The organism is Actinomyces sp. Marseille-QA0893 (assembly GCF_976954355.1).
The window spans coordinates 115,343-173,013 of the sequence record NZ_CDRJSY010000005.1; the positions used below are offsets into that span (position 1 = coordinate 115,343).

General features: G+C 56.7%; 55 protein-coding genes (2 of these 55 running past the window's edge). 39 read left to right on the forward strand and 16 right to left on the reverse strand.

The window, feature by feature from the left end:
• Together ACWNMW_RS07010 and ACWNMW_RS07015 are read left to right on the forward strand one after the other, a co-directional pair.
• Nucleotides 1-1,082: the 3' portion of an anaerobic glycerol-3-phosphate dehydrogenase subunit C gene (locus ACWNMW_RS07010; RefSeq protein WP_034501564.1), read on the forward strand. Its footprint begins 193 nt before the window's first position; 1,082 of the gene's 1,275 nt are visible here — the last part of the coding sequence; the start codon falls outside the window, past its left edge; its stop codon occupies nt 1,080-1,082.
• A 65-nt stretch (nt 1,083-1,147) separates the two neighbouring features.
• Nucleotides 1,148-1,903: an SDR family NAD(P)-dependent oxidoreductase gene (locus ACWNMW_RS07015; RefSeq protein WP_295892660.1), complete on the forward strand. Its 756-nt coding sequence runs from the start codon at nt 1,148-1,150 to the stop codon at nt 1,901-1,903.
• A 39-nt stretch (nt 1,904-1,942) separates the two neighbouring features.
• On the opposite strand, the gene ACWNMW_RS07020 is transcribed toward ACWNMW_RS07015, so the two are convergent.
• From ACWNMW_RS07020 to ACWNMW_RS07040, 5 genes are all read right to left on the reverse strand, one after another.
• Nucleotides 1,943-2,764 (reverse strand): sulfite exporter TauE/SafE family protein, encoded by an 822-nt coding sequence (locus ACWNMW_RS07020; RefSeq protein ID WP_449490454.1) that lies wholly within the window; start codon nt 2,762-2,764, stop codon nt 1,943-1,945.
• Nucleotides 2,754-4,037 (reverse strand): anaerobic sulfatase maturase, encoded by a 1,284-nt coding sequence (locus ACWNMW_RS07025; RefSeq protein WP_449490455.1) that lies wholly within the window; start codon nt 4,035-4,037, stop codon nt 2,754-2,756. Before ACWNMW_RS07025 ends, ACWNMW_RS07020 begins: the two co-directional genes overlap by 11 nt.
• The gene (locus tag ACWNMW_RS07030; protein WP_449490456.1) at nt 4,034-5,191 is read right to left on the reverse strand and encodes an ROK family protein; all 1,158 of its coding nucleotides are present in this window, start codon (nt 5,189-5,191) and stop codon (nt 4,034-4,036) included. The genes ACWNMW_RS07025 and ACWNMW_RS07030 overlap by 4 nt, the downstream gene beginning before the upstream one ends.
• 68 nt (nt 5,192-5,259) lie before the next feature.
• On the reverse strand, nt 5,260-6,789 hold the full coding sequence (locus ACWNMW_RS07035) for a sulfatase-like hydrolase/transferase (RefSeq protein WP_448751064.1): 1,530 nt from the start codon (nt 6,787-6,789) through the stop codon (nt 5,260-5,262).
• 10 nt (nt 6,790-6,799) lie between these two features.
• Nucleotides 6,800-8,260, reverse strand: a complete 1,461-nt coding sequence (locus ACWNMW_RS07040; protein WP_449490457.1) for a sugar porter family MFS transporter — start codon at nt 8,258-8,260, stop codon at nt 6,800-6,802.
• Nucleotides 8,261-8,515: 255 nt separating this feature from the next.
• Between ACWNMW_RS07040 and ACWNMW_RS07045 the strand changes: the two genes are divergently transcribed.
• Nucleotides 8,516-9,166 carry a hypothetical protein gene (locus ACWNMW_RS07045; protein WP_449490458.1) on the forward strand — a complete coding sequence of 217 codons (651 nt, stop codon included), beginning with the start codon at nt 8,516-8,518 and terminating at the stop codon, nt 9,164-9,166.
• 51 nt (nt 9,167-9,217) lie between these two features.
• On the opposite strand, the gene ACWNMW_RS07050 is transcribed toward ACWNMW_RS07045, so the two are convergent.
• Entirely contained in the window at nt 9,218-9,949 is a 732-nt protein-coding gene (locus ACWNMW_RS07050) for a TIGR03943 family putative permease subunit (RefSeq protein ID WP_449490459.1), read from the reverse strand.
• Nucleotides 9,946-10,959, reverse strand: a complete 1,014-nt coding sequence (locus tag ACWNMW_RS07055; protein WP_449490460.1) for a permease — start codon at nt 10,957-10,959, stop codon at nt 9,946-9,948. Before ACWNMW_RS07055 ends, ACWNMW_RS07050 begins: the two co-directional genes overlap by 4 nt.
• A 320-nt stretch (nt 10,960-11,279) precedes the next feature.
• Here ACWNMW_RS07055 and ileS point away from each other — a divergent pair, with 320 nt between their 5' ends.
• The gene (gene ileS, locus ACWNMW_RS07060) at nt 11,280-14,555 is read left to right on the forward strand and encodes an isoleucine--tRNA ligase (RefSeq protein WP_449490461.1); all 3,276 of its coding nucleotides are present in this window, start codon (nt 11,280-11,282) and stop codon (nt 14,553-14,555) included.
• 87 nt (nt 14,556-14,642) lie between these two features.
• Here ileS and ACWNMW_RS07065 read toward each other — a convergent pair whose 3' ends face one another.
• Entirely contained in the window at nt 14,643-14,891 is a 249-nt protein-coding gene (locus ACWNMW_RS07065; RefSeq protein WP_449490462.1) for a hypothetical protein, read from the reverse strand.
• Between the two features lie 153 nt (nt 14,892-15,044).
• On the opposite strand from ACWNMW_RS07065, the gene ACWNMW_RS07070 reads away from it, so the two are divergent.
• The 5 genes from ACWNMW_RS07070 to ACWNMW_RS07090 are packed head-to-tail and all read left to right on the forward strand — an operon-like array spanning nt 15,045 to nt 20,679.
• Complete coding sequence (locus ACWNMW_RS07070; protein ID WP_449490463.1) at nt 15,045-16,049, forward strand: LacI family DNA-binding transcriptional regulator; 1,005 nt, start codon at nt 15,045-15,047, stop codon at nt 16,047-16,049.
• 27 nt (nt 16,050-16,076) lie between these two features.
• On the forward strand, nt 16,077-17,402 hold the full coding sequence (locus tag ACWNMW_RS07075; RefSeq protein ID WP_314212080.1) for an ABC transporter substrate-binding protein: 1,326 nt from the start codon (nt 16,077-16,079) through the stop codon (nt 17,400-17,402).
• 3 nt (nt 17,403-17,405) lie between these two features.
• Entirely contained in the window at nt 17,406-18,299 is an 894-nt protein-coding gene (locus ACWNMW_RS07080; protein WP_449490464.1) for a carbohydrate ABC transporter permease, read from the forward strand.
• On the forward strand, nt 18,296-19,183 hold the full coding sequence (locus ACWNMW_RS07085) for a carbohydrate ABC transporter permease (RefSeq protein ID WP_034501549.1): 888 nt from the start codon (nt 18,296-18,298) through the stop codon (nt 19,181-19,183). The genes ACWNMW_RS07080 and ACWNMW_RS07085 overlap by 4 nt, the downstream gene beginning before the upstream one ends.
• An 8-nt stretch (nt 19,184-19,191) precedes the next feature.
• Nucleotides 19,192-20,679, forward strand: a complete 1,488-nt coding sequence (locus ACWNMW_RS07090) for an arylsulfatase (RefSeq protein WP_449490465.1) — start codon at nt 19,192-19,194, stop codon at nt 20,677-20,679.
• A gap of 2 nt (nt 20,680-20,681) precedes the next feature.
• On the opposite strand, the gene ACWNMW_RS07095 is transcribed toward ACWNMW_RS07090, so the two are convergent.
• The 7 genes from ACWNMW_RS07095 to ACWNMW_RS07125 form a co-directional block, all read right to left on the reverse strand.
• Nucleotides 20,682-21,347, reverse strand: a complete 666-nt coding sequence (locus ACWNMW_RS07095; protein WP_449490466.1) for a response regulator transcription factor — start codon at nt 21,345-21,347, stop codon at nt 20,682-20,684.
• Between the two features lie 52 nt (nt 21,348-21,399).
• Nucleotides 21,400-22,536 (reverse strand): sensor histidine kinase, encoded by a 1,137-nt coding sequence (locus ACWNMW_RS07100; protein ID WP_449490467.1) that lies wholly within the window; start codon nt 22,534-22,536, stop codon nt 21,400-21,402.
• A 9-nt stretch (nt 22,537-22,545) separates the two neighbouring features.
• Complete coding sequence (locus tag ACWNMW_RS07105; RefSeq protein ID WP_449490468.1) at nt 22,546-23,334, reverse strand: ABC transporter permease; 789 nt, start codon at nt 23,332-23,334, stop codon at nt 22,546-22,548.
• Between the two features lie 42 nt (nt 23,335-23,376).
• Nucleotides 23,377-24,099: an ABC transporter ATP-binding protein gene (locus ACWNMW_RS07110; protein ID WP_449490469.1), complete on the reverse strand. Its 723-nt coding sequence runs from the start codon at nt 24,097-24,099 to the stop codon at nt 23,377-23,379.
• 241 nt (nt 24,100-24,340) lie between these two features.
• Nucleotides 24,341-25,120 (reverse strand): RAD23 family protein, encoded by a 780-nt coding sequence (locus ACWNMW_RS07115; protein ID WP_314212075.1) that lies wholly within the window; start codon nt 25,118-25,120, stop codon nt 24,341-24,343.
• 152 nt (nt 25,121-25,272) lie between these two features.
• A complete protein-coding gene (locus tag ACWNMW_RS07120) occupies nt 25,273-25,923 on the reverse strand; it encodes a DUF3824 domain-containing protein (protein ID WP_449490470.1) in 651 nt (216 codons plus the stop codon).
• 11 nt (nt 25,924-25,934) lie between these two features.
• Nucleotides 25,935-26,894, reverse strand: a complete 960-nt coding sequence (locus tag ACWNMW_RS07125; RefSeq protein ID WP_295892589.1) for a hypothetical protein — start codon at nt 26,892-26,894, stop codon at nt 25,935-25,937.
• Between the two features lie 168 nt (nt 26,895-27,062).
• Here ACWNMW_RS07125 and ACWNMW_RS07130 point away from each other — a divergent pair, with 168 nt between their 5' ends.
• From ACWNMW_RS07130 to ACWNMW_RS07230, 21 genes are all read left to right on the forward strand, one after another.
• Nucleotides 27,063-28,766 carry a bifunctional folylpolyglutamate synthase/dihydrofolate synthase gene (locus tag ACWNMW_RS07130; RefSeq protein WP_449490471.1) on the forward strand — a complete coding sequence of 568 codons (1,704 nt, stop codon included), beginning with the start codon at nt 27,063-27,065 and terminating at the stop codon, nt 28,764-28,766.
• Between the two features lie 86 nt (nt 28,767-28,852).
• Entirely contained in the window at nt 28,853-29,731 is an 879-nt protein-coding gene (locus ACWNMW_RS07135) for a dihydroxyacetone kinase subunit DhaK (RefSeq protein ID WP_449490472.1), read from the forward strand.
• A gap of 1 nt (nt 29,732) precedes the next feature.
• Nucleotides 29,733-30,374: a dihydroxyacetone kinase subunit DhaL gene (gene dhaL, locus ACWNMW_RS07140; RefSeq protein ID WP_295892494.1), complete on the forward strand. Its 642-nt coding sequence runs from the start codon at nt 29,733-29,735 to the stop codon at nt 30,372-30,374.
• A gap of 9 nt (nt 30,375-30,383) precedes the next feature.
• Nucleotides 30,384-31,133: an HPr family phosphocarrier protein gene (locus ACWNMW_RS07145; RefSeq protein ID WP_072455998.1), complete on the forward strand. Its 750-nt coding sequence runs from the start codon at nt 30,384-30,386 to the stop codon at nt 31,131-31,133.
• Nucleotides 31,134-31,178: 45 nt separating this feature from the next.
• A complete protein-coding gene (smc, locus tag ACWNMW_RS07150) occupies nt 31,179-34,754 on the forward strand; it encodes a chromosome segregation protein SMC (RefSeq protein ID WP_449490473.1) in 3,576 nt (1,191 codons plus the stop codon).
• A 45-nt stretch (nt 34,755-34,799) separates the two neighbouring features.
• Entirely contained in the window at nt 34,800-35,189 is a 390-nt protein-coding gene (locus ACWNMW_RS07155; protein ID WP_448751140.1) for a hypothetical protein, read from the forward strand.
• Between the two features lie 28 nt (nt 35,190-35,217).
• The gene (gene ftsY / locus ACWNMW_RS07160) at nt 35,218-36,465 is read left to right on the forward strand and encodes a signal recognition particle-docking protein FtsY (protein WP_449490474.1); all 1,248 of its coding nucleotides are present in this window, start codon (nt 35,218-35,220) and stop codon (nt 36,463-36,465) included.
• Between the two features lie 57 nt (nt 36,466-36,522).
• The gene (ffh, locus tag ACWNMW_RS07165; RefSeq protein WP_034501529.1) at nt 36,523-38,118 is read left to right on the forward strand and encodes a signal recognition particle protein; all 1,596 of its coding nucleotides are present in this window, start codon (nt 36,523-36,525) and stop codon (nt 38,116-38,118) included.
• A 20-nt stretch (nt 38,119-38,138) separates the two neighbouring features.
• Complete coding sequence (locus ACWNMW_RS07170) at nt 38,139-39,206, forward strand: amidohydrolase family protein (protein ID WP_449490475.1); 1,068 nt, start codon at nt 38,139-38,141, stop codon at nt 39,204-39,206.
• 225 nt (nt 39,207-39,431) lie between these two features.
• Complete coding sequence (rpsP, locus tag ACWNMW_RS07175) at nt 39,432-39,920, forward strand: 30S ribosomal protein S16 (protein WP_034501527.1); 489 nt, start codon at nt 39,432-39,434, stop codon at nt 39,918-39,920.
• A 2-nt stretch (nt 39,921-39,922) separates the two neighbouring features.
• Nucleotides 39,923-40,162 (forward strand): RNA-binding protein, encoded by a 240-nt coding sequence (locus tag ACWNMW_RS07180; RefSeq protein ID WP_034501525.1) that lies wholly within the window; start codon nt 39,923-39,925, stop codon nt 40,160-40,162.
• Nucleotides 40,163-40,236: 74 nt separating this feature from the next.
• Entirely contained in the window at nt 40,237-40,743 is a 507-nt protein-coding gene (gene rimM, locus ACWNMW_RS07185) for a ribosome maturation factor RimM (protein WP_034501524.1), read from the forward strand.
• 23 nt (nt 40,744-40,766) lie between these two features.
• Nucleotides 40,767-42,080, forward strand: a complete 1,314-nt coding sequence (gene trmD, locus ACWNMW_RS07190; RefSeq protein WP_449490476.1) for a tRNA (guanosine(37)-N1)-methyltransferase TrmD — start codon at nt 40,767-40,769, stop codon at nt 42,078-42,080.
• A 214-nt stretch (nt 42,081-42,294) separates the two neighbouring features.
• Nucleotides 42,295-42,651 carry a 50S ribosomal protein L19 gene (rplS, locus tag ACWNMW_RS07195; protein WP_034501521.1) on the forward strand — a complete coding sequence of 119 codons (357 nt, stop codon included), beginning with the start codon at nt 42,295-42,297 and terminating at the stop codon, nt 42,649-42,651.
• A gap of 130 nt (nt 42,652-42,781) precedes the next feature.
• Nucleotides 42,782-43,498, forward strand: a complete 717-nt coding sequence (gene lepB, locus ACWNMW_RS07200; protein ID WP_034501674.1) for a signal peptidase I — start codon at nt 42,782-42,784, stop codon at nt 43,496-43,498.
• Nucleotides 43,495-44,202, forward strand: a complete 708-nt coding sequence (locus ACWNMW_RS07205; protein ID WP_449490477.1) for a ribonuclease HII — start codon at nt 43,495-43,497, stop codon at nt 44,200-44,202. Before lepB ends, ACWNMW_RS07205 begins: the two co-directional genes overlap by 4 nt.
• Nucleotides 44,203-44,250: 48 nt before the next feature.
• Nucleotides 44,251-44,550, forward strand: coding sequence for a DUF2469 domain-containing protein (locus ACWNMW_RS07210; protein WP_034501519.1), 300 nt, complete (start codon nt 44,251-44,253; stop codon nt 44,548-44,550).
• A gap of 164 nt (nt 44,551-44,714) precedes the next feature.
• Nucleotides 44,715-45,119, forward strand: a complete 405-nt coding sequence (locus tag ACWNMW_RS07215; protein ID WP_314212057.1) for a YraN family protein — start codon at nt 44,715-44,717, stop codon at nt 45,117-45,119.
• On the forward strand, nt 45,116-46,690 hold the full coding sequence (locus ACWNMW_RS07220; RefSeq protein WP_449490478.1) for a YifB family Mg chelatase-like AAA ATPase: 1,575 nt from the start codon (nt 45,116-45,118) through the stop codon (nt 46,688-46,690). Before ACWNMW_RS07215 ends, ACWNMW_RS07220 begins: the two co-directional genes overlap by 4 nt.
• Nucleotides 46,677-47,834, forward strand: coding sequence for a DNA-processing protein DprA (gene dprA, locus ACWNMW_RS07225; RefSeq protein ID WP_449490479.1), 1,158 nt, complete (start codon nt 46,677-46,679; stop codon nt 47,832-47,834). Before ACWNMW_RS07220 ends, dprA begins: the two co-directional genes overlap by 14 nt.
• A 9-nt stretch (nt 47,835-47,843) precedes the next feature.
• Entirely contained in the window at nt 47,844-48,755 is a 912-nt protein-coding gene (locus tag ACWNMW_RS07230; protein ID WP_449490480.1) for a tyrosine recombinase XerC, read from the forward strand.
• 3 nt (nt 48,756-48,758) lie between these two features.
• Here ACWNMW_RS07230 and ACWNMW_RS07235 read toward each other — a convergent pair whose 3' ends face one another.
• Nucleotides 48,759-49,190, reverse strand: coding sequence for a M23 family metallopeptidase (locus ACWNMW_RS07235; protein ID WP_449490481.1), 432 nt, complete (start codon nt 49,188-49,190; stop codon nt 48,759-48,761).
• A gap of 458 nt (nt 49,191-49,648) precedes the next feature.
• Between ACWNMW_RS07235 and rpsB the strand changes: the two genes are divergently transcribed.
• From rpsB to ACWNMW_RS07280, 9 genes are all read left to right on the forward strand, one after another.
• Nucleotides 49,649-50,482, forward strand: coding sequence for a 30S ribosomal protein S2 (rpsB, locus tag ACWNMW_RS07240; RefSeq protein WP_448751152.1), 834 nt, complete (start codon nt 49,649-49,651; stop codon nt 50,480-50,482).
• 24 nt (nt 50,483-50,506) lie between these two features.
• Nucleotides 50,507-51,334: a translation elongation factor Ts gene (gene tsf / locus ACWNMW_RS07245; RefSeq protein WP_072455969.1), complete on the forward strand. Its 828-nt coding sequence runs from the start codon at nt 50,507-50,509 to the stop codon at nt 51,332-51,334.
• An 80-nt stretch (nt 51,335-51,414) separates the two neighbouring features.
• Complete coding sequence (gene pyrH / locus ACWNMW_RS07250) at nt 51,415-52,134, forward strand: UMP kinase (RefSeq protein WP_034501499.1); 720 nt, start codon at nt 51,415-51,417, stop codon at nt 52,132-52,134.
• 13 nt (nt 52,135-52,147) lie between these two features.
• Nucleotides 52,148-52,705 (forward strand): ribosome recycling factor, encoded by a 558-nt coding sequence (frr, locus tag ACWNMW_RS07255; RefSeq protein WP_034501497.1) that lies wholly within the window; start codon nt 52,148-52,150, stop codon nt 52,703-52,705.
• Entirely contained in the window at nt 52,705-53,601 is an 897-nt protein-coding gene (locus ACWNMW_RS07260) for a phosphatidate cytidylyltransferase (protein ID WP_448751153.1), read from the forward strand. Before frr ends, ACWNMW_RS07260 begins: the two co-directional genes overlap by 1 nt.
• A 71-nt stretch (nt 53,602-53,672) precedes the next feature.
• Complete coding sequence (gene rlmN, locus ACWNMW_RS07265) at nt 53,673-54,914, forward strand: 23S rRNA (adenine(2503)-C(2))-methyltransferase RlmN (RefSeq protein WP_449490482.1); 1,242 nt, start codon at nt 53,673-53,675, stop codon at nt 54,912-54,914.
• Complete coding sequence (locus ACWNMW_RS07270) at nt 54,911-55,462, forward strand: DivIVA domain-containing protein (RefSeq protein WP_295892558.1); 552 nt, start codon at nt 54,911-54,913, stop codon at nt 55,460-55,462. Before rlmN ends, ACWNMW_RS07270 begins: the two co-directional genes overlap by 4 nt.
• Before the next feature lie 3 nt (nt 55,463-55,465).
• Nucleotides 55,466-56,662, forward strand: coding sequence for a 1-deoxy-D-xylulose-5-phosphate reductoisomerase (gene dxr, locus ACWNMW_RS07275; RefSeq protein ID WP_449490483.1), 1,197 nt, complete (start codon nt 55,466-55,468; stop codon nt 56,660-56,662).
• 105 nt (nt 56,663-56,767) lie between these two features.
• Nucleotides 56,768-57,671 carry the 5' portion of a M50 family metallopeptidase gene (locus ACWNMW_RS07280; RefSeq protein ID WP_295892564.1) on the forward strand. 326 nt of this gene lie beyond the right edge of the window, so only the first 904 of its 1,230 coding nucleotides appear in the window; its start codon is at nt 56,768-56,770; its stop codon lies beyond the right edge, outside the window.

Here is a 57,671-nt window from a genome sequence, read left to right on the forward strand (position 1 = left end):
AAGAAGGCCAGTTCGTTGATCACTCGATCGACTACTGCTCCTCGTGTGGAACATGCTCTTTGGTGTGTCCTCAGGGCGTGAAGGTCACCGAAATGATCCACCACGCGCGAACCGACATGAAGAAGAAGCAGGGAATCCCGCTTCGCGACCAACTCATTGGACGCACAGGCCTGATCGGTAGCGTCATGACGCCCTTCGCTCCCATCGCCAACTGGGCGCTGGATGTTAAGCCAATTCGTGTCGCGATGGAAAAGATCATTGGCGTTCACCGCAATGCCCCCATGCCTCGTGCCTATGGCCGCACCTTCGAAAGCTGGTTCAAGAAGCACACTCCGCTTCCCAACTCCGGCACGAAGGGACAAGTGATCTTCTTCCACGGTTGCGCAGGACAGTACTTTGAGGTCGAGACCTCCATTCACTCCGTGCTGGTACTTGAGCACTTGGGCTACGAAGTCCTTGTTCCGCCGCATGGATGCTGTGGCTTGGCTCTGCAGTCAAACGGTCTTTACGATGAATCGCGTAAGTACGTTTCGCGTCTGACCCATGACCTGCGCAAGGCGAATCGGGACGCACCGATTATCTCTTCTTCTGGTTCGTGTGGTGGAATGCTTCGCCATGAGGCTCACGACATTTTGGAAATGGATACCCCTGAACTTGAAGATGTTGCTTCGCGTACCTGGGACATTTGTGAGTTCCTCATCGACCTCTACGATCGCGGCGAGCTCGACATGAATATGGAACGCATCGACGTGACCATTCCCTACCACGCGCCCTGCCAGCTCAAATCGCAAGGTTTGGGTATGCCTGCTGTAGAACTCATGAGTTTGATCCCCGGGGTGACAGTGAAGGAATCCCAGCAGCCCTGCTGTGGCATTGCCGGAACCTACGGAATGAAGAAAGAAAAGTACGCGATCGCCCAGGCTGTGGGAGCTCCGGTTTTCGACTTCGTTAAGCAGGTTAATGTTGAACTCGCGGCCTGTGACACCGAAACCTGTCGCTGGCAAATTCGCACGGCAACCGGTGCGAATGTTGTTCACCCAATCTGGCTGATTCACAAGGCCTACGGTCTACCCGAAGGCTGAAATAAAAGAGAATATCCCCGGATGCGCAGATGACGACGCGCGCCCGGGGATATTACTGTTGCACCATGAGTATCTCTCGTCGCGTCGTTGTCACCGGAGCTTCCAGCGGAATTGGAGAAGCCACCGCCCGTCTTTTGGCGAATCGGGGCTGGAACGTCGTTGCTGTGGCCCGGCGCCGCGAACGCCTCGAGGCCCTCTCCGGCGAGATTGGTTGTGAGTATTGGGCGGCGGACCTCACCGACCAAGTACAGGTGGAGGAAATGGCCGCGCATGTCCTAGAGGGCGGCCCCATCGACGCTCTCGTGAACAACGCGGGTGGGGCCATTGGCGTTGATCGGGTCGCAGATGCAGATCCTTCCAAGTGGAGTGCGATGTTCGAGCGCAATGTCCTCACGGCCTTGCACTGCACGCGCGCATTTCTCCCATCGATGCGCGAGCGGGGAGGCGACCTCGTCTTTCTGACGTCAACAGCCGCCCACGACACGTACCCGGGAGGTGGCGGCTACGTTGCCGCCAAGCACGCCGAGCGCATCATCGCGAATACCTTGCGTCAGGAGCTGGTGGGTGAGCCCGTTCGTGTGATCGAAATTGCCCCGGGTATGGTGCGCACTGAAGAGTTTTCTCTCAACCGCCTCGGCTCTCAGGAGGCTGCCGACCGCGTGTATGAGGGGGTTGCTGAGCCCCTCGTCGCCGAGGATATCGCCGAGGCGATCGTGTGGACCCTAGAGCGGCCGCGTCACGTCAACATCGATTCGATGATCGTGCGCCCGGTTGCGCAGGCGACGAATACTCTTGTATCTAGAACTGCGCCCGAGGTCTAGAACAGACGCGCCGGTAGCGATTGTTCCCTTGACTTTTGGTTATGCGCGTAGCGTGGCGAAGGCACTCACGCTTGCAACTCCGATCAGGAGAACAATAAACGCCCATGCGAGTGCGGTAGAACTTACCCGACGGGTAAGCTTTGCCCCGAGGATGCCTCCGCACATCGAGGCCGCAGCGAAGCAAGCGACCATCATCCCGGCCTCGGCGCTGATATCCAAAGTTCCCCCCAGCGCGCGCGAAGCCAAGCCGAAAAGCGCTGTGATGAGCATGATCAACAGAGATGTCGCTGATGCTTTCTTCATCGGGTAACGCAGGACAAGGTGAAGCGCAGGAACGATAGCGAAACCTCCGCCCACACCAAAGAAACCGGTGAGAAAACCGGTCACGCTGGCTAAAAGAACCACTAAGGCTGCCTTCTTCAGCGTCGAAGCAAGCGAGCGTGGGGAATCCCCAGGCGCGGCCTCGTCAATTGATGAAGGGGAGGGGGAAATGTCAGCGTGTGCACGCAACTGTCTATGCACCATAAAGATCGCAACAAACGCCAGAAGAACGCAAAACTCCAGCATGAGCGTTCGCGCTGATACCAAGGGGTTGAGCGCGGAGCCTCCCCAGGTGCCAACAATCCCAGCGAAGGCGAAAAGGCTTCCTTGCTTCCAATCAACGTGACCACTGGAGGCGCGAGTAATGAGAGAAACGCAAGCGGTTGCGCCCACGATGATCAAGGATAATGTCGCAGCTTGATGAGGGTTTTGACCCAGGAGATATACCAAGACGGGGACCGACAAAATGCCGCCACCCGCGCCGAGCGCTCCAACAACGATGCCGATCAACACGCCAATGAGCGTGGCTTCAATGAGCACGATGTTCCTCCTTGGGCGGGATATGGACTCCCAATGTCTGAGCGACCAGGGGATTCATGATTTCTTGAGCGCCTCGTCCACGCGAAATCAAGAAAGCCATTGCGCGAAGTGCGGGCAGCGCGTGCGCATAAAAGGTCTTATACCCCTCACACAGGTAGTTGTGGTCCGGGCCATTGTCTTGAGCAATAAAACGATCCTTGGGGCAGCCTCCCCAACACAAACGCAGGAAGGGACAGCTCCAGCATTCATCATCCAGATCTTGCTTCTTCGTATCAAAAGCACGCATCTTTTCCGAAGTTGCAAGGGTCGCGAAATCCTGTGAATCGATATTCCCGACAAGCCACTCCGGCTCGACCCAGTGATCACAGGCGTAGACATCGCCATTAAACTCCATTGCCATATTCGCACCGCATGAAGGCGCATGAACGCATACACTCGCGGAACCAAAAAGCGCAGAGAGCGAAGAATCAAAGTCTTGGACAAAGACCTGTCCAACGTCACGAACAATCCACTCGTCGAAAATATCGGACAGGAAACGACCATACGATGAAGGAGTGGTCGATCGTGAGGTCACGCAGTCTCCATCTTGACGATACAGGAGCGCAGAGCTTCCACTTCGCCACCCAAGTTCGGCTTGGCGCAGGTGCTCGCGGGGAACGCGCTCGACGATGGGGATAAATTGCATGTACTGCGCCCCGAGTTCATCGCGGAAATAGCGGTAGACCTCAAGGCCGTGGTCTTCGTTAGCAGCGTGGACCGTGCACAAGATGTTGGTGTCGACTTCGGCGTTGCGAAGCTGCTCCCACCCGCGGATCACCATCGAGTGAGTTCCGTGCCCGCCACGGTTGAGACGGTAGGCGTCATGGAGTTCTTTCGGGCCATCGATCGAGATTCCGACCAGCACGTCATTGTCTTTGAAGAAATGCGCCCACTGCTCGGTAATCAAGGTGCCGTTGGTTTGGACAGCGTGATGAACCACTTGTGCGGGGCGTCGATACTTCTCGCATAGTTCAATGAGGCGTTCAAAGAAGGGGAGTCCTCGCAAGGTTGGCTCGCCGCCCTGCCAGAGCATCGTGACATCCCCATCGGGGCTTGCCGCTAGGAAGTTCTTGACGTAGGTCTCAAGGGTTTCTTCGCTCATCGACTGGCGTTTTTGGTCGTAGAGGAGTTCTTTCGACAGGAAGAAACAGTACTGACAGTCCAGATTGCAGGCGGCGCCCGTTGGCTTTGCGACAACCGAGAAGGGGATAGGGCGAGCGGGGGAGAGCGTCATCGGGTTCCCTCGTGTTCCTTCTTGATTGACGAGGCCGTGGTTGTCGCCGCATAGGCAGCTGCTTGCGCGGCGGCAAGGGGGCCAAGTTCAGCGCGAACGACGTCGATATTCCATTTCATTGCGGGGATTAATTCTCTTTCGAGGCCGTGGGCAAGCATATCGGAGACCTGGGGGATCGCCTCGGGAAGTTCCCCAGCCACTATGATCGCACGAGGATTGATGAGAAGAGCAGCGTTTGCGCAGCAAGCACCGACGGCATCCATCGCATGTTCGAGAATTGATAGTGTTCGGGAATCCCGATTGCTGACTTTCCTTGCCAATTCGCTCAAAGAAGAGACATCGCATTGAGCGCAGAGCGCGGGAATGGATGCAAGGGTTTCCAGGCACCCCTCTTTTCCGCATGCGCATGGGGTGTGAACGTCGGGAACACGCATATGTCCCAGTTCCCCTGTGAACCCGAGGTCTCCGCCAGAGAGGTGGTATGAAACCACCAAGCTGGCGCCGATGCCGTTGGAGAGTCGAACGTAGAGGATTGATGGGTACCCCTGTCCTGCTCCCCATAATGCCTCGCTCAGGGCACAAAGGCGCGCAGTTGTATCGATGAGAATGCTTCCCTTCCAACGACGCGAAATGATATCGGTGACGCTCTCGCGGCTGGGGTAGGGGGAATGCGGCGAGTGAGAAACATTTGAGCCCATGGGTACGGGGAGACCAACCCCGATGGTGTGTACATAATCGGTAATGACGCCGTGAGTGCGTGCACGCTCAAGGAGGAGCGCCCCTGTGGCGTCGAGCGCCTCAAGATAGTTGATGGGATGCGTGGCGGGTATTGATTGGGCGATCAGGACATCGCCGCCGCGGTTGAGTAGAACTCCAGCGAAAGATGCTCGGCTAATGACAATGCCGAGCGAGTATGCGCACGAGCGTGCTGATGTGAAAAGAGTTAAAGGGCGGCCTGCTCCAGTCTTTTCTTCTCCTTTGAGGGAAATAACAGCGTGTGCATCGATCAGCTTCGTGATCGCGCGCCCCAGCGTTGTTCTCGAAACCCCAAGGGCCTCGCAAAGTTCTGCACGTGACGCGGGGGGATTCTCGCCAAGATAACTGGTGATCTGGTCTTCCAAAGAGGGCACGGCGGCGTGAAGATCGTAGTCCATGTCCTCTCCTTTGATGCAGTGTGGTGTGGGCCTCCCGCACGCCCCGGAAGGCCCACACCGATGGTGTGTTACTTACCCATGACCTCGTCAAGATCGCTTCGAGCGGTGTTGACCAAGGGAATATCGAAGTCCGTCATGGCCGCCATCCACTTTGCGAAGGAGTGATCCCCGCGCTCGCGGAGTTGGAGGTATAGGTTCGTTGCGAGTTCACGGCGAATGTCGTCGTAGACAGGCACCGTGTATACATTGTTCATCTCTGCGGGATCAACTCTCAAATCGTAGAGCTCATTGATGGACTCCGGTGAGATGACGAGTTTGAATTCCTTGGTGCGTAGCATTCGCTGTTGCAGCGGGAAGTGATGTCCGTGAAATTCGCAGACGATGTCTTCACGCCAGCCGGGCACGTCTTCACCTCGCGTCAGGTCAACGATCGAGCGTCCGTCTTCGACCAGGGCTGGATCGAGGCCAGCGATATCGAGGACGGTTGCAGGAAGATCGATCAAAGACACGAAGGCGTCCGATTGGCCGACCGCAGAAACCCCGGGGATGTGTGCGATGAAGGGGACGTTGTAGATGTCGTCGTACATCATCGGGCCCTTATCGTTGAGCCGGTGGGAGCCGGTGAATTCACCGTGGTCAGCGCAGAAGAAGACTGCGGTGTCGTCGAGAATTCCCAGTTCGCGTGCCACATCCATGATTCGACCGATTTCGAAGTCAATCATGGCGACGTATCCCCAGTAGACAGCGATGAGCTTCTTCCACTGATCGTTATCGAAGGAGGATGTCGACCAGTAGGTTGCGTAGTTCTGCTGGATCTGCGGCTTACCGATGAGCGAGTCACCGAAGTTTTCGGGCAAGGTGACATCGTTCGGATCGATCAGGTCGAACCACTCGTCGGGGAGGAAGTAGGGAAGGTGCGGGCCAAAGAAGTGAACGTCCAAGCTGAAGGGTTGTCCGTTTTCCTTCCAATCGGCCGCATATTCGCGTAGCTTCTCGATTGCTCGATCGGCCAAGAAACGCTCGAAGGTTGCTTCTTCTGGTTGATCGAGGCGTGCTGCGATGATGTGTCCATCGCGGCCTCCGGGGAGCTTTCCTCGCCAGAAGTCGTGTGCCCGAACTGGCGGAAGGCCATGTTCGTTGAGCCACGCGACGTACTTTTCGTTTGCGACGGGGTTTTCTGCACCCCAGTAGGTATCGTCGTCGGCGCCGAACTTGTCGGGGAGGTTCGCTCCGCAGTGATACTTTCCAACGATGCCTACGTTGTAGCCCGCATCGCGAAGTGCCTGAGTGTAGGTCCAGGTCCCAAGGGGAATCATCGTCTGGTAGGCGATATTCCATTCAGGATTGGCCAGAACCAGGTGCTTTCCGGGGCGCTTTCCTGTCAGAAGTGATGCGCGTGCGGGTGTGCAGATCGCGGTGGGAGTGAAGCAGTTGGTGAAGGCGAAACCGTTGCGTCCCATTTCGTCAATGACGGGAGTTTGGGCGTGTGGGTTACCGAGGCATCCGATCGTATCCGTGCGATGCTGGTCAGTCATGATCACCAGGACATTGCGGACATTGTCCGGGATGTCACTGGAGCGTTCGTATGCGTCAGACATGATGATCCTTTCACTTCTCGGAAGCAGCGAGTTTGTCCATGTCTTCGAGTTCAGTACCGGTGGTTTCCTTCAGGTACTTTGCGGTGAAGATGACGGCTAGGACGCCGAATGCGCAGTAGATCCAGTAGGTGCCTGCCGGCGACCACGAAATCAGGAAGGGGAAGAGCAAAACGACAAGGAAGTTGACGAAGAAGTCTGCTCCCGAGGCCATGGACATTGCGCCACCGCGAATCGAGTTGGGGAACATTTCTCCCATGACGATCGAGAAGATCGGTCCCCAAGAGGAAGTGAAGCCCAGCAGGAAGGTACACAATGCTGCGACGGCGAGGAATGCCAAGACAGGGTTGTCTGCAACGTCGGGCTTTCCGTCCACAACGGGTGCCAGCGTGAAGACGGTTGCAACAACGCCAAGCGAGACAAAGATCAGAGTGCCTCCGTAGATAAGCATCCTCTTACGTCCGACGTGGTCGACAAGGAGAATACCGGAGACAACACCGACGATCTTGAAGCCCGTAATGAGTAGGGTCTGCTGCAGTGCCATTGATTCGTTGAATCCCACTGCTGCGAAGAGTGAGTTTGAGTAGAAGAAGACGCCGTTGATGCCGGTGAGCTGCTGGAATGCGGCGATCATCATGCCAACAAGAACCAGTCCGCGCCACTTCGAGGAGAAGATTTCACCAATGCTGAGCTTGCGTCCGCCAGTTTCTTCCATTGACGCGGCGATTGCCTTGACGCGCGCTGCCGGGTCGTCTTCACCGCTGACCTTTGCAAGGACAGCTTCAGCTTCCTTGGTTTTCCCGACTGATACCAGGTAACGAGGCGACTCGGGGATTTGGGCGGTAAAGATCACGAAGAGGAGAGCGGGAATGATGAGGCATGCGAAAAGAACTTGCCAGGTCTGCAGTCCCCAGAATGCGGGCTTTGCCGCGCCACCGGTCAGGCGTACGACACCCATATTGATGAGGCCGGCGAAGAAAAGACCGAGGATGATGGCCAGCTGACGGAAGCCGATCAGGCGGCCTCGGATGTCAGCAGGTGCAATTTCTGCGACGTATCCGGGGGCAACGGTGGTTGCTGCACCAAAACCAATGCCGCCGACAATGCGGGTGAGGAGGAGGAAGGGGTATCCAAAGCTTCCCAGAACTGGTGAGATCGGTCCAAGGAGTGCTTCGAAGAGGAGGAAGGGGCCAACCCACATCAGGGTTGTTTTGCGTCCGATCTTGTCGGAGATACGTCCTGCTCCAAGTGCGCCGATGAGGCCGCCGATTACGCCCGCTGCGCCGGCAACGCCTTGGAGGAATGGGCCGAGGTGGAAGGTGGTGCCGACCGCTTTAATTGCGGCGTTGAGGACCATTCCTTCGAATCCGTAGAAGAATGGGCCCAAAGTAGCAATGAGTGCCAGGAAAGTTGCGTATTTCCGCGCCCGACGTTGGGTTTCAGTCAGCGGAGCTGCCGTACGTGAGGTTGACATGAGGTCCGTCCTAAAGGGGAGAGGAATGAACTCATCGGATTGATCCGTGATGCCTCATCTTTGAGGCACTTACACGCTAACCCTGAGTGAATTTTGGGCGTTGACGTGGACAAAATTATTTTTGTGATGCGCGTCATATAAGTTGCTTTTCTCTTCACAGGAAAACCTTAGGTGCGACATAAAACAGGCATAGAGGTGGTCCGTAGCTTGATGACCAAGACGACAGGGCGGACGCCCCAGAGGAAAGGAACGCACATGAGTGCAGAAGATATGAACAAAGACCACCTGGACGAGACCCGAGTCATCGACGCTCAAGCTCATGACTCGCAGGAGCAGGATGCGCATGCTGACAAGACGACCTACGTGAATGTTGCCTACCAGAAGGAAGACGGAACCTACGAAGGTGCTTGGCTTCCCGCTGATGAGGTTGTTCCTCACGAGGCCGCGGCAAAGCCCTCGTGGAAGAAGAAGGCTGCAGCCGCCGGCGCAGCAGCAGTTTTCTTGGTTGCAGGTTTTGGCGCGGGTTGGGCAACGAGCTCGGTTGCATCTCCCGCTCCCGCGCAGCAATCGCAGGCCGCGCCCGGACAGCCCGGTCAGGGTGGTCCTGGTGGCCAGCAAGGCCAGGGCGGTCCCGGCGGTCAGGGTGGCCCCGGCGGACAAAATGGCCAGCAAGGCCAAGGTGGCCCCGGTGGACAGGGGATGCCTGGCGGTCAGCAGGGTCAGAACGGCCAGCAGGGCATGCCCGGCGGTCAGGGCGGTCCCGGCGGACAGCAGGGCCAGGGTGGTCCGGGCTCTCAGAACGGATCCTCCAAGAAGGGATCCGAGAACTCAACTGCAAAGAAGAAGGCGGCAGAAAACTCTTCTCAAAGCTCTGACTCCCAAAACTCTGATTCCTCGTCTAAGTAATGAGGAACTCCCGGTAGGGGTGCTCGACGCTACCATGGCGTCTGGGCGCCCCTACTTCTTTTCGTAGACGAAGGGGGTATCGGGCGGATTAACGGGAGTAATGTTCGTTGCCTTCAGATAGAGGGCTTTTGAGTTGCGGACTTCTAAGGTTCCTTGAACGCGAACCCATTGATCTGCCTGCGGTACGAATGAGGTTGTGTTATTTACGGCAAAACCTAAGGCATAAGCATCGGCCGCACAGCACCACATGGTCATTCGGGATAGGCCGAAGCTGTCATTGGGACCGAAAGGAGGCATCCCTGCCTCTGAAGAGGCTTTATCTTTTGGCAAGACGAAACCGGTCACCTCGATTGTTTTCCCATCCCACTGATCGGGGTGAGTCACCATATCGATGACGCTCTCGTAGTAATTATTTGTGTCGATCACGCGGTCGGCGTGGAACTGTGCTGCGGAAGAAACATCTGAAGATGAAGGGATGGTCGTCGGCGAAATAGCACTCGCTGAGCTCGTTGACCCAAGGAAACTAGAGGGGGCCAGAGAAAAAGGCAGGGACCAGGCAAGGACTGGAATGAGAAGATATACCGCATTCGCGCGTGTTCGGTGAGTATGTTTTTCCTGCCTACGTGCAAAAAGGTCGACAACGGCCCACACAATGAAGACGACACACAAGAAAATGATCAGCGGAAGGAAACGAGGCGGGAAGAAATAGACCCAACGCCTCGAAAAGAAGAGGAAGCCTAAGCTCACTGCAGTGAGCACAAATACCAAAGCGCGTGCCCTCACAATGTGCCTCCCAAACCCCACCAGGTCAAGACGAGCCCTGCCAGCGCAACAACTGTGGTGATCGTTGCGCAGATGCGAAGAGTAAAGCGCGTCGAGAAAACAGCTGACAACATGAAGACGTTCTTCACATCAAGCATGGGGCCCATGAGCATGAAGGTCATGAGCGCTCCTGGGGGAAGCAGACTTGTCATGCTCCGCGCGACGATCGCATCTGATGATGAGCACTGAGAGAGAATGAAAGCCATCAACATTGCGACGGCAATGGACACATATGAGGAAGTATGTCCCGTCATAAACCCAGTAGGGAGAAGCCCCTGGATGACGCTGGAGAGAGCGGCTCCGATCAACATATAGGGCACGACGCGTAGGAAGGCCGAGGCCGACGCGGAAGAAAATGAAGAAAAGCGTCCTTGCGTAGCGTGCGCCGCGTGAGCGCCGCATCCATGTGAACAATCACAGGAGTCATCCGACTCGCTCTGGCGCAAAACCGCCGTCAGAGACGGCATGCGGATGCTGAGCAAAAGAGCAATTGTCATGGTGCAGACGATGGCGGCAGCCAATCGTAGCGACACTGCTTTCGGTGACGGGCCAAAGGCATACCACGTTGAAAACAGGACAAGCGGGTTGATGGATGGCGCCGCAAAAAGAATGATGAAAACAGTGCGCGGGGGAATGCCTCGTCGGAGCAGCGTGCGTACAAGAGGAACGGTTGAACAATCGCAGACGGGAAGAAGCGCGGAATAGAAGAAAGCAACGACGCAACCCGCAACGCGGCCTCGTGGGAAGAGGCGTGCAAGTTGGCGAGGGGAAAGAAAAACCTCGATCGCAGCGGCAATAAGGGAGCTGATCGCCAAGAAAGGCAAGGACTGAAGAGTAATCCCTGAAAAGATTGCAATCATGCGGGAAATGGGAATACCTGCAGCAGTCAATGCCTCTTGGAAGCGGTAGGCGCACACCAAAGCAAGGCATACGAGTGCTGTGACAGCCGTCGAGGGACGGGAAATGTCCATGTGCCTTCTTCCTTGTTGTGTGGCAGGGTATGCACCGTTAACTCTATCGCGATGCTGATCTCATTTTTGAGCTTGAGGCGAGATAGAAGTGCCTTGGGAGCGTGCTTTGCGTAAACTAGGACAGGCGTTGATCCGGCTACATCAGTAGGAATCACCGGGGAGCATTCGGAAGAACGGGCGAAAGCCTCAGTAGAACCGAACGGGTAAGCCCGTCACAGCTGTTAATGAGCGGCTACGCGGCGCGTAGCAAGCGGGGTGGTACCGCGGGAATCGGCAACGCTGATCCTCGTCCCTGTGGACCTGCGACACAAGGACGAAACATGACGAAGCACGGCTTCTACCCGCGCCATCGCGATGAGCAAGTGGATCCAAGCCCGTCCTTCCCTCAAATGGAAGGACAGACCCTGGCTTTCTGGGCCGCTGATGACACCTTCCGTAAATCCATTACTCGCCGTCCCGCCGGTAAGGGCGGTCAGAACGAATTCGTGTTCTACGACGGCCCGCCTTTTGCAAACGGCCTCCCGCACTACGGTCACCTGCTGACCGGCTACATCAAGGACGTTGTCGGTCGTTACCAGACCATGCTCGGACACCACGTTGAGCGCCGTTTCGGCTGGGATACCCACGGTCTTCCCGCAGAACTTGAAGCACAACGTCAGCTGGGAATCGAAGACGTCACCGAGATTACGCGTCCCGGCGGAATCGGTATCGAGGCCTTCAACGCGGCCTGCCGCTCCTCCGTGCTTCGCTACACCAAGGAATGGGAAGAGTACGTTACTCGTCAGGCCCGTTGGGTCGATTTCGATAACGACTACAAGACCTTGGATATGTCCTACACGGAATCGGTCTTGTGGGCATTCAAGCAGCTCTACGACAAGGGCCTTGCCTACCAGGGGTACCGCGTTCTGCCGTACTGCTGGCATGATCGCACTCCTTTGAGCAACCACGAGCTCAAGATGGACGACGATGTGTATCAGGATCGTACTGATAACACTGTCACCGTCGGCCTGCGCTTGGAAAAGAAACTGCGCGAAGACTCTGAGCGTCCCGAGCTGGCGTTGATCTGGACGACTACGCCGTGGACCCTTCCCTCGAACGAGGCCATCGCTGTTGGTCCGCAGATCGACTACGTCCTGGTTCAGGTTGCTGCTGATCATGCGGGCAACTTGGCAGGGGAGCGAGTGCTGATTGCGGCAGACCTGGTTTCCGCTTACGCCAAGGAACTGGGCGAGGACCCGCAGGTTGTCGCCACCTACAAGGGGCATGAGCTGGTGGGGCTTCACTACCACCCGATCTACGATTTCTTTGATACTCCGGAAAATCGTGCAGAAGGCGCAGCGCCTGGCCCCAACGGTTGGTCGATCATTGCTGCAGACTACGTGACGACGACGGATGGTACCGGCCTCGTTCACCAGGCTCCCGCATTCGGTGAAGACGATATGTGGACTTGCATGGAATACGGAATCGGTGTGGTCTTGCCTGTCGATGAAGGCGGCGTTTTGACTTCTGAGGTTCCTGACTACAAGGGCTTGCAGATCTTCGATGCAAACCGCTACGTCGTGGCAGACCTGCGCGAGCAGGGTGGACCGATCGCCCGTCGCGCGCCTGAAATCCGCGCTGTGCTGGTGCGTGAGAAGTCCTACGTGCACTCCTACCCGCACTGCTGGCGCTGCCGCAAGCCCCTCATGTACAAGGCCGTGTCCTCCTGGTTCGTGCGTGTGACCGAGATCCGTGATCGCATGGTGGAGCTCAACCAAGAGATCACCTGGACTCCCGCACACATCAAGGACGGTATCTTCGGCAAGTGGCTGGAGGGCGCTCGCGACTGGTCGATTTCGCGTAACCGCTTCTGGGGCGCACCGATCCCCGTGTGGGTATCGGATGACCCGCAATACCCGCGTACCGACGTTTACGGCTCGGTTGCAGAGTTGGAAGCCGACTTTGGCGTGAAGGTCACGGACTTCCACCGTCCCTTCATTGATCAGCTCACCCGCCCGAACCCGGACGACCCGACGGGCAAGTCGACGATGCGCCGTATTTCCGACGTCTTCGACTGCTGGTTTGAGTCCGGCTCGATGCCCTTCGCGCAGGTTCACTACCCCTTCGAGAACCAGGAGTGGTTCGAGAACCACTACCCGGGCGACTTCATCGTCGAGTACATCGGTCAGACGCGCGGCTGGTTCTACACGCTGCACGTCCTTGCGACCGCGCTCTTCGATCGCCCGGCGTTCCGCTCGTGCGTCTCCCACGGCATCGTTCTTGGTGACGACGGCCTGAAGATGAGCAAGTCCCTGCGTAACTACCCGGACGTGGCCGAGGTCTTCAACAAGTATGGTTCCGATGCCATGCGTTGGTTCCTCATGTCCAGCCCGGTCGTGCGCGGCGGAAACCTCATGGTCAAGGAAGAGTCAATCCGCGATACGGTTCGCCAGGTGCTCCTGCCCATTTGGAACACCTACTACTTCTTTACCCTGTACGCAGGTGCGTGCAATGGGGGAGCGGGCTACGAGGCCAAGCGCCTTGACCTATCGGATCAGGCAGTTGTCGATGCTCTGCCTCAGATGGATCGCTACCTGCTTGCTCACACACGCTCCTTGGCTGAGGACGTTCGAGGCGCATTGGACGCCTATGACGTTGCCGGTGCCTGTGACGCGATCCGCGACTACCTGGATGTGCTGACGAACTGGTACGTGCGTACTCAGCGCCAGCGTTTCTGGGACGAGGACAGCGCTGCGTTCGATGCCCTCTACACCGCCTTGGTCACCCTCATGGAGTTGGCAGCCCCCTTGCTGCCGCTGCTTTCTGAGGAGATCTGGCGCGGTCTGACGGGTGGGGAATCCGTGCACTTGGTGGACTTCCCCGTGATTTCCGAGGCCGTGGCTGACTCTGCGCTTGTCGAGGCCATGGACGAGGTTCGTTCCGTCGTTTCCGCTGCTCACGCCCTGCGTAAGACTCACCAGCTGCGTGTGCGTCAGCCTTTGGCTTCCTTGCAGGTTGTGTCTGAGCACTTCAAGGAGCTGGAGCCCTTCGCGGATCTCATCGCTTCTGAGGTTAACGTTAAGTCGGTTGTTTTCGCGTCTCCCGAGACATCGGGCCTGAGTGTGCGCACTGAGCTTTCGCTCAACCCGCGTGCCTTCGATCCTGCTTTCCGTAAGCTCACCAGCCAGCTGTTCAAGGCTCAGAAGTCCGGTGAATGGGAGGTCGTGGACGGCGAGTGCCGCTTCGCTTCCGTTGAACTGGATGGGAAGCCGCTGGTGCTGACCGGTGACATGTTCTCGGTGTCTACCTCCGTGGACGCGGCCGAGGGCCAGGTTGCCGATGTTCTGCCGTCGGGTACCTTCGTCGTGCTCGATACGGAGCTGACTCCTGAGCTCGAGGCCGAGGGCTACGCTCGCGATGTCGTTCGCGCCGTCCAGGATGAGCGTAAGAATGCTGGCCTGCACATTGCGGATCGCATCGACCTGACGCTGACGGTTCCGGCTGAGCATGTGAGCGATGTCGAGACTTGGAAGGACATGATTGCTTCCGAGACTCTGGCATTGTCCCTGTCGGTTGAGGCAGGGGAGAAGCTCACTGTGAGCGTCTCCAAGCACTGAGTCTGAGCGCTTTCAATCGGTCAAATCCGCGGGGTGGGCCACACAGATGTGTGGCCCACCCCCCTTTGCGCATCATTGCGGTGTGCTTTATCCAACCGCGTCGACAGCTTCTTTCGCTGTCTTTAGGCCAACGCCGGTGCGGTCTCGGTAGGCCTTGACGGCTTCGAGCTTGCGTCCATTGAGCACCAGTGCGCGTTCAGATGGGCTCAGTGCTAGGTCGATGGCTTCTCCGGAGGCTTTTAAGAGTCGTTCGAGGTGTGCAACTCGCTCCTTCAAACGCTCATTTTCTTCGCGCAGCTCTTCGAACTCGCGTGCATCCCCAATCCAGATACTCATATGTGCCCTCCTTTGGGCTGTGTTTGAGTGACACGGGTGATTCTATCAAGGAGCTTATCTGCAAGGAAAGCATTATTGTGTGCCAGATAACAGAGTTATAACGTTTTATGAAAACGTTTTAACTCGCCTCGGTGCACGCGCTACAGTATCGACATGGCCTCACGGGTCCGACTTGTCGACGTTGCGAGAAACGCTGGAGTTTCACCGACTACCGCTTCACTGATCCTCAGCGGTAGTCGCGCTGACGCGTTCGCTTCCGCAACCCAGAAGAAGGTTCACGACGCCGCTCGAAGCCTTGGCTACACTCGCTCTCTCCTTGGCTCTTCCCTGAAATCCGGTGCCACGCGTACAATCTGCTTTTTCTACACCCCTCCCATGGACCGCTTCGTCGAGAGATTCCAACTGCACGCGAGCGCGCGCCTCGAAGAAGAAAACCTCCACCTGGTATCGATCCCAGTGCGCATCGGCGAAGAACAACAGATCGTCAACGCCCTGTCGTGCGGCCTCTACGACAGCGCATGCCTCGCCTGCAATCCCACCAGTGCCAAGGCCCTCATGGAGTTCCTTCCAACCCCGCCAATCCCCACCATGATCTTTGGCACCCTCCCGCCAAACCCCTCCTACATCGGGGTAACCATTGACGAAACCGCGGGGATCACGCAGGCTCTCAGTGGCCTCGTCAATGGGGGAGCGAAGAAGATCGCCTACCTCACCCAGCGCCGAAGCGTCGAAGAACTCGAAAACGAACCGCGCTGGCACGCATACACTAAATTCCTCAAGGATTCACACCTGGGTACTCCTCAAGTTTTGGCGTACACGGAGGGGAGCATTCCCTCTGCTTTCCAGTGCGCCACCACGATTTTCACCGGTCGGGATCCCCTTCCCGATGCGGTGTATTGCGATTCTGATCGAGTTGCCATTGGCGCAGTCCTTGCAGCAACTCAATGCGGAATCGCAATCCCCGATGACCTCCAAATCATCGGCACAGGCGCCTCCGTCGATGGCGGCGACCTTCACCCCGCACTGTCCACAATCGGCCTCGACAACCGAGACCTGGATAGCGCGGTCACTCTACTGTCCACACTCAGCGGTGAAGAACCGGAGTCGACAACGCTGACCCTTCGGTGGCACTACATGCCCCGAGGGACGACGCACTAAACGAGAAAGAACATAAGGAGCGCAACGATGCGACACAGCTCTTCTAAGCGGCTCAGCCGCACTCTGTCGGTATGCGCGGCTTTTGCCATGGCCGCTTCTCTTGCCGCGTGTTCAACGCCTGGTGGAGTTGGACAACAGTCCTCTGACTCCTCGAGCGAATCCTCGCAGTCGCTGGGAATCCAGGGCGATCGCACCGGTAAAGAAATCCTGATCTACATGTCGGCTGGCCGCGATTACAAGGCCTACACCGACACCTTCGCGGCCTTCGAGAAGGAACACAACGTCAAGATCAACGTCCAGTACTACCAGTGGGGCGACCTGCAGCAAAAGCTCACCGCCGACTTCCTCTCCGGCCAGACCCCTGACCTCGTCGAAGAAAACGGCGGATGGTGGTCCACTCGCTGGGGCGCAGACGGCAACATCATGTCCCTGGACCCGTTCCTCCAAAAGGAACCCGGATTCCTCGATGACTTCGTCGAATCAGGCCTTGCAAACCGTCAAGCCGACGGCAAGACCTACGGCATTCCTCTCCACGTGACCATGGGCGGCCTCGTCTTCGGTAACAAGGAAATGATGGACAAGGCCGGCGTGAGTATGCCCAAGACTTGGGATGAACTGCGCGAAGCCTCCAAGAAGATCCAGGAATCCGGCGTTGAGTACGGTCTGGCTCTGAACAACGACGCCTCCTACACCGTTCCCTTCCTCATGCAGGCCGGGGTCACCTTCACCAAGGATGGCAACGAGCCCATGACTCCCGCAGCCAAGGCAACCGAAGCCATGCAGTTCCAGTACGACCTGATCTACAAGGACAAGCTGGCCCCGGTTCCTGTTGCCTCGAATGACTACGCCGCACCGCGTAAGGTTTTCACCTCCAAGCGAGCAGGCTTCATCCTCACCGGTCCCTGGGATATTGCAGCAGTCCGCAAGGAAGATCCGAACTTCCCGCTGACCGTTGGTGAACCTCTCAAGGGCGATGTCCAGAAGACCTACCTGGCTGGCTCGGGCATGATGATCCCCTCGAAGTCGCAGAACGCAGAGCTCTCGTGGCAGCTCATCAAGGAGATGACCAGCCTGAAGGTCCAAGAAGCCGTCACCGCTGAGACCGGAATGGCAATGTCGCGTAAGTCGTGGGCGAACTCCGATGTTGTGAAGAACGATCCGATTCTCTCCGTCGTTGCCAAGTCGCGTGAATACGCCGCGACCCCCGACAAGGCGTTCTGGGGTAACGAAAATGCCGCGAAGATCTCGGACGCTCGCAAGGTGATGTACGAAGAGATCATCCTCAACGGAAAGGACCCGGCTGCTCAGGTCCAGACCTACGAGACCACGGTTGCTGGACTCCTGAAGCAGTAACTCATGTCCGTCTCGTCTCGGAGCCGGGGGCGTCGGGGAGGGATGCGCGCACGCCAAGCGCGTACCGCGTATCTCTTCCTGACCCCCGCGGTCATCTACTTCGTTCTCTTTATGTTCTGGCCGCTGATCCAGGAATTTCAGCTGTCCTTCACGCGCGGCTTTACAACGCTGCGCCCCGTGGGATGGAAGAACTATTCCTCGATCATCCGTGACCCCGAAGTACAGCACGCCTTCGGAATCACCCTGATCTACGCGGCCTCCGCACTGATTTTGGGTGCCTGCGTGGGCTTGCTCCTGGCTCTCATCCTCAACCAGAAATTCCGTGGGCGCACCCTTGCGCGCACGATGATCCTGACCCCCTACATGACCTCGGTGGCCATCGTTGGCTTGATGTGGCGCAATATCTTGGACCCGACGACGGGTATCTTGAACTCGGTGCTCTCCAGCCTGCACCTTCCCACTCAGCAGTGGCTGACCACCGCGCCCTTGGCAACCCTTGTCGGGATCACCGTCTGGCAAGAAGCCGGCTACTTCATGCTGCTTTTCTTGGCTGGCTTGCAGGGAATCGATCCTCAGATTTACGAGGCCGCGCGCCTCGATGGTGCATCCCCGTGGAAGCGCTTCTGGTCCTTGACCCTTCCGCTCCTTGCGCCGACAACGCTCTTCGTCGGTCTGGTCGGAATGATTTCAACCCTCCAGCAATTTGGCCTCCCGTACTTGGTGACTAATGGTGGACCCGGAAACGCCACGAGCTTGTACGTCTACCAGGTCTACCGTGAGACCTTCCAGAGTGGAAACCTGGGCTACGCCTCTGCCATGAGCTTCGCTTTCTTGGCAGTCATTATGGTTTTGTCCCTGCTCCAGATTCGGACGGGACGAAGGAAAGAGGCACTATGATGTGCGTACCTACCCCGCCCCCGGCCTCGGCAGTCATCAAAAAGAAGAAGAGCATCGCTGAGGATGAACTCTTCCCCGGGGCGCGTCTGATTTCGCTGATCTTCATTTGGATTGCCGCAGCGATCGCTGTTGCCCCGCTGCTGTACATGATCTCCTTGGCTTTCCAATCCGACGCGGAAGTTTCCGGCGGATCAGCGGTGTTGATCCCTGCGAAATGGCAATGGGAGAACATCGGGAGGCTCTTTGCAGCCGCGCCTTTTGGCCGTTTCCTCTTCAACTCGATCTTGGTCGCCGGACTGATCACCTGCTCGCACATCGTTTTCGCCCCGCTGGTCGGATACGTTTTCGCGAAGTTTGATTTCCCGGGCAAACAGGTCTTCTTCATTGCGATCTTGTCGACCATGATGATCCCGCTCTTCGTGCGTATGATCCCGCTGTATGTGTGGTTCTCGCAGATCGGATGGCTTGATACCTATCAGGGCCTGGTCATGCCATTCCTCATGAGCGCTTTCTCGATCTTCCTCATGCGCCAGTTCATTGCGGGCGTGCCCGACTCTTTGATTGAGGCCGCTCGCGTCGACGGGGCCAATGAGCTGCGGATCTATCGCTCGATTGTTCTCCCGCAGTGCAAACCCGCACTGACGGTCCTGGGATTGTTCACCTTCGTTTTCCAGATGAATGAATTCCTGTGGCCTTTGATTGCGACCAGCTCGCTGGAGATGCGAACAATTACTATTGGACTATCAATCTTTAAGAGTGAATCTTTCACCGCTTGGAACCTGACGGCAATGGGATCCCTCATGCTGTTTATCCCCGTGTGCTTGCTCTTCGTCCTCACGCAGAAGCACATCGTTCAGGGCATCGCGATGACGGGTATCAAGTAGGAGTAACCGTGAGTGAGAACCATCCGAATATCGTCCTCATCGCCGTTGACCAATGGAGGGGGGATTGCCTGTCGATTCTCGGACACCCCGACGTGCGCACCCCCTATCTTGATCAGCTAGCTGGGGGAGGAGCTCAGATGACGCAGGCCTATGCGGCTTGCCCCACCTGTGTTCCTTCTCGGATGGGACTCATGACCGGAACCGCCCCAACCACGCACCGCCGAATCGGCTATCAGGACGGAATTACCTTCGATATGCCGGTTACGCTCCCCGGGGCACTTCGCGATGCCGGGTACCAGACCCAGGCAATCGGCAAGATGCACTACTGGCCAGAGCGCGGTCGCATTGGCTTTGATGATGTGATTTTGCACGACGGCTATCTTCACTACTCGCGTCACCGCGAGCGCGATTCGCGTATGTACGACGACTACCTGACGTGGCTGCGCGAGCAAGAGGGCGCAGGTGCCGCGGAGGACTACATCGATAATGGCCTCGAATGTAATTCGATGGTTGCGCGTCCCTGGGATAAGGCGGAAAAACTGCACCCCACGAATTGGGTCGTCACCGAGGCAACGCAGTGGCTCTACCGGCGCGACCCCACCTGTCCCTTCTTCCTCTACCTGTCCTTCCATCGTCCGCACGCTCCGCTTGACCCGCCTCAGTGGGCTTTCGATAGCTATGACCAGGACGAACTCACTCTTCCGGGCGAGGACAATTGGTCGGATGAGTTGATGAGTGAGGAAAGACGGGATTGGGATCCGACCGCCCTCGCTGCCCACTATCGTGAGCGGGACGTGAGGCTCGCGCGCGCCGGCTACTACGGGCACATGACGCACATTGATTCTCAGATTTCCAGGTTTATTCAGACGCTAGGGGAGTTCGGCCTCGCTGAGAATACTGTGATCGCTTTTATTTCCGACCACGGAGATATGATGGGCGATCACGGACTGTGGCGAAAAGGTTACCCTTACGAGGCCTCCTCGCACGTTCCCTTTATTTTGTACGGTGCGGGGATCACCCCCGGTGCACGCGTAGACAGTGTGGTTGAGATCCGTGACGTGATGCCGACCCTGCTCGACGTTGCCGGCGTGGAGATTCCTGAGGAAGTTGAGGGGCGCTCAGTGCTCCCCTTGATTGCCGAGGCCGATGGTGAAGTTCCGTGGAGAGAGTACCTTCACGGGGAGCATTACTTATTCGATCAATCGATTCAGTGGATTCGTTTCGGATCCTACAAGTACGTGTGGTTCTCCGGTTGGGGAGTCGAACAGCTCTTCAACATCGATGAAGACCCCGAGGAATTGGTCGATCTGTGCAAACTTTCCGCTGATGCGCGAAGCGGCGAAGTTGGCGACGCGCTTCTTTGTGGAAGAAACTATCTGATCGCGGAACTTGAAGGACGTGAAGAAGGATATGTGTCTGAGGGACATCTAGTTCCCGGACGTGAGGCCGTGAAGGTCCTGACACATTCCTATCCGCTTCGCGAAGAAGCACGTTAGGTCTATAGCCAACCCGCTGCCCGCGCCAAGGATGCGGCCTCCGCGCGGGTGCGTGCCTCCATCTTGAGCATCGCTGAGGAGACGTGGTTACGCACGGTTCCTTGACTCAGTCCCAGCGTACGGGCAATGTCAGCGATCGTGCCGCCGCGCTCAACTTCACGCAGAACATCTGCCTCGCGCTGGGTCAGTGATGACGAACCAGTTGAGAGTGCCTCGACTGCAAGACTCTGATCGATTGCGCGACCACCTGCTGCGAGCGTGCGCACTCCCTCGGCCAAAGCCTCGACCGGCGCGTTCTTCACCATGAAACCCGTTGCCCCCGCATCGAGGGCGCGTTGCAAGTAACCCGGCCGGCCGAATGTCGTGACAATCAGTACGCGTACCCCGGAGAAACGGGCGCGAATTGCTTCAGTTGTCGTGATGCCGTCCATGTGAGGCATTTCGATGTCGACAATTGCGACATCGGCGGGAGAGGCTGGGCGTGCAGAACTCGTCGGTTTTGCGTCGAGCGAAGCGTCTTGCGTTGCTAGACGAGTCAGTTCCTCAAGAGCCTGCACTCCATCGGCGGCCTGAGCGACTACCTCGATGTCACGCTCCAAGTTGAGCAGCCCCGCCAAAGCTCCCCGAATCATTGCCTGATCGTCGGCCACAAGCACACGAATTGTCACGCTCACCTCCTGCGTAGCCATCTGGGCTACTAGGTTAGCGCAGTTGGGGGCGCTATTCCTTGCGCTGGTTCACCATATCGGAGGATGTTTCCTCTTCGCCGAGAGGCATAGAGGGGAAAGTGAGGGAAATCGTCCACGTATGTCCCGATGCGCCCCAGGTCAAGGTTCCCTCATCACCGACGAGCTCGGATAGCCCAACGAGGCCTGATCCCGATCCTGCTGTAGAAGCGGCGTAGGCGGCAGAATAACCGTCATTCCAGACACTGACACCCTCTGGAGATAAATGAAGACGGACGAGGGAAGGGTGAGCGTGAAGGAGAGCATTCGTAACTCCCTCGCGAATGACATGGGCTGCAGCCGCCGAGCGCGGTCCCGACGCAGGCTCCCCATCGTTTGTGATCTCGGCATCAATGCGTGCGACCTCAAGCAAAGATCGTGCCTCTTGGAGCTCCTCGGAGGGGGATAGTGCGCGCGTGGCCGCAACGATGCGGCGAACGTCAGCCAAGGCCTCGTTTGATTGAGCAGTAACTGAACTGATTTGTTCACGCGCTTCCTCATTGTGTCCCTCGTCCAAAAGACGACCGGCCAATTCAGAAATCATCGTGATGCCCATCAACGAGTGACCCAAGATATCGTGCAGGTCAGTGCTCATGCGCGCTCGCTCAGCTGCCTTTGCGCGCTGGATTGCATCTTGGCGGCGTAGACGTTCGCGAGTCGAGCGCTCCATACGCCAGCGAGCCATGCCCACAAAGATGCCAACCAACGCTAGGTAACACCCCGCCCACAGGGGCTCACCCTCTGCGTAAGCAAATACGCCAGCGATCGCAACGATTGGGACGATCCCTGCGATCACGTAGCGGCTTGGTGCTTGGAACACCCACGCAACCAGGAAGAAGGAAGTCAACATGAAGGCGTAGGGGACACCGACACGGATCGCGTAGACGAGATAGCCCAGCGTTGTGAGCGCCAGTGCCCCATGGGAGAGGATGAGCGGCCTCGTGAAGGAGTTGCGAGCGGGCAAGGGATTGGCCAGCCACGTCGCCGAGTTAGCAAGCGCGAGGAGCACGCACAGTCCGATGATGCTCGCGCGCTGCGTTGAGGAAGGCAATTCCATGGCGTAGGCGAGGGGAAAGCCCAAGAACAGCATCCACGGGGCCGCCCACGCCAGGGAAATTAAACGTTCCTTCATGGCAATAGCCTAGCGAGCCGTGTCGTGGGATGCGCCCCACCAGGCAATTCCAGCCGTAATAACTGCCCAGCCGGCGATGTTGAGCCACGCGGATGTGGGCATTGGTACGGTTCCGGCGACCGCATAGATCGCCTGCACGGCGCCATACAGGGGAGTGAAGGGTGCGATCTGTGAGACAAAGGGCGGCAGCTGGTCCAGCGGGATGAACATGCCGGACACGAAGGCACCCATGAGCATGACGAAAGCGGAGGCACTATAGGCGTTCTCCCCCTTGATCGTGTAGCCGCAGGCAAGGCCAATGAGTGCACCCAAGGTCGAGAGAGCAACGACGACGAGCGCGCTGATGATCCAGGCACTTGTCTCCATCTGCGAACCGGTTGCAAGCCCCACGCTGAAGCAGATGAGTGTGATGAAAGCGCTCAGTGCCACTAGGGCGGTCAGGCGCACCACGAGGATCACCCACGGCTGGATGGGGGTCAGGGCATACATGCGTGAGATGCCGGTCGTGCGTTCAACGGAGAGTGTCGCGCCAAGAGAGCCACCCACCAGGATGACGCCGTAGGTGGTCATCATGACGACCATGGCAGCGGCGAGGTTCCCGCGTCCGGTCTGCGTAGTGCGCGCGGCCTCGGTCATGCCGAACATCGCGTACATGAACAGTGGGATGGCCAGTGCGAATGCCATGTTCCACGGATTGAGGATGTGAGAGAGAAAGGTCGAGATCCAGAGTTTCCCCGCGCCCTTGAAGGGGGAGGGGATGGGGCGACTGGTTGCTCGTGCGGGTGCTTGGGTGGTCATGATGCCTTCTTCGTATGGTGTATCTGCGTTCGTGGGCGAGGCTTACTCTGCGTCCGCGTGGGAGGTGATGCGCTCGAAAACGTCTTCAAGGTCTTCGTTGTCGGCCACGACTTGCTCGGTCGGTGCGTCGAGGAGCACGCGTCCCTCATCGATGATGACGATTCGGTCTGCGTCCTTGCGGGCCTCGGTGAGGTAGTGCGTGGCGAAGAGGAGGGTGCGACCTTCTGCGGCTTCGGCGCGCATTGTCTCCCAGAATGCGCGGCGAGCGAGCGCGTCCATTCCCGCGGTCGGCTCGTCGAGGATGAGGAAGTCCGGGTTGCCCGCCAGTGCCAGGGCGAGGCGCACACGCTGGCGCTCACCTCCGGAGAGCTTGTCGATCGGACGTTTGGCCAATGCGGTGAGCTTTGTGCGTTCAAGGAGTTCGTCAGTGGGGATCGGGTTGGCGTGCATTGAGGCCACCAGATCGATGGTGTAGCCGACCCTGCCGTCTCGAGGCATTGAGCCAGTTTGGAGCATTGCTCCGACGAGGGAACGGCGCACGGCCTCACGTGGACTCATTCCGTAGACGCTGATCTCACCCGAAGTTGGTGTGGCCAAGCCAAGGACGATGTCGAGGAAAGTGCTCTTGCCTGCGCCGTTAACGCCGAGGATCGCAACGATTTCGCCGGGCATCAGGGTGAGGTTGACTCCTCGCAGTGCCTCGACGGGGCCGAAAGACTGGTGGATGTTGGTCGCCTGCAGAGCAGGGGCTGCTTCTGTATTCATGGTTCAAGTGTGTGCGCCCATGAATGAGGCCAGAAGTGTTCTTTGATGCAGGAGTCCCCATGACAAATGTCATGGGAGCTCCTGAGCTGGCAACACGCCTGCTGGAGATACTCAGAGCACATAGGGTCTTTGGATGAATAGCCTAGGGCTGAGGTTTTTCGTCGAAGATGATCTCTTCTGTTATCCAGACATCACTCCATCGAGGGTGAGTGATGTATTACCGTGGAACGAAAAATGCCCCTCACTCAATCGGATCTGTCCCAATAGAAGAATCCTCTGTCTTCCACGCGTCACCGTCTTTTACATGGACGACCGTGCAGCGAGCTTCATACTTGGTCTTTCCTTCGAAGGCATGGCCCTTGACGTTATACTGCTGGTCACCATTCGAACGCGTTTCGCCGATCTGAATTTCGTCGACAAAGACGACGTTAATGGGGCGACTGCTGTTCAGTTTGGCAGTGATCGAACAAGATTTTTCGATGAACATCGCAGTTCTGTCATCGATTCCCTCGTGGCCAGTTTTAGAAGGGCTAGGCGAAGAGGATTTAGCTGTGGAAGATTTTACAGGATTTTCGTGCACAGTGATCTCTTCCGTTGCCCAGATTTCACTCCACCTCGGGTGAGCGACCTTGCACTCAAGAAGGTACTGAGTATCGCCTTTGTATCCGGAGACCGAAACAAGGAAATTCATGTCTCCATTCGGAGTCTCCGACCTATGCATGTCTTTGATTTCGGTTCGGTCGTACTTCTGGTCAACATTCTGTTTAATGGCATCGGTGCAGCTATTCTGAACGAGAATCGCCGTGTTGTAGTCGATGCCGGGGAAACGAGTAGGTGTCGGCGTAGCAGAAGTCTTTTTCTTCGTTGGAGAAGCCGACTGGGACGCACTTGACGTTGGTTCGCTTGGAACAGGTGACGCAGATGTCGGCGCAGGAGTCGGTGCCACCTGAGGTGTGGAACTGCGCCACAAGAAGAAGACGGCAATCAACGCCAGGACTGCAACAATCGCAACCCAGATCATGAGCGGCCCTCTATTTACTGGGGGCTTTGGAGGGGCAGGATATGGGGATTGCTGGGGCTGGTATTGTCCCTGGAACGGCGGGTATGCTCCGCCTTGTGGAAACTGTGGTGCTTCCTGGGGATGAGGGGATTCGGGGTGAGGCGTGAAATCAGTCATGGGGTCTTCTTAACAACGGGTGTCGGAGTTGAACTATCTGAGACAGCGGGGGTTGAAACAGGCTTGGGCTCAATCTCTACGCTGGTGGTATCGAAGACAAAGCCGAGCTCGACCTTAGCTGGTTCGTCTGCCACAACAGTGGTACACGTCATTCGATAGGTTTCTATGGCATTGGATTCGCTTGATCCTGAAACTATACCGGTCATCATGTATTGGGTGCCGACATCACCGTAGCGTCCGATTTCTTTGATCGTCAGCGCCCGGATTCCTTCGAACTTGGGGAACCGAGAGGTGTTTAACACGCCGATCCTGCAGTTAGTAACCACACTTTGTCCGATGAAGTCGTCAACTTTTTCTTCGGTGTTAGAAGAAGCAGTGGCATTCGATGATGGTGATACCGGGGTTGGGGTCGGAGATGCTCCCGGAGTTAAAGCTCGCCAGGCGAATAAGGCTGCGACCGCAAGAAGTGCGACGACAACTGAAATCCAGACAATGAGCTTGATGATGCCCTTTGACGTTGCCGGCAGTGGATTCGGCGTTTGCGGAGAGGGATATTGTCCCTGAGGCGGTGGATACACGCTTCCTTGGGGGAACTGCGGGCTGCCTTGGGGAGCCGGGTAGCCCGGGGTAGGAGAGAAATCAGACATGAGTTCCTCGTTCATTGGATCGGATTCGGGTCAATCTCTGCCTTCACGTCATATGAATCATCTGCCTTCATATGAGTAGCGGTGCACTTCATTTGGAAGAGGCTTGAAGAGAAATCGGTAGATTCCTTGTACTTACGTTCTGCATGAACTTTTCCAGTCAGCTCGTACTCCTCGTTGCCATTACTCAACGTCGCGGTTTTCTTGAGGTAATCGATTGACACTGCCATGACTTTGTAATCGTCACGAATAGATTGCGTGGAAGCGTTTGAGCACTTTTCAAAGATGATCATCCATGTTTTCTCATCGATGTCATCATCGTGGAACTTCCTAGTCGGTGTCGGAGCCGGTGAAGAAGATTGTGAAGGATCGGCAAGCGGCGTAAGACCCACATCTCCTACAACATTGAACGTGTTACTTGATTGAGTGTGAACAACGCTGCAGACGATCTCGAAGCTGCTCGTTGAAGATGAACCCTTTGCGTAGCCGGTCAAGGTGCCCGTGTACGTGTACTTCATGTCGCCGTTGCCGAACTTTCCTTCAAAGTGCACTGACTTTGTTTTAATCTCCTTGACGGCGTCCACCTTCCCAGACTTGGTAGCCTCGCTCCAGCACGCACCGCGGCTCCCCGAAATGGTTTCTTCATCGATCCCATCATCGACGGACTGTGAAGGGTTCGGATTGGGGGTGGCAGATGAGAAAGACGAGGGATCAGGGGCACTTGGACTTGGCGAGGGTGAGGTACCGCGGCCGGACGTGTGCCACAAGAAAAAGACAACAACCAATGCAAGAACGGTCAGTACCGCAATCCATGCGATGATCGGCCCCTTTGAACTGGGGTTCTTCTCAGGTTCGACATACGGAGCTTGAGGAGCCTGATAAGGAGCTTGTGGCTGCGGGTAGGCTCCGCCTTGAGGGATCACAGGAGGGCCCTGGGGAGCTGGGTATCCGGAATTTGGTGGAAAATCAGACATAAGCTCCTCGCACATCTCCCTCGTTTAACGATTAAGTGGTCTCAGTCTACGTTCCAGCACGCATCTGGGCGAAATCTCTTCCTTCCCATCCACGCAACGATACCCACAAACGCGGCGCCCCCATGGCCTCGTCGATAGAATAGGCCCAGCTCAACTTAGGGAGGACTCATGACCGGGGAATCATTCTTCGCGCATCATTCGCATGACGAGGCAGAGCAAGCCGCTCCCGCTTCGCAAGAAGAGCAGCGTCCGGGGACAATTCCAGCTGACCTCATTCCCTATCTCGAAGAAGCCGATCGCGTCGACGAAGAGGACTTCGACAATGAGTCAGCCGATAGTGAGCCTGACGAACGCGATCTTGCCCTCGAAGCGCTGGCGCTGAACTCCATGCTCCTAGGCCCAGATCCTTCGATCCTCGCCGAGCTTGAAGGCGACTACTCCCAGTGGGGAGAAGACTGGGAAGAAGAACTTGCTGAGCGGCGCGCAGAAGACGCACACCGCGAAGCTTTGACGGATGCTGCCCATAGTGCTCAGATGGAAGCGCGCGTTGAGGAAATCTACCAAGAAATCATCGCGAGGGTCCCCGAACATCAGGTTCAACCGACCTTGGATCGCGTGAAAGAAACACTCGATATCTTGGGTGATCCCCAAAATAGCTATCCCAGCGTGCACATCACCGGCACCAATGGAAAGACCTCAACAACGCGCATGATCGATGCGCTTCTGGCGGCAAGCGGCGTGCGAACCGGACGATTCACCTCTCCGCACCTCGTTGATGTCCGCGAGAGAATCACCATCGAACAAGAATCGATCTCTGCAGAAGAATTCGTGCGCACGTGGGACGATATTGCTCCCTATATCGAAATGGTCGACCGTGCCCACGCCGAAACAGATGGAACCCGACTGTCATTTTTTGAAGTCTTTACGGTTATGGCTTTTGCAGCCTTTGCTGACCACCCCGTTGACGCTGCCGTCGTCGAAGTTGGAATGGGAGGCAGATGGGACGCGACGAACGTTATCGATGCTGGAGTCAGCGTCATCATGCCCATCGCGATCGACCATGAAAAGTGGCTTGGATCGACCATCCGCGAGATCGCAGAAGAAAAGGCAGGAATCATCAAGCCCGGTCAGATCGTGATCGTTGCCCGCCAAGAGGAAGAAGCCCTGCGGGTGATCGAAGAGCGTGCGGCCAGTGTCGGTGCAATTGTTCGCCTCGAAGGTCGAGACTTTGAAGTCCTTGATCGTCAGCTTGGGGTCGGCGGGCAGATGATTACCGTCCGCACCCCTGCAGCAGTCTATGAGGATGTTTTCGTTCCTCTCTTTGGTAGCTACCAGGCAAACAATGCTGCAGCTGCGATCGCAGCCGTCGAGGCCTTTATGGGTGGGCGTGCGCTGGATGCTCGCCTTGTCGAGGCCGGGATGCTTGCCGCTACTTCACCGGGGCGCCTTCAAGTTGTGCGCCACTCGCCGACGATTATTGTTGACGCTGCGCACAATCCTGCCGGTGCACACACCCTGGGTGAATCCATTTCCGAGGCCTTCGACTTTGAGCGCATCGTCGGTGTCTATTCGGGGATGGGGGATAAGGATATCGAAGGAGTACTCGGCGAGGTTGAGCCCTATCTTGATTCCCTCGTGGTCACACAGATGCCCGGAGTGCGCGCAAAACCCGCCGAAGAAATCGCCGAAATCGCGCGCGATGTTTTCGGGGAAGACCGCGTGGAAGTCCACGAGGATATCCTCGAAGCAATTGCCGCTGCCGTTAATCTTGGCGAGGCCGGGGATGAGAGTGCCCCCGCAACCGGCGTTGTCGTTTTTGGCTCGGTCCTCTTAGCTGGGGAAGTCCTGCGTCTCATGGGAATTCGCCCCTAGTAATTTCACTGCGAGCATGGCATGATTTTGAGTAAATCCAGCTCAGGGGGTAGATAGGGTTGACTCACTCGCGCACAGAGCTTGCCGTGAGCTCATCACCCTCTGTTCCTGTCGCCGTGATATCTGGTGGTGGCGGGGGACATGAACCCATGGATTCAGGCTTTCTTGGCCAAGGGATGCTCAGTGGCTGCGTGACCGGAGAACACTTTACTGCGCCTTCTGCCCCGGATATTGCTCAGCTCATCACTCGAATGATCGAAGAGACTCCTGCGGAAGAAGTCCTTGCTATCGTCAAGAACTACACCGGGGATGTGCTCAATTTTCAACTGGCAGTGGAGCTTCTTGAAGACACGGGCGTTGCCTGTACGCTGGTATACGTTCATGACGATCTAGCAACTCGCGGGGTTTCGCAAGGAGCGCGCGGGATTGCAGGCACACTCCTTTACGAGAAAATTCTTGGTGCCGGTGCATCGCTTGCAATGACAAGCGAGGAGCTCGGCCAGCTTGCGGCCGAAATTGAACAGACGATCGTCAGCTATGGGATTTGTTTCCGTGCCCCTACAACGCCCGACGGAAAGCTCTCCTTCGATCTTGCCAATGGGCATGCCGAAATGGGAGTTGGAATCCACGGAGAAAAGGGGATTTCAACGCTTTCGTATTCGGCGCGCTCCGAGGTCATTTTTCTAGCTGTTCAGGAAGTTTTTAGCCAACTTCCTCCAGGCCGCGAAGAAGTGATCGTTCTGGTAAATAACTTGGGAACTGCCCCTGAGGAAGACCTGAAATTTGCGTGCTCCGCAATAGAAGAATATGCACGTTGCACTGGCGAAACTATCGCTCGTATGAAGAGTGGGCGTTTTGTCACCAGTGACGATATGGACGGTCTGTCGCTGACCTTAATGCGCGCGCGTCCGGATATCCTTACCCTTTATGATGCTCCGACCCTTGCCCCCGCATGGAGTGAATGAAATGAACACCATCAACACACAGTGGTTTACCCAGTGGATGCGCCTGTGCGCAGCCTCCTTGCTTCGCGAAGAAGAACGCCTGACCGAACTTGACCGTCAAATCGGTGACGGTGACCACGGTACGAACATCACACGTGGTTTTACCCAGGTTGAGAACGCCCTCGCAGATTCCGAGTGGAATTCGCTGTGCGAAGGACTCACCTTGGTTGCGAAGACTCTGATGACTCATGTTGGGGGTGCCTCCGGGCCCCTATACGGCACTGGTTTTCTCAGAGGTGGCCGTGCCCTTGCGCAGAATTCAGATTGTCCGGACAGTGAGGCGATCGCAGTCTTGTATGAGGCTATTGCCGAAGGAATTTCACAGCGCGGTAATGCAAGTGCTGGCGATAAAACCATGCTCGACGCATGGCTTCCCGCGGCCCAAATCGCACGAGAATTGGCCTCGCAAGGAAAAAACGTTAACGAGGTACTGCAAGCCGCTGCGCATGCCGCGCAGCGTGGAGCTGCACTGACCGAAGGGATGAAGGCGCTCAAAGGACGTGCGTCTTATCTTGGAGAACGCTCGATCGGACACGTGGATCCGGGGGCTGTTTCTTCAGCAATCATCATCATGCAGGCAGCCCGCGCTGCCGCCGACGATTAGGACATAACAATGGCGTGTGTTGCATTCGTGATCATCTCGCACAGTCAGGAACTTGCTGAAGGCGTTGTTGAACTTGCCTCTCAAATGGCTCCCGATATCCATTTCGAGATTGCTGCGGGGGAGGATACTGGCGGTTTAGGCACGTCTATGAGCAAGGTCGAAGATGCCCTTGATCGAGCGCTCGCACGCATTCATAAACCCGGTAGCGACTCGTGTCGGCGCGGTGTGCTTCTCCTGACAGACTTGGGTTCTTCGACCATGGTCGCCCAGACCGTCCTTGAGCTACGCGGTAACCCGAAAGATTGCATGTGCGTGACTGCCCCCTTGGTCGAGGGGACGGTTGCTGCTGCGGTCGCAGCCCACGGTGGTAGCGGGCTTGCCCAAGTTGCGGTTGCTGCCTGTCAAAGCGCCATTGACTTGGCGGAGCGCGCCCGCACTGAAATTGCGCAAATCACGAGTGTTGTTCTGGAGCCATCTTCTTCCCGAGTTTTTGAAATTACCTCGCAGCAGATTCTTGAAGAAGAAATGACAGTCAGTGACCCTGCTGGCCTGCATGCCCGTCCTGCCGCACTTCTTGTCCGAGCGCTTGCTCCAATGGATGCGCAGGTCTGGATCAATGATGTTGATGCCTCCTCTGTTTTAGAGCTCATGTCCTTGGGGGTTCGCCAGGGCCAGCACATCCATGTCCGCGCGCAGGGCCTCGAGCGCGAAGAAGCAATGCGATGCGTCCGGGAAATGCTCCAAGGACACGGAAGTTGATCGAAATTCTGCTGAATATCTTCAGGAAGCTTTAGGCTTAGATTCGTGCACCTTAAAACACTTTCACTGAGAGGATTCAAATCCTTCGCAAGTGCAACGACTCTACGCCTGGAACCCGGGATCACCTGTGTGGTTGGTCCGAATGGTTCTGGAAAGTCCAATGTCGTCGACGCTTTAGCGTGGGTGATGGGGGAGCAAGGTGCAAAAACGCTTCGCGGCGCGAATATGGCCGACGTCATCTTTGCCGGAACATCAGGTCGCGCACCCTTGGGACGAGCACAGGTCGACTTAACCATCGACAATAGTGACGGCCTCCTTCCCATCGACTACTCCGAAGTCACCATCAGTCGCACTCTTTTCCGAGGCGGTGGCAGCGAATACGCAATTAATGGAACTCCGGCCAGGCTCCTGGATATCCAAGAATTGCTTTCTGATACCGGTATGGGCCGTCAAATGCACGTCATTGTCGGGCAAGGGCAGCTCGACACGATCTTGTCGTCAACGCCGGAAGAACGCCGCGGTTTCATTGAAGAGGCTGCGGGGGTTCTCAAACACCGCAGGCGAAAAGAACGCGCATTGAAAAAACTTGGGGATATGGATCAAAACTTGGTCCGGGTCCTCGACCTCACTTCAGAAATCGAGCGTCAGCTGCGTCCTCTTGCGCGCCAAGCGAAGATTGCGCGTCGAGCCTCGCTCATTCAAGCGCGTGTACGCGACGCAAAAGCGCGTCTTCTTGCCGATGATCTGGTGATTGCTCGAGATCGGCTTCAGCGCGGATCTGATGATGCTGACGTCCAGCATGAGCGCCTAGCACACCTGCAAGAAGAAGAAACACTCAGAAGCGCCGATATTCGACGCTTGGAAGAAGAAGAGCGCCTCCGGCACCCGCAGGTCGCACAGGCAATGGAAGAATGGCAATCGCTCACCGCAATTGCCCAGCGTCTTGACGCGACCATGACGATTGCTCGTGAGCGTGTGTTGACCCATTCCCAACCAGAATTGGCCCCTCAAACCGAAGACCCCGCATCCTTGGATGAACGAGCGCAAGCCGCCAGCCACGAGGATGCACAGATTCTTCAACGAGTTCAAAGCGCCCAGAGTCGAGTCGACGAGGCTCTTCGTCTTCGCGGCGAAGCCGAACGCCTCGATGATGAGGCCCAGCGTGCCTTGGCACAAGCAAACCGACTTCTCGCCGACTATCGCGAGGCCAGTGCGCGCCTCAGTGCGGGGCTTGCCTCGGCATCGTCACGCTTTGATGCCGCCCAGGCGGAAGCAAAGCGCGCAAAGACCCAGGTAGACGCGGCCCGAGAGCGTGAGGCGAAGGCCGCTCAGGAGGCGCAAGCCTATTCGGAAGATCATCCCAGCAACGATTCACTCGCCTCGAAAGCGCTCAACGCTGCACAAAAAACTCGAGAAGAAGCACGCGAGAAGGTCGATGCGCTGCTTGCACTTGAACGCGACGCTCGAGCTGAACGCGCGCGTTGGGAAGCGCGCCGTGACGCACTCGCTCAAACTCTCACTCCCAGCGACGGTACCGCCTCGTTTATGGAAGCCAAGGGATCGATGGGCGATCTGCCCAGTGGCGTCCATGTCGATGCCGGATATGAGAATGCAATTGCTCAGCTGCTTTTCCCCTTCTCAGACGCGTTGGTGATGGATACACACGAGCACGCGTGGGAGAACGTTCGCGATGCCGACGAGCGTGGCCAGGGACAAGTCCGTTTTCTCATCGCAGATTGCGCGGCGACTCACCGCAAGCCGGCCCCACTTGAGGGAATTCCTGGCAAATGGGCCAGAGACGCCGTCACCTCGGAGCGTTTTTCTGCTCTTCTTGATGTGCTCCTTGACGGTGCGTGGGTGTCGCAGACCATTGAAGAAGCGCGAATCGCTATTGCCCGCCCAGAAATTGAGTGCGTGGCAACTGTGCGCGGGGACCTCGTGACGAATTCATCCGTGCTGGTAGCGGGGGAGGAGAGCGCTTCGCCCCTTGCCTTGCGGGCACAGTACGAGGAAGCAGCGGCGGCTGCCGCGGAAGCATTAAAGCGGGAAAGTGATGCTCAAGAGCAACTGAGTGAAGCCAACGCTGCTCTGGACCAAGCTGTGCGTGGAGCAAATGATGCACTCAAGGCGCTTCGTGAAGAGGACGCGCGTCAAGCGAAGATCGCACAGGAGGCGGCTCGCGTTCACAGCGGCGCTCGTGCCGCTCACGCGGAAACAACGCGTGCTGAAGAGACCCTGAAACGCGCCGAAGAACAACTTGAACACGCGCGCATTGCCCACGAAAATGCGCAGGAACGTGCGCGAACCGGCGCACTTGAAGCTCCCGATGTTGATCTCGAGGCCGCGACTCGCCTCGCCGAAGAACGCGCAGCTGCAGCGCGCGCGGCGCGGGAAGAAGAGACGCAGGCACGCCTTGCTTTGCGTGCAGCAGAAGAAGAATCACGAGGCGCAGCCTCGCGCGCCCGTAATCTTCGACAGGCCGCTGCCCGTAGTCGTGAGGAAAGAATTGCCTACCAGCGCAGGGAAGAACGCCGCAAGCGTGAACTCGCACGTGCTCAAAGCGTTCTAGAAGAGGCACAGCGGGGCTTCGAATATGCGCAAAGGGCAGTTGCCGCCGCAAAGGGACGCCGCGACGACATCGAAGTGGCACGGCGTGAAGATTCGGAGAAACTCGCGGGAGTTCGCGCTCAACTCGATGCCGTTCGCGCTCAGATTTCTGAGCTCACTCTTGCCGCCCAACAGGCTCAGATTCTGCGCGCGGAATTACGGATGCGTGTCGAGCAACTTGAGGGGCGTTCTTTGGAGGAAATCTCCATGGAAGCAGATGACCTCATCGAACACTATGGCCCGCATAACCTAGTCCCCATCCTCACCGAGGACGCACTCAACCAGGCCAGCCCAGAGGACGTTGATTCGAATGAGGAAGGACAGCCTGCCCAAGAAACAGAAGATTCTGTGCCTTCACGGCCCTATGTGCGCGAAGAACAGGTCAAGGTCCTTGACCAAGCCCTCAAAGAACTCGAGAAACTGGGCCGTGTCAATCCTCTTGCTTTGGAAGAACATGCGGCTTTGGCTAAGCGGCACGAATTCCTCGTCGCCCAAGTACACGACCTCAAAAAATCTAAGGCAGATCTTCTCCATATCGTCGAAGATGTTGATCGCCTGGTTCAAGAAGCCTTCGAAGAAGCATGGAAGGACACAGCGAAGCATTTTGAACACACTTTCAATGTTCTCTTCCCAGGTGGAGAGGGCCGTCTTGTCTTGACTGATCCCGATTCGATGCTCGATACGGGGATCGAAATTGAGGCCCGACCTGCCGGCAAGAAAGTCAAACGCCTCTCACTCCTCTCTGGCGGCGAGCGTTCTCTTGCTGCCTTAGCTTTCCTCGTTGCGATCTTTAAGGCGCGGCCCTCTCCCTTCTATGTGATGGACGAGGTTGAGGCAGCCCTGGATGACATTAATCTCTCGCGCCTGCTGGAGATCTTCAAAGAATTGCGCGCGACCTCGCAGCTGATTGTGATTACGCACCAGAAGCGAACAATGGAAATCGCTGATGCTCTGTACGGCGTCACCATGAGGGACGGTGTGACTCGCGTGGTCTCTCAACGCCTGAATGAATAGGGCGTGCACTTGGCATAGCTGCGTCACTGATGGGAAAGTTAAGACATGATTGAAGGAATTGCGGTCTACATCGTCACCATGATCGTCATGCTTGCTATTGCCGCAGCGGTCATCTTGGGCTTCGCCCTGCACAGGCGTAGTGCTGATCAATGGAAAGACCATTTGAAGAGTCAATCCAACCAAGAGATTCCGACCCAGATTCCCGAGATCAGCGTCCGTGAAGAGAATATGAGAAACGTGCTTGATAGCTCTCGTAGTTCTCGCGGTTACATGGTTGCCGATGGCCTCCCTGGTTTTGAGGCTGTTGAAGCAATGACCGAACGTATTGAAGACATTGCAAGCCGTCGAGGCTCTCACGCGAAGTCTCGCCCTCGCCAGCAAGGAGAATCGCAAAGCGGTGCCTCCAGCGACGTTGCGCCGACAGAAAAAGCCTAAAAAGGAAGACCTGAGGAAAGATTGACCCATGCAGGCTCTCATGGATTTTGTTCATAACCCGGTGGCACCCATCATTTTGGTGGGAGTCATTGTTGTGCTCGTTGGTGCGATTCTTGCCTTCGCGCGCTCGCGTAAGCCGAAGGATGCCCAGCTTCCTCCCGCTACGCCTACACAGGTGCCTGCCGAGGCCGCGCCTGAAGAACCCCGTGAAAGCGAGGTGGGCGACTCCGATCAAATTCGCGCCGGGCCGGTTGCCGACGAAGAGACCGCTGCGGAGGGGGACGCGGGCGTTGAGCCTGCCTCGACCTCGGAAGAAGAACCTGCCCAAGAAGTTGAGGTTCCCGAGTCGATTCCTTCGCGCATGGGACGCCTCCGTGCGCGTCTGGCGCGCTCCGGTGCGCTGGGCAAGTCCCTACTTTCCCTTCTGTCTAGGGGAGACCTATCGGCTACCGATTGGGAAGAGATTGAAGACTCCCTGCTGATCGCGGACTTGGGATTGGACGCAACCGAAGAGCTCATGGAGGCACTCCGTACGCGCGTCAAGGTTGAAAATACCTCGGATCCGCAGGTCGTTCGTGCTCTCTTGCGCGAAGAACTGCTCAAGCTTGTTGGGCCAGACATGGACCGCTCCGTCAACCTCGGTGTCCGCGAGGTCGACGGTGTTCGAGTCCCAGCAACGATTTTGATGGTGGGCGTGAACGGTACCGGTAAGACCACGACGACCGGAAAGATGGCGCGTATTTTCCGCGCTGAAGGACACGAAGTTCTCCTTGGTGCGGCTGATACTTTCCGCGCAGCTGCTGCCGATCAGCTTGAAACCTGGGGAAGTCGCGTGGGTGTTGGCGTTGTCCGTTCTGAGCGTGAGGGAGCGGATCCCGCATCAGTTGCTTTTGAATCGGTTGAAGAAGGCATTCGTCGAGGCTGTGACATCGTCATGGTGGATACGGCTGGTCGACTTCAAACGAAGTCTGCGCTCATGGATGAACTTGGCAAGGTTAAGCGCGTGATGGAAAAGCACGCGCCCGTGAGCGAAGTTCTTTTGGTCTTGGACGCAACTACCGGTCAAAACGGCTTGCGACAGGCAGAAGTGTTTGCTGAAGTTGCAGGGGTAACAGGTATTGTCTTGTCGAAGCTTGATGGCTCAGCGAAGGGCGGAATCGTCGTTTCTGTCCAGCGCACTCTGGGCGTTCCTGTGAAGTTTGTCGGGCTTGGAGAAGGCCCAGACGACCTCGCACCTTTCGACCCGAACTCGTTTGTTGATGCGATCGTGGGCTAGAACCCACTACCCTTAAAACCTGGTTCTGTATTTTTGTGCTCGTGAGGAGTAGTCACAGTGGCTTTCTCGGATCTGTCTGATCGTTTGACAGCGTCTTTTAAGAGGCTGCGTTCGCGCGGTGTTTTGACCGAGTCTGATGTTGATCAGACCATCAGCGAGATTCGACGCGCACTCTTGGATGCCGACGTCGCGCTGCCCGTTGTTCGCGAGTTCACAACGCAGGTTCGCCAGAAGGCCTATGGTGCCGCTCGCTCTCGTGCCCTCAATCCTGGTCAGCAAGTCGTTCGAATCGTTCACGACGAACTGGTCGAGATTCTTGGCGGTGAAACCCGAGAACTCCACTTCGCTCAGCGTGGCCCCACAGTCTTCATGCTCGCTGGTCTGCAGGGTGCAGGTAAGACGACTTTGGCCGGAAAGCTTGGAAAGTGGCTGCGCGAAGAAGGCAAGTCTGTCTTGCTCGTTGCTTCAGACCTCCAGCGCCCCAATGCGGTTGGTCAGCTGCAAATCGTTGGTGAGCGTGCGGGCGTTCAAGTGTGGGCGCCACAGCCCGGTAATGGTGTCGGCGATCCGGTTCAAGTAGCTCGCTCGGGCCTTGACTATGCGATTACGAACGGTATCAACGTTGTGATCGTTGATACCGCGGGTCGCTTGGGCGTTGACGAAGAAATGATGGCCCAGGCCATTGCCATTCGCGAGGCCGTCAACCCCCACGAAGTCATGTTTGTCCTAGACGCGATGATCGGTCAGGACGCTGTTAATACGGCGACGGCTTTCCGTGACGGTGTGGGCTTTACGGGCGTTGTTCTTTCCAAACTCGATGGTGATGCCCGAGGCGGTGCTGCGCTCTCTGTCCGAGGCGTGACGGGTGCGCCCATCCTCTTTGCTTCAACGGGCGAAGGCTTGGACGACTTCGAGCGTTTCCATGCAGATCGCATGGCCAGCCGTATCCTCGATATGGGCGACATCATGACGCTCATCGAGCAGGCCGAAAAGCGCCTCGATGCTGAAGAAGCAGAGAAGATGGCCAAGAAGGCCATGTCCGGTGAACTCACCTTGGACGACTTCCTCAGCCAGCTCCAACAGGTCCGCAAGCTGGGCTCAATGAAGAAGGTTCTGGGAATGATTCCCGGAATGGCCCAGATGCGTGATCAGCTTGAGAACTTCGATGAACGCGAGGTGAACCGCGTCGAGGCGATTGTTCGCTCGATGACCCCCGCCGAACGCGCAGATGTTTCGATTCTCAACGGCTCACGCCGTGCTCGTATTGCTCGCGGTTCCGGCGTCACGGTTGCTGAGGTCAATAATCTGGTCAAGCGTTTTGAAGCCGCGAAGACCATGATGGGGCAAATGGGGCAGATGGGACCGGGAGGAATGCCCGGAATGGGATCCATGCCCGGAAGCGGCGGAAAAGCAAAGCAGAAGGCACAAGCTCGTAAGGACCGTGCTCAGCGAGCACGCGTGGCCAAGAAGGCGCGTAGTGGTAACCCTGCAAAGCGTCGTCAACAAGAACTCGAGGCCCTACTTCCTCCCGAACAGCGTTCAAGTGCGCCCTCGGGTTCGGCTTTTGGTGTGAGTGAAGCTCCGCAAGAAGGCCCTCGCCCGACTTTGGATGATCTTCCCGAAGATATCCGTCGAATGCTCGGCCGTTCCTGATGTATTTTGACGGGCATTTATTGACCGAATCGGGTTGGGTTCGCGGTGTGTGGGTCCTCGCTCCGGTCATTTCGCCCGTTGATACTATTCCGCGAGGAGCACAGGTTGCACGCGGGTGGGCTACCCCCGGCCTCGTCGATGCGCACTGTCACATCGGTGTTGGTCACGGTGCCCGCGTTCTGAGTGCAGATGAACAGCGCGGACAGCTTCGCACTGAGCTCAGTGCGGGTGTGACACTTCTGCGTGATTGCGGTTCTCCCGTCGATACCTCGTGGGTTCAAGGCGAGGCTGGTCTACCAGTCCTTATTCGATGCGGTCGTCACATCGCTCGCCCGAAGCGCTATATCCGAGGTCTTGCTCGCGAGGTTGAGGATGCCGGGGATCTTACTGCGGTTGCACTTGAAGAGTTGGCACGTGGTGACGGTTGGGTGAAGATCGTGGGGGACTGGATCGATCGCAGTAGGGGAAGTGATGCGGATCTTGAGCCTTTGTGGCCTCGCGGTGCGCTTGTCGAGGCCGTCGCGGCGGTGCACGAGTCAGGTGGCCGCGTCGCTGTTCACGCCTTTTCTCATCGCGTCATTGATGATCTCTTAGAAGCTGGAGTGGACAATATCGAACACGCCAGCGGAATGGATCGAGACCAGATTGCTGAGGCGTGTTCCCGGGGCGTAGCAGTGTCAGTCACTATGCTGCAACGCGAGCTTTTTGGGGAGTTTGCTGAGCAAAGCCGCATCAAGTATCCGCGTTACTCGGCGACGATGATGGGGCTATCGAAGAATCGATATGAACAGGCGCAGCTTCTTTTCGACTCGGGGATAACGATTTTGCCGGCAAGTGATACCGGCGGTTATCAAGAACCTGGGAGTATTCGCGGTGAGCTTGACGCATGGGCCAGCTTGGGAGTTCCGGCCGATGAGATCCTGTCGCGTGCAACGCTCAAGGCTCGACAGTATCTGAAATCCACTGCGGGTTTTCTTGGCGGGATCGCAGATCTGATGATTTATGAGCAATGCCCTTCGCGCTCGGTTGACGCTCTTCTTCATCCGACGCAGATCTGCCGCGGAGGAATGCTTGTTGCCTCGGTGTAGGCTCGGATTCAATCCTGGCGGTGATGAAGACCACCGCCAGGATTGAAGTCTTTATGCCAATCGGCTTGGAATAACCTTTTATTACTGGCATAATTGTTCGCTGTACTCGACGTGCGAAGAGCCCTCTCATCTGAGTTCGTCGCGTCCCGGGATAATCATCGTCTGTGTTTCCCTACCTGACGTATGTCTGTCCCACACCGATTTGAAACAGGAGTGACCACAACAGTGGCAGTTCGCATTCGTTTGAAGCGCATGGGCAAGATCCATGCACCCGTTTACCGTGTCGTTGTCGTTGACTCGCGCAAGAAGCGTGACGGCCGCGTCATCGAAGAGGTCGGTCTGTACGATCCGACCCCGAACCCCTCGACCATCGAGATCAAGTCTGACCGCGTGCAGTACTGGCTTGGCGTGGGCGCACAGCCCTCGGACCAGGTTCGTAACCTGCTCGTCCTGACCGGCGATATCGCTCGCTTCAATGGCAAGGCTGACGCAGTGTCCCGCGTTCAGTACGCAGATGCCGACAAGGCAGCCGCTGCTGCTCAGGCCATCAAGGACGCCGAAGCCGCTGCTGAAAAGCGCAAGGCAGACGCCTCCGCCAAGAAGGCTGAGGAAGAAGCTGCTCGCAAGGCTGAAGAAGAAGCCGCACAGGCTGCTGCCGCTGAAGAAGCTGCAGAAGAGCCCAAGGCTGAAGAAGAAGCTGGCGAGGAAGCCTGATTATGCTTGCTGATGCACTCGAACACCTGGTCAGCGGAATTGTTGACCACCCCGAAGACGTGCGGGTTTCATCCCGTTCCATGCGTCGCGGGCAGATGCTTGAGGTTCGCGTGAACCCGGAGGATCTGGGACGTGTCATCGGTCGTGGTGGTCGCACGGCTCGTGCGCTACGCACGGTGGTCAACGCACTCTCCCCGCGTGGGAATGTTCGCGTTGATGTCGTTGACACCGACCGCGAGTGACAACGCAGTGATCTCAAACGGGGACCTGGCTCGATCAGGTCCCCGTTTGTCGTTCCTATGACAAGGACTTTCCCATGCTTATGACGGCAGCACTGATTGGCCCCGCACACGGACTGCGCGGGGAAGTGATTCTCGATATCCGAAGTGATGATCCCGAACTTTTCATCAGCGGGACAGTTTTTGAAACCTCGGAGCAGTCCATGCCCGAGCTGACGCTTCGCTCCATCCGTCAGCATAAAGAACGCGTGGTCGCCTTATTCGAGGAAGTGAGCGACCGCGAAGGTGCAGAAGCTCTTCGAGGCGTACGTCTGCTGACCGACGAACGCGAAGAAGAAGATGCCTGGTATCCTCACCAGCTCAAAGGCCTGCAAGCACTTGATCTGCAAGGCCAGACCTTGGGAACCGTCAAGGGAATTCAAATGGGAGCGGCCCAAGATCTGCTCTTAGTCGCAACTCAGAGTGGTGTTGTGATGGTTCCTTTTGTTCACCAAATCGTTCCCGAGGTCGATGTCGAGGGTGGAACCGTCACCATCGATCCGCTGCCTGGTCTTTTTGACGACGACGCTGTTGAAGCACGCTGATTCAAGCAGGGAAGAAACCACGAATGCGCATTGATCTGATCAGTATTTTCCCGCAGTACTTTTCTGTTCTTGACCTTTCCCTCATGGGTAAAGCAAGAACTAGTGGGCACTTAGATATTCGCGTTCACGATTTGCGCGAATGGACTCACGATCGCCACCGAACAGTTGACGACACCCCCTACGGTGGTGGCGCCGGAATGGTCATGAAGCCCGATGTCTGGGGTGAAGCGCTCGACGATATTATCGGTGACTCCACAAATTGCGTTTTAGCCGTCCCCACTCCCTCCGGTATTCCTTTTACCCAAAAGAAAGCCCAAGAATTCGCAGCTTTTGATCGCATCATTGTGGCGTGCGGGCGCTATGAAGGAATCGACCAACGCGTCGCTGACCACTACCGAAGCCGCGGCCTCGTCGTTGAAGAATTTTCGATCGGCGATTATGTCCTCAACGGGGGAGAAGTGGCCGCGCTCGTGCTTGTCGAGGCCGTTGGACGCTTGCTTGACGGTGTGATCGGGAATCCCGATTCTTTGGTTGAGGAATCACACAGTGGCATTGGACTCTTGGAGTACCCGGTCTACACGAAACCTCAGTCATGGCGAGGACTTGAGGTTCCATCGGTTCTCATGAGCGGAGATCACGCGAAGATCGAACGATGGAGGAGTGACCGTTCGCTTGAACGAACAACTCTCCGACGTCCCGATATTATTTCGCGTATCGATCCACATCAGCTTTCAACTCGCGACCGTGAAGTTATTGCGGCGCACGGCTTGCTCGTTTGCGATGATGGACTCAAGACTGTTGAAATTCGTCGCGCAAAGAAAGAAGAGGCTGAGGCGATCAGTGCGCTTGCCTCACGCACCTTCCCCCTCGCAGTGCCCGACATGATCCCCGCCGAGGCCGCGCAGGACTTTATCCGCACGGGGCTGACTCCCGAGGTTTTTGCGAAGTATCTTGCTGATGAACGCGCGCGGTGCTTTGTTGCCTGCAGCGACGGAGTACTCATTGCCTATTCTCTAGTCTTCCTTAATGCCCCAGCAGATATGCCGAGGGGAAATGGGAAATACCCCCTTGACGAGCATGCGGCATACCTATCGAAGTGCTACGCGGATCTCGATGTGCACGGCAGCGGAATCGCGGGAGCTTTGCTTGAGCACACGATTGACGCAGTTCGCCAAGAAGGCGCGACGCAGATCGTCTTGGGAACCCACATCTACAACGAGCGCGCGCAGCGTTTCTATCGCAAACACGGTTTCAAGAAGGCCGGGCGACGTCATTTCCGACTCAATGATCACGTCGATGCCTCCGATGTGGTCATGGTTCGCCCTGAAGGCGTCTAACTCGCTCTTCCGTAAGGCAAATCACCGTTTTTCGGGCAGGTTTTTTCTCTTGGCACTGTTCTTTTCCTCAAAGAATGTGGCAAACTTGAACGGTCTGTGTGTGGCGTAACCTGCCGTGGGGGGCCGCCGGATCATACGGACATATTCACGATCGCAGGCTTTGACCTGCCGAAGAGACGTGACTGACCTGCGGCAGAAGCGTCAAGGAGTAAACATGCAAAAGCTGGACGCCGTCGATGCAGCTTCGCTGCGCGAAGACATCCCTGCTTTCCGTTCCGGTGACACCGTCAAGGTTCACGTGAAGGTTATCGAAGGTAACCGTTCGCGTATCCAGGTTTTCCAGGGCGTCGTTATCGCTCGCCGTGGCCACGGTGTGTCCGAAACCTTCACCGTCCGTAAGATTTCCTTCGGTGTCGGTGTTGAGCGTACCTTCCCCCTGCACGCACCGACGATCGACAAGATCGAAGTTGTCGTCAAGGGCGATGTGCGCCGCGCAAAGCTCTACTACCTGCGTGAGCGCCACGGTAAGGCTGCAAAGATCAAGGAGCACCGCTCCGGATCTGCCGAGTGACACTCACTCGCGATTTAAGCCCGGTATCCTTAAGGATGCCGGGTTTTCGCATACGTGTGAGAATTTACGGTAGTAAAAGGAAAGGGAACCGAATATGAGCCGCCGTGGAACGCGCGAAAAAAGTGTACGAATGCCAGTCGCTCACGGCCCCTCGATCAAAGACATCGAGCGTGCTGAGCGTCGCGCACGCAAGAACCCTCTCAATTGGCTGCGGGAGATGGCGATCATCATCATCTGCGCCCTTGTCATTTCTTCGCTGCTTCGCGCTTTTCTTGTGCAGGTCTTTTGGATCCCTTCCGCCTCGATGCGCAACACCTTGATCGAACACGATCGGATCGCTGTTTCTCGAGTCTCGCAGTACACCGGTGATATCCGACGTGGTGACGTGGTCGTCTTCGATGACACTCTAGGGTGGCTGTCGAAAAATGATACGAAGAGCTCAAGCCCGCTTCGAAAGATCGCCGAATTTACGGGAATTCTTCCTGCCGGCGGTGAACAGACCTTGGTCAAGCGTGTGATTGGACTTGGCGGGGACCATGTCACCTGTTGCACGGCAGAAGGCAAGATCGAAGTTAACGGTGTCGCGATTAGCGAACCCTACCTTGCCAGCTCAGGTCCGGCCTCGTCGATGACTTTCGACGTCACTGTCCCCGAAGGGCACCTGTGGGTGATGGGGGATAACCGAACGAACTCGGCAGATTCTCGCTACCACATGGGCAACGGACAATCTCCCTACGTTCCCGAAAGCGCAGTGGTGGGGCGAGCATTTGCGGTGATTTGGCCGACCAACCGCCTTACGTGGCTTGGAGATCGCTCGGTTTTCTCCGGAGTTCCTGATCCTCAATGACGTCCTCTTCGCAGGCGCCTCGACGGCGCTCAGCTAAGCTGCAGCCCACGCGTGAGTGGGAGCAAGAACTGCAGTCTCGTTTCGGCGTTGTTGCAGGAATGGACGAGGTCGGGCGAGGTGCACTTGCAGGCCCGGTGTGCGTTGGTCTTGCTTTTGCGCCTCCTGCCGGAGTCGATGTCCTTCCCGGGCTTGCCGACTCAAAAATGCTCAGTATTCGTGCGCGCGAGGCCTTATATGAGCCGGTTTATCAGTGGAGTCCTTGCATTGAAATCGGGCAGGCCAGTAACGCTGAGATTGATCGTTTTGGAATTGTTGCGGCCTTGAGGCTGGCGGGGCGTCGAGCCATGAAGGCTGCACAGGCTCGTGGTTTCAATGCAGATGTCATCATTTTGGATGGAAGCCATGATTGGCTGAGCGACTCGCCGGATCTTTTTGCCAGTTTTGACGGTCCTTCCTATCCCGATATCGCTGTTCCACCTGTTGTGACACGGGTAAAAGCGGATGCACATTGTGCGGTTGTATCGGCAGCGTCTGTTGCAGCGAAGGTGTATCGCGACCGCTTGATGATGGAGTGTGAGGACCCGGGGTATGACTGGGCCGGGAACAAAGGGTATTCCTCCGCGGCTCATATTCGCGGGCTCCGCGAGCTGGGAGCTTCTGACTTTCATCGACGCTCGTGGAAACTTCCGGGTGTCGACGAATAAAAGACACTGCGGCCCTCTAAGATACTGAGAGCAACACAGGAGGCCGTCATGTCGAACGATATTGAATCTTACGAGAATAATCTCGAACTAGCGCTTTTCCGCGAATATCGCGACGTCATCGGACTCTTTAAGTACGTTGTCGAGACCGAACGCCGTTTCTACCTGTGCAATCACGTTGATGTACAAGCTCGACCTGTTGGCGGCGATATTTTCTTTGAGTTGACGCTGACCGACGCTTGGGTCTGGGATATCTATCGTTCTTCGCGTTTTGTTCACTCTGTCCGCGTTGTTACCTACAAAGACGTCAACGTCGAGGAACTCAACAAGCCGGAACTTCCTCTTGCTTAAGGACGGTATAGCAAGGTTCCGCCGCAGGAACCTGGCGACCTGTTGTTGTTCAGGAAACGGTTTTATCCACAGGGTGACCTCTGAACGGCGTTTCCCACAGATTCCCCGTCCTACCTAACTTTTGCTTGCTGTACCTGCCATTCTTCCTCTCAAGGGAAGGAGCAATGGTGGATCACAGAAAATACCTTGGCCAGGCAGGGGAGGAGTATGCCTGCCGATTCATCGAAGATAACGGCCTAGAAGTTCTTGAACGGAATTGGCGTGATTCGCGGCGCGGAGAACTCGACATCCTTGCGCGTGAAGGGCGAACAGCTGTTGTTGTCGAGGTACGCACACGAATCGGCACAACGTATGGGAGTGCACTGGAGTCTGTTGACACTCGCAAAGTGCTCCAGTTGCGGCGCCTTGCTGCCCGATGGGCGCATCAGCACTCCTCCTTTTCCAAGCTCCGCATTGATGTCATTGCTCTGACTGTCCCTCGCGGGTGCGCAGAAGAAGTGCGCGAAGGCGGGAGAGCCGATTTCGATCGCTATCCACCGAAAATCGAGTGGGTGAGGGGCATCGCATGAGTTCCTTCCTTGCACGCACGCGAGCTGTCGCTTTGGTTGGCCTCGATGGGACCATCGTCGATGTCGAAACACACGTGGGGCGCGGACTAGTGACCTTTACTCTCGTTGGGCTTCCAGATGCCTCTCTGCGAGAAGCACGTGATCGCGTTCGCTCAGCGCTTCAAGCGTGTGAACTGGAAGTACTGGATCGCCATGTGACAGTGGGGCTTTCACCTGCCGGTTTGCCCAAATCAGGTTCGGGTTTTGACTTCGCGATCGCTGTATCCATTCTTCTTGCCTCGTCAAAGATCAGAGCTCAAGGCGTCGCTGGAGAGGTTTTCATCGGTGAACTGGGACTGGATGGGAGTCTTCATACCGTTCCTGGAGTCCTGCCAGCAGTGATTGCGGCCAGGCGCGCTGGGATCTCTCGGGTCTATGTTCCACAGGAGGCGCGCGAAGAAGCTTCACTTGTGCCGGGAATTGAGGTGCGCTCCTTTGCCCATCTTGCAGATTTCGTTCGCGCATGTGGAGGAGAAGCAACCCGAGCTCGGATCGTGGGCGTTTCTGGAAACACAGGATCGCGGCCACAACGAAACGAATCAGGAGAAAAATCGGGTCTGACTCGCGCAGAGATCGACTTCTCTCAAGTTCGCGGGCACAACGCCGCCGTGGACGCTGTTGCTCTTGCTGCGGCGGGCGGCCACCATCTGATGCTGATTGGTGAACCGGGAAGTGGGAAAACGATGATCGCTTCTCGAATTCCTTCGATTCTTCCAGCGTTAAGTGAGAGCGATGCTCTGACCGCAAGTGCGATTCATTCCCTTGCTGGGGATCTTCCTGCAGGAGGATTGCTTGACCATGCGCCTTTTCAATCCCCTCATCACTCGATGTCGATTCCAGCGATGGTCGGTGGTGGAAGTAGCTGTATTCGTCCGGGAGCTGTGTCTCTTGCCCACGGGGGAGTTCTCTTTCTCGATGAGGCCACTGAATTCGCGCCTGCGGTCTTGGACTCATTACGCCAGCCCCTTGAATCTGGTTGGGTCAGAATTCAGCGTTCGGGTCATATCGCGTCCTATCCCGCGTCCTTTCAATTAGTTTTGGCGACGAATCCATGCCCGTGTGGACATCTTGGCGGGAGAGCGAAGAGCTGCACATGTTCGTCCGTGCAACGACGGCGTTATCTGGGGCGCCTCTCTGGGCCCCTCATTGACCGTATTGACATTACTTTGTCGATGAGGGTCCCCACACAAGCCGACTTGAAGTGCGCAGCAGACTTCACTTCCGCATCGTTAAAGGAACAAGTGTGCGAGGCACGTGAGCGGGCGTTACGGCGATTGCGAGATACTCCTTGGCAGCTCAATCGGGATGTGGAGGGTTCGTGGATCCGTTCGACTCACCCACCTTCGGAACGGATTTTGTCTCTGATTGATCGCTCTGTTGACCGGGGAGAACTTTCCATGCGAGGCGCAGATCGCCTCCTTCGATTGATGTGGACCTGTGCTGATTTCTCTGGAAAAAATACGATCGGGCTGGAGGAATTCTCCTGCGCACTCCAGCTTCGCCAAGGAGGCGAACACTATGGAATCGGATAATCAACAACTGCTGGACGAGGTGTGGTGGAACTGCATCAGCGAGCCCGCGGATACCCAACTTGAAGTTCTTCGATGCGCATTGGGTGATGAAGAGGCGAAGCGCTGGCTCCTTGCGGAACAGGTCTCGATCCCTGGCGCGCTCAAAAGCCTTGAAGACACTTACAGGTCGTGTTGGAAAAGATGGAGGCCTCGGGCTCTTGCAGCTCAACCAGACCTCGAGCTCAATATCTTGGAAAAAATCGGTGGCCACATCGTCTTGCCAAAGGATGACAAGTGGCCGAAGGGCTTCGTCAAACTTGGGCAAAATGCGCCTCGAATGCTCTGGGTTCTCGGGGAACTCTCGACGCGTTCTTCAATTGCGATTGTGGGCGCTCGCGCGTCTTCAAATTACGGGAACAGCGTTGCTCGTGAACTTTCCCGAGAGCTTTCTCATCGGGGGTTCGGCACTATTTCTGGCGGAGCGATCGGTATTGACTCCTATGTTCACCAGGGGAGCGTTGACGTGGCTGGCTACACATGTGCGTTCATGGCTGGTGGATTGGGTAATCTCTATCCCGCATGCAACACGGATCTCTTTCGAACAATCCTTGCCTGTGGGGGAGCGCTCATCTCTGAAGTTCCATGCACATTCCGTCCTGCAAAGTGGCGATTCTTGGGAAGGAACCGCTTGATTGCTGCCGCTGCAAGCGGAGTTGTCGTTGTCGAGGCCTCGCCGCGTTCAGGGGCGCTGGCCACCTCTCGGTGGGCGCTCGAGCAGGGAACACCCGTTGGTGGAATCCCCGGATCTATATATTCGGAAGCATCGCGCGGGGTCCATGATTTGCTTCGCAATGGGGGAACTCTAATCCGTGACTATGTCGATGTCCTCGAAATGATAGGGGAGGCAAACGCGCCAGAGATCCACGAGCTTCCATTGTTCGGAGATCCTACTGCTCCTGATGGTCTTGTTGATTCCCTCGAACCGCTACTACGCCGGGTTTATGAGGCCCTTCCCCAAAGACGCTCCATGACGACCGAGCGTCTTGCTGTTGCGGCTGGCCTCGATGAAGAATCCGTTAAGGTCGCTCTTGTTCGACTTCAACTCAGTGCATTCGTCGGTGTCGATGAGCGCGGCTGGCATCGCAGTCTCGGGCAAGGCCGATAGACTTGCCCCGTGGAGGAGTCTTTGATCGATGCATGGGGCGTGTATTTGCGCGCCAATCTCGCGGTATCAGAGCACACCCTTCGCGCCTATGTCAGTGATCTGCGTTCATTCACTACTTATTGTCAGGTCGATGAACTCTCAACAGAGAACATCCGCAGCGTCGTCACTCTTCGGGCAATTCGCGCCTGGCTCGCCAGTTTGGTTCAACAGGGGAAATCGCGATCGACAATCTCACGCAGAACCGCTTCAATTCGTTCCTTCACCGCTTGGGCATATCGCCGCGGGTACCTTGACAGCGACCCCGGCTTGCTCGTGACCAGCGCTCGCGGGGACCAAAAGCTTCCACAGGTTCAGACCCCTTCCGATACGGCCGAGCTCCTGTCTTATGCAGCCACTCGCGCACGCGAGGAGAATTCGCCGGCGGCGATACGCGATTGGACCATCCTTGAGACGATTTACGCGACCGGTATTCGCGTGAGTGAAGTGTGCTCGCTGGATACGACGTCGATTGACCAACAGGGCATGACATTAAGAGTGATCGGTAAAGGCAACAAAGAACGAGTTGTTCCTTTTACACGCGCGTGTTTGTCCGCACTGCAAGCATGGCTTTCTCATGGTCGCCCGAGTTTGGCGATTCCCGAGGCGGGACGAGCTCTCTTTGTTGGAGATAAGGGACGGCGCATTGACCCTCGTGTGATCCGCGCGATGATCCATCGAATGTGCGCACAGGCAGGCGTGCGAGACCTCGCCCCTCACGCCCTTCGCCACACTGCTGCGACCCATATCCTGGCTGGAGGTGCAGACCTTCGAGCCGTGCAAGAAATGCTTGGACATTCTTCACTTCAAACAACTCAGCGTTATACGCATGTGGATGCTCAGCGCCTGAGCGCTATCTACAAACAAGCGCATCCTAGGGCTTAGCACTCATTGAAGAGTTTTCAACCGCGGGTGTCCTTGGAGCATTCTGAGCGGATTGATGTAGCGGTAACGACTAACTTTCGCACCCCAGTGAAGATCGCCCTTCCGCATGTGCGAATCCCCCTGCTTGGGCGGGGCAAGCTCACCGATGCGCTGCCCGCGCTGCACGGCCTCGCCAATGTGGAGGGAAGAAGTTGCTGGCTCAAAGGTGGAATGGATGCCCGAGCAATCAATGGAAAGGACTTCGCGTCCGGCGAGCATCCCGGAAAAGACTACGGTTCCGTTGCACGGGGAGCGAAGCGAAGGATCCTCACTTCCGATGTCGATCCATATTCCTCGTGAACCTGAAAGCCATGGCTTATCAGGTAGGGCAAAACCTTGAGTAAGAGTGAAAGGCTGAGAAAAAGGAAGAGTCCACACGGAAGAAGCGCGTGGCATGGCTGGTGTTGCTATTCTAGGGAAACAAAGGCTCCAAGCGAAGATGAATGTCGCCACAGCAGGGATGAGCCGCAGAAAGCCATACGTACGTTGATTCATGAATCCAGCCTGCACATAGGGAAACGATGGGGCTCGTGCAAAATGAAATCTGTGGAAAACGCCGAGTGAATATCCTTCCTGTGGATAAAGGCATGTGAGCTATTGCAAGTGAAATTGCTGCATTTTGTACCCCGCTGGGTCCGACGAGCTAGGTGAGATGAGATAAGATTGGACAGCATTCGCTGTGCGAATGACTTCGCGTGCTATTTTCCGAGCACCTCACGGAAGTGAAAGTGCCGGGGCAGTTGCGTCACGGTCCAATGGGTCGCAACGTCATAGCACCAGGGCCGAAAAGGCACATTAACCGAGAAAACCGGGGGAAACCCCACGATCCCGCCCAGCGGGGAAAGGACGATGCAATGGCAGTCGTCACCATGCGCCAGCTCCTGGAATCTGGCGTGCACTTCGGGCACCAGACCCGTCGTTGGAACCCGAAGATGAAGCGTTTCATCCTCACCGAACGTAACGGCATCTACATCATCGACCTCGAGCAGACCATTGCCGATATCGATATTGCCTTCGATTTCGTGAAGGAAACCGTTGCTCACGGTGGAACCATCCTCTTTGTTGGCACCAAGAAGCAGGCTCAGGAAGCTGTCGCCGAGCAGGCACAGCGCGTTGGCATGCCTTACGTGAACCACCGTTGGCTCGGCGGTATGCTCACCAACTTCTCTACCGTTTCCAAGCGTCTGCAGCGCCTGAAGGAACTCGAGCAGATTGACTTCGACGATGTGGCATCTTCCGGCCGCACCAAGAAGGAACTGCTCATGATGCGCCGCGAGAAGGACAAGCTTGCTCGCACCCTCGGTGGTATTCGCGATATGGCCAAGGTTCCCTCCGCAGTGTGGATCGTTGACCCGAAGAAGGAACACCTGGCGGTTTCCGAAGCTCGCAAGCTCAACATCCCGATCGTGGCCATCCTCGATACCAACGCAGATCCGGACGAGGTCGACTACCGTATTCCCGGCAACGATGACGCCATTCGCGCCGTTGCACTGCTGACCCGCGTGATCGCCGACGCAGTTGCCGAAGGCCTGCTTGCACGCAGCGCCGGCCGCAAGAATGCTTCCGAGGAAACCGCTGCTGAGCCTTTGGCTGAGTGGGAGCGCGAGCTTCTCGAAGGCGAAGTTGCCGCTGACGAGGCAGCAGCACAGGCCGTGGCCAACGAGTCTGAAACCCCCGCACAGGACTGAAGCTCAGAAAGAAGGAAATCAGTAATGGCTAATTTCACCGCTGCTGATGTGAAGGCTCTGCGCGAGAAGACTGGCGCAGGCATGATGGACGTCAAGAAGGCGCTCCAGGAAGCCGACGGCGATGCTGAAAAGGCTCTCGAAATCATTCGTCTGAAGGGCCTGAAGTCGCTGTCCAAGCGCGAAGGTCGTCAGGCATCGGCCGGCCTGCTGGCTGCCTCCGTTCAGGACGGCGTGGGCGTTATGGTCGAGGTCAACTCCGAGACCGACTTCGTTGCCAAGAACCAGAAGTTCATTGACTTCGCACACTCTGTCCTCGAGGCCGCTGTTGCCTCCGGCGCATCCGACGTTGACTCGCTGCTTGCAGCTCCGATGGGCGACTCCACTGTCAAGGAACAGCTTGACGCAATGGCCGCAGTCATCGGCGAAAAGCTCGAAATCCGTCGCGTGATTCGCGTTGAGGGCGAGAACGTTGATCTCTACCTGCACCAGACCAGCCCCGACCTGCCCCCGCAGGTTGGTGTCTTCGTCGTCACCGACGCAGCTGGAGCTGGCGTTGCACACGATATCGCGATGCACGTTGCTGCCTACATGCCCGCTTACCTTGACCGCGACTCGGTTCCGGCCGATGTCTTGGAGAAGGAACGCGCCACCCTCGAGAAGATCACCCTCGAGGAAGGCAAGCCTGAGAAGATCGTCCCCAAGATTGTTCAGGGACGTCTTGAGGCATTCTTCAAGGACAACTGCCTGGTCGATCAGGCATTTGCTCGCGATCCTTCAAAGTCCGTCGGACAGGTTCTGCGCGACGCTGGTGCAAAGGTCACCCAGTTCGTGCGCGTCCACGTCGGCGCCTGATTTTGTGTGATGGCCCCGCTTAATGCGGGGCCATCACCCTATCTCTTAGGACTCAGCACTCATTCAAAGGAGAAGTACTCATGCCAGCTGCTCGTCGCGTCCTCCTCAAACTCTCAGGTGAAGCCTTTGGCGGAGGTTCCGTCGGCCTCGATCCCACTGTCGTCCGCTCAATTGCAGAGCAGATTGCCGAGGCAGTTCACGCGGGGATCCAGGTTGCAGTCGTCGTTGGCGGTGGTAACTTCTTCCGCGGAGCCGAGTTGTCCAGGCAAGGTCTGGACCGCTCACGTGCAGACTACATGGGAATGCTCGGCACAGTCATGAATGCCCTGGCGCTTCAAGATTTCATCGAGCAGTCTGGTGTTCCCGCTCGCGTCCAAAGTGCAATTGCAATGCAACAGGTCGCAGAGCCCTACATTCCGCTGCGCGCTATTCGTCACCTCGAAAAGGGGCGCGTTGTTCTCTTCGGCGCAGGTGCAGGATTGCCCTACTTCTCTACCGATACGGTCTCCGCGCAGCGCGCATTGGAAACTCATTGCGATGAACTTCTTGTTGCAAAGAATGGTGTTGACGGCGTCTACGATGATGATCCTCGAGTCAACCCGAATGCGCATAAGCTTGACTTCGTCACCTATCAAGATGCACTGAGCCGTGGTCTGAAGGTCGTTGATGCTGCTGCCTTTGCGCTTGGCCAGGAAAACGGGCTGACAATGCGAGTCTTTGGAATGTCAGAACCCGGTAACGTTACCGCCGCGCTCCGTGGCGAAAAAATCGGTACGCTTGTCCTCAGCGAATCACACTGAAAGGAAGATTTCCGTGATCGACGACATCCTGCTTGAAGCAGAAGAAAAAATGGATAAGACGGTCGAAGCAGCCCGTCATGAATTCGGTAATATCCGGACCGGACGTGCAAATGCTGGCATGTTCGAGCAGCTCCTTGTTGACTACTATGGAGCCCCGACCCCGATGCAGCAGCTGGCTTCTTTCCAGATTCCTGAAGCTCGTACCGTTCTGATTTCGCCTTTTGATCGCACGGCGACCCAGGAGATCATCAAGACTCTGCGCGAGTCCGATTTGGGGGTCAACCCGACTGATGACGGAAACGTTGTACGCGTTGTTTTGCCCGCTTTGACTGAAGAACGTCGTAAGGAATACGTCAAGCAGGCAAAGAACAAGGCAGAAGATGCCCGCGTTTCGGTTCGCTCTATCCGTCGTAAGGCAAAGGAAAGCCTCGATCGTCTGAAGAAGGACGGCGAAGCAGGAGAAGACGAAGTCGAGCGCGCAGAAAAGGCCCTCGAGGCTGCAACGAAGGCTCGCGTCGAATTGATCGACCACCTTCTTGCAACTAAGGAAAGCGAACTTCTCACCATCTGATGTCCACCACATCCCATCAACACGGTCCATCGGTGTTTTCGCGCGTCTTTTCACCTCAGCCGCGCGAAAACACCCAGCCACTAGCACCAACGGGGAAGGCCGGTCGCAATCTTCCGGCAGCGGTTTCTTCTGCTGTAGTCCTGATTGCCTTGCTCGTCGCCTCGCTACTTGTCGTCCAAGGGCTCTTTGTCGGCTTCGTGTGCTGCATCGCTCTGCTTGGATTGTGGGAGTTGGGAGGAGCCTTCGCTCGGGTTGGCACTCATATCGCCCTTGCTCCCTTGTACCTTGGCGCAATCGGCATGATGGTCTGCGCGTGGCTTCTTGGCCCCGAGGCCCTCACCATGGCCCTCTACCTCACTGTTTTTGCGGTTGTGGTGTGGCGCCTCATTGATGCCCCCACGCCTTCTCGGATTGCTGACATCACGGCCAGCGTGTTTAGCGCAATCTACGTTCCTTTCCTCGCCTGCTTCGTTGTCTTGATGCTGCGCGAGTTTCGCTCGCCTGCAGTTATTGGGGTCTATGTTGCGGTGACCTGCTTTAACGATATTGGCGGCTGGCTTGTCGGTATTCTCTTCGGAAAGCATCCGATGGCGCCGCGTCTGTCCCCAAAGAAGTCGTGGGAAGGATTCGTTGGATCGCTTGCGTTCTGCATCGGTATCGGCGTTGGCGGCTTCTATCTTCTGGGCGCACCGTGGTGGTGGGGTTTGATCGCCGGTGCGTGTGGCTGTGTCTGTGCGACGATCGGTGACCTCACTGAATCCTTGATCAAGCGTGAAGTCGGTTTGAAAGATATGTCTGCTTTGATCCCCGGGCACGGCGGCGTCCTTGATCGCGTGGACTCTCTTGTCATGACGGCCCCCGTTTTCTATGTGATTTTTCTTCTCGCACTTCGCTAAGCACAGCTAGCGATGGACGAAGATGCCGGTGGGAGCGATTAGGCTATGCACGTGGAAAGGAGGCCGTTGCGGTGAGCATAGAACAGCACAAGCGACGTGAGGTACGTCCAACAGATCAATTGCCCGAAGGTGCGACATCGCCTGATGCGAAGCCTCAGGTGACTTTTGCTGCGCGTAGGCGCGGAAAAGCCCCTCGTCATCTTGCTGATTTTGACCGAAGTGAACGCAAGGCTTTTGTTTCCGAGGCCGGGCTGCCTCCTTTCCGCGCTGACCAACTTTCGCGTCACTACTTTGAACGCCACGTGAGCGATCCCGCGCTGATGACGGATATGCCGAAGAGCGCGTATGACGTCATTTCTGCGACACTTCTTCCTTCTCTTGTACGTGAGGTCGCTGTTCTTGAGGCCGATCGTGGAGAGACTCTTAAGCACCTGTGGGAACTCTACGACGGGGCCCGCGTGGAGTCTGTCCTCATGCGTTACAGCGATCGGACGACTTTGTGCATTTCTTCCCAGGCTGGGTGTGGGATGGGCTGTCCTTTCTGTGCCACAGGTCAGATGGGGCTGACACGTAATTTGTCGACGGCCGAAATTATTGACCAAGTACGCTGCGCACATCAAGCGTGTGAACAGGGGATGGTTGGTGGATCGCCCACGCACCTATCGAACATTGTGTTCATGGGAATGGGGGAGCCTCTCGCAAACTACAAGGCGGTTGTGGGGGCTCTCCATCGAATCATTGATCCTTCGCCAAGCGGTTTCGGTATGTCGGCACGCAATGTCACTGTATCGACGGTCGGTCTGGTTCCTGCGATTGATCGCCTCGCGCAAGAAGGTCTGCCCGTGACTTTGGCCGTGTCCCTGCATACTCCAGACGATGACCTCAGAGATGAGCTCATTCCTATTAATTCTCGCTGGAAGGTCGGCGAGCTTCTTGACGCCGCGCGACGTTACTTCGTTGCGACTGGACGTCGCGTATCTATTGAATACGCCTTGATTAAAGATATGAATGATCAGGTTTGGCGTGCACAACTCCTTGCTGACGAGCTCAACAAGCGCGGCAGGGGATGGGCACATGTCAACCCAATTCCTCTCAATCCAACTCCGGGATCCATTTGGACAGCGTCCACTCGTCGTGCGCAGGATGCATTCGTACACACACTGCGAGACAATGGAATCTCGACAACGATTCGCGATACCCGCGGCTCTGATATCGACGGTGCCTGTGGGCAGCTTGCGACGGCTGTCAATAACCGCGAGCGCGCGCGTCAAAGTGCGCGTGAGAATAATGCACATGAAGAGGAGATGCGATGAGCGACGCTTTCCCGACGACGGGAATTTTCCGGCGTGGTTACGGTAAGGACGCCGTAGATGACTTCTTCGTCGATGCTCGTCATGCCTACGAGGGAGGCCTTCCTGCTGAGCAATTCAGTGCGGAGCAGGTCCGGCAGGCTTCCTTCCCTCGGCAGCGCAACGGTTATGACACGCAGGCTGTCGATGCAGCGATGAGCCGCCTTGAAGCTGCTTTTGTTCAGCGTGATCGTGCTGACCACATTGCAGTTAACGGAGAGGCTGCTTGGTACGAAAAAGTCGCCGACCGTGCGACCACCTTGTACCCGCGATTGCTTCGTCCCTACGGGGATCGCTTTGCTCACCCAAAGTCCGGAATTGGCTACGATGCTGAGCAAGTCGATGATCTTTTGGATCGGATCGCTGCCTTCTTCGATGATCGTGAGGAACTTCTGGCTGACGATGTTCGCCATGCCTTGTTCAAGTCCGCGCGCGGCAAGAAAGCATATGCGATGGGGCCAGTTGATGCCTATCTAGGCCGTGCAGTCGAGATCCTTCTCTCCGTGAATTAAACGATGACACAGCAAGTTGTCCTTCTAGGCTCAACGGGATCCATCGGCACCCAGGCCCTGCAGGTTATCGACCAATACGCAGAGCGTTTCGATGTTGTCGCGCTGAGCGCGGGTGGACATTCCCTCGAACTCCTTGCTCAGCAGTGCGTACGCTATCGCCCACAAATCGTGGGTATCCACAGCGGTGACGTTGATGAACTCGCTCAACTCATTCGCTCCAAGGGGGGAACTCTCCCGGAAATCTTCCACGGCGTAGAGGCCTCGACGCAGATCGCTGGATCTTTCCCCAAGGCCGTGGTTTTGAATGGGATAACCGGAGGCGTTGGCCTCGGACCTACACTCGCTGCACTTGAAGCGGGTGCAACCCTAGCCCTGGCAAATAAGGAATCCTTGGTTGTTGGCGGTTCCTTGGTACGCAGGTGTATGCGTCGACCTGGACAGATCGTTCCCGTTGATTCAGAACATTCAGCGATTGCTCAATGTCTGGAAAGCGGTGTGCATGAAAAGGGATTGACTGCTTCTCGCGTGACAGGAAAGAGCGAGGTTGCCCAGCTTGTTCTCACGGCCTCGGGCGGTCCTTTCAGAGGAAAGAAACGCCATGAACTCACGGATGTCACTCCCCAGCAGGCTTTGGCACACCCGACGTGGAGCATGGGACCCGTTGTCACCATCAATTCCTCAACGCTGGTCAACAAGGGCCTCGAACTGATCGAAGCGCACCTTCTTTTTGATATTCCAGCAGATGATATTGTGCCGGTTGTTCATCCTCAGTCCATCGTTCACTCGATGGTGACGTGGAAAGATGGCGCAACGATCGCCCAGGCTTCTCCGCCCGATATGAAGCTCCCGATTGCTCTGGGACTCACTTGGCCTGAGCGGCTTCCTGATATTGAAAGACCCGTTGATTTTCTCCGCGCACAGGAGTGGACCTTCGAACCCGTTGATTTCGAGACTTTCCCGGCCCTCACTCTTGCTCGCACAGCTGTTTCAGAATCGGCAACGCACCCGGCAGTCTATAACGCGGCGAACGAAGTTTTCGTTCAAGCCTTCCTCGAAGAGAGGCTTCCCTATCTGTCGATTGTCGACCTTTTGGCGCAGGTTCTTGGCGAACACTCTGGTATTGCGCAGCCAAGTGTGGAAGATATTCTCGGCGTTGAAGAGTGGGCGCGAAATCGGGCTGAGCACTTGTGTGCTTACTGATTGTGTCTGCGGATACGTACTAGATGCCGCTAGGCTGGAACAGGCTTAATAGGTCGGGGCAGTAGGAATACCGTCGCACGCATTGGATGAGGACGAAGGACGAACGTGGGAATTATCGGTGTAGTCATTGTCATCGTGGGTTTGCTGATCTCGGTTGCCCTGCACGAATGCGGTCACATGCTTCCTGCCAAGAAATTCGGCGTTTACGTTCCTGAGTTCGCTGTCGGTTTTGGCCCCAGACTTCTTGCGTGGAAGAAAGGCGACACGACCTATTCCCTTCGAGCAATTCTTCTGGGCGGCTACGTCCGTATTGTCGGAATGTTTGCTCCGGCGCGTGAGGGGATAAAGACAACGAATAGCAGGGGAAAGCCCACTCTCGCCCAAGAAGCCCGCGAAGCAAGCATGGAAGAAATTCCTCAGGGCTACGAATCTCGCGCATTTTATCTCCTTCATCCAGCCAAGAAGATCGTTGTCATGCTGGGTGGGCCGATGGTCAATCTCTTCCTATCCATCGTGCTCATGACAGTTGCTTTGGTCGGGATCGGAATTCCTCGCGCCTCGTTGACCCTCGGCGATGTTCCCCAAGAACTGTCCTCGCAAGGAACAAGCGTCCAAGCTCCCGCATACGCGGCTGGAATTCGGCGTGGGGACACGATTACCGCGATTAACGGAACAGGTGTTCAGTCGTGGGATGAGATGCGCCAAGCGATTGCAAGCTCGCAGGGTGAAATTGGCGTCGACTATCTACGCCAAGGCCAGAGCTATCACGTGCAGATCGACCCGCTGCGCACGGCTGATTCTGTGAGCATTGGTGTGATAGCCGGAATCGAATACCATGCGGCAAGCCCAGCGACCGTAGCCTCGTCAGTGTGGCAGACCTTTACCGGTACCGTACAAGTTGTCGTTCGCTTGCCACTTGCCTTGTGGGATGTTGGGCAATCGCTCGTTAAGGGCACACCGCGCGATTCTGCAGGCGTGATGTCGGTTGTCGGAATTGGTCGAATCGCAG

Bases quoted from the DNA above. Each gene is read 5' to 3' on its own strand.
- ACWNMW_RS07015 (WP_295892660.1), top strand. From the start codon at position 1,148: ATGAGTATCTCTCGTCGCGTCGTTGTCACCGGAGCTTCCAGCGGAATT.
- ACWNMW_RS07025 (WP_449490455.1), bottom strand. From the start codon at position 4,037: ATGACGCTCTCCCCCGCTCGCCCTATCCCCTTCTCGGTTGTCGCAAAG.
- ACWNMW_RS07030 (WP_449490456.1), bottom strand. From the start codon at position 5,191: ATGGACTACGATCTTCACGCCGCCGTGCCCTCTTTGGAAGACCAGATC.
- ACWNMW_RS07035 (WP_448751064.1), bottom strand. From the start codon at position 6,789: ATGTCTGACGCATACGAACGCTCCAGTGACATCCCGGACAATGTCCGC.
- ACWNMW_RS07040 (WP_449490457.1), bottom strand. From the start codon at position 8,260: ATGTCAACCTCACGTACGGCAGCTCCGCTGACTGAAACCCAACGTCGG.
- ACWNMW_RS07045 (WP_449490458.1), top strand. From the start codon at position 8,516: ATGAGTGCAGAAGATATGAACAAAGACCACCTGGACGAGACCCGAGTC.
- ACWNMW_RS07055 (WP_449490460.1), bottom strand. From the start codon at position 10,959: ATGGACATTTCCCGTCCCTCGACGGCTGTCACAGCACTCGTATGCCTT.
- ileS (WP_449490461.1), top strand. From the start codon at position 11,280: ATGACGAAGCACGGCTTCTACCCGCGCCATCGCGATGAGCAAGTGGAT.
- ACWNMW_RS07065 (WP_449490462.1), bottom strand. From the start codon at position 14,891: ATGAGTATCTGGATTGGGGATGCACGCGAGTTCGAAGAGCTGCGCGAA.
- ACWNMW_RS07070 (WP_449490463.1), top strand. From the start codon at position 15,045: ATGGCCTCACGGGTCCGACTTGTCGACGTTGCGAGAAACGCTGGAGTT.
- ACWNMW_RS07075 (WP_314212080.1), top strand. From the start codon at position 16,077: ATGCGACACAGCTCTTCTAAGCGGCTCAGCCGCACTCTGTCGGTATGC.
- ACWNMW_RS07080 (WP_449490464.1), top strand. From the start codon at position 17,406: ATGTCCGTCTCGTCTCGGAGCCGGGGGCGTCGGGGAGGGATGCGCGCA.
- ACWNMW_RS07085 (WP_034501549.1), top strand. From the start codon at position 18,296: ATGATGTGCGTACCTACCCCGCCCCCGGCCTCGGCAGTCATCAAAAAG.
- ACWNMW_RS07100 (WP_449490467.1), bottom strand. From the start codon at position 22,536: ATGAAGGAACGTTTAATTTCCCTGGCGTGGGCGGCCCCGTGGATGCTG.
- ACWNMW_RS07105 (WP_449490468.1), bottom strand. From the start codon at position 23,334: ATGACCACCCAAGCACCCGCACGAGCAACCAGTCGCCCCATCCCCTCC.
- ACWNMW_RS07110 (WP_449490469.1), bottom strand. From the start codon at position 24,099: ATGAATACAGAAGCAGCCCCTGCTCTGCAGGCGACCAACATCCACCAG.
- ACWNMW_RS07115 (WP_314212075.1), bottom strand. From the start codon at position 25,120: ATGATCTGGGTTGCGATTGTTGCAGTCCTGGCGTTGATTGCCGTCTTC.
- ACWNMW_RS07120 (WP_449490470.1), bottom strand. From the start codon at position 25,923: ATGTCTGATTTCTCTCCTACCCCGGGCTACCCGGCTCCCCAAGGCAGC.
- ACWNMW_RS07125 (WP_295892589.1), bottom strand. From the start codon at position 26,894: ATGTCTGATTTTCCACCAAATTCCGGATACCCAGCTCCCCAGGGCCCT.
- ACWNMW_RS07130 (WP_449490471.1), top strand. From the start codon at position 27,063: ATGACCGGGGAATCATTCTTCGCGCATCATTCGCATGACGAGGCAGAG.
- dhaL (WP_295892494.1), top strand. From the start codon at position 29,733: ATGAACACCATCAACACACAGTGGTTTACCCAGTGGATGCGCCTGTGC.
- ACWNMW_RS07145 (WP_072455998.1), top strand. From the start codon at position 30,384: ATGGCGTGTGTTGCATTCGTGATCATCTCGCACAGTCAGGAACTTGCT.
- ACWNMW_RS07155 (WP_448751140.1), top strand. From the start codon at position 34,800: ATGATTGAAGGAATTGCGGTCTACATCGTCACCATGATCGTCATGCTT.
- ftsY (WP_449490474.1), top strand. From the start codon at position 35,218: ATGCAGGCTCTCATGGATTTTGTTCATAACCCGGTGGCACCCATCATT.
- ACWNMW_RS07180 (WP_034501525.1), top strand. From the start codon at position 39,923: ATGCTTGCTGATGCACTCGAACACCTGGTCAGCGGAATTGTTGACCAC.
- rimM (WP_034501524.1), top strand. From the start codon at position 40,237: ATGCTTATGACGGCAGCACTGATTGGCCCCGCACACGGACTGCGCGGG.
- trmD (WP_449490476.1), top strand. From the start codon at position 40,767: ATGCGCATTGATCTGATCAGTATTTTCCCGCAGTACTTTTCTGTTCTT.
- rplS (WP_034501521.1), top strand. From the start codon at position 42,295: ATGCAAAAGCTGGACGCCGTCGATGCAGCTTCGCTGCGCGAAGACATC.
- lepB (WP_034501674.1), top strand. From the start codon at position 42,782: ATGCCAGTCGCTCACGGCCCCTCGATCAAAGACATCGAGCGTGCTGAG.
- ACWNMW_RS07205 (WP_449490477.1), top strand. From the start codon at position 43,495: ATGACGTCCTCTTCGCAGGCGCCTCGACGGCGCTCAGCTAAGCTGCAG.
- ACWNMW_RS07210 (WP_034501519.1), top strand. From the start codon at position 44,251: ATGTCGAACGATATTGAATCTTACGAGAATAATCTCGAACTAGCGCTT.
- ACWNMW_RS07215 (WP_314212057.1), top strand. From the start codon at position 44,715: ATGGTGGATCACAGAAAATACCTTGGCCAGGCAGGGGAGGAGTATGCC.
- ACWNMW_RS07220 (WP_449490478.1), top strand. From the start codon at position 45,116: ATGAGTTCCTTCCTTGCACGCACGCGAGCTGTCGCTTTGGTTGGCCTC.
- dprA (WP_449490479.1), top strand. From the start codon at position 46,677: ATGGAATCGGATAATCAACAACTGCTGGACGAGGTGTGGTGGAACTGC.
- ACWNMW_RS07235 (WP_449490481.1), bottom strand. From the start codon at position 49,190: ATGCCACGCGCTTCTTCCGTGTGGACTCTTCCTTTTTCTCAGCCTTTC.
- rpsB (WP_448751152.1), top strand. From the start codon at position 49,649: ATGGCAGTCGTCACCATGCGCCAGCTCCTGGAATCTGGCGTGCACTTC.
- tsf (WP_072455969.1), top strand. From the start codon at position 50,507: ATGGCTAATTTCACCGCTGCTGATGTGAAGGCTCTGCGCGAGAAGACT.
- pyrH (WP_034501499.1), top strand. From the start codon at position 51,415: ATGCCAGCTGCTCGTCGCGTCCTCCTCAAACTCTCAGGTGAAGCCTTT.
- ACWNMW_RS07260 (WP_448751153.1), top strand. From the start codon at position 52,705: ATGTCCACCACATCCCATCAACACGGTCCATCGGTGTTTTCGCGCGTC.
- ACWNMW_RS07270 (WP_295892558.1), top strand. From the start codon at position 54,911: ATGAGCGACGCTTTCCCGACGACGGGAATTTTCCGGCGTGGTTACGGT.
- dxr (WP_449490483.1), top strand. From the start codon at position 55,466: ATGACACAGCAAGTTGTCCTTCTAGGCTCAACGGGATCCATCGGCACC.